This window comes from Cryobacterium levicorallinum, assembly GCF_004402405.1.
GTDB classification, from domain to species: Bacteria; Actinomycetota; Actinomycetes; order Actinomycetales; family Microbacteriaceae; genus Cryobacterium; species Cryobacterium levicorallinum.
In genome coordinates this window covers 1-57,671 of the sequence record NZ_SOFE01000002.1, presented here as the reverse complement: position 1 = coordinate 57,671, position 57,671 = coordinate 1, and the positions used below count along the sequence as shown (strand labels likewise).

Sequence of the window (57,671 nt, the reverse complement as noted above, 5' to 3'; positions counted from 1 at the left end):
TCACGCATGGACCTCTCCAGCGTCGACAGCCTCGGCTACTGCTTTCAGATCGAGATGCTGCTGCACGCCGTGCGCGCCGACCTGCGCGTCGTCGAGGTGCCAATCACCTTCATCGAGCGGGTGCGCGGGTCGTCGAAGATGAACCCGCGCATCGCGATCGAGGCGATGGCTCGGGTGACGCTCTGGGGTGTGACAGGCATGGGCATCAGCCGGGCCGGCGCGCGCGCAGCTGCCGCAGCCCGCGGAGCCTGACTCCCAACGAATTTCGTTGCGGACCTGTGTGCGCAACAACAACGGACGACCGCCGTGGATGAGTTGCGCCAGCCGGACAACGACGGGTTTTCGTCACATTCGGGTGTTTGAGTCAGTTTGACTATATGATGGATCCAGCAGTTAGAGTCAACTAGACCTTTACGACTGGATCCCCGTGCTGGAACATTCCGTACAGACACCCCCGATCGCGCAGCAGAGCCCGCTCGCCGTCGGAGACGCCCGGGCGAGCGCTGCGGGGTCAGTCGCTGCGGGTTCAAGCCTGGCCGTGTCGACCGTGATCTTCGCCCTGCGCCCCGACGACGAGTCCGGGCTCAAGACCCTGTGGCTGCCCCTCGTTCGGCGCACCCGCGACCCTCACCGAGACCTCTGGGCGCTGCCGGGCGGATGGCTGCCGGCCGACGAAGAACTTGCCGCAGCCGCAGCCCGCACCCTGCGCGAGACCACTGAGCTGTCGCCGCGCTACCTCGAGCAGCTTTATACCTTCGGCGATATCGACCGCTCCCCCGGGCTGCGCGTGGTCTCCGTCGTGTACTGGGCGCTGGTGCGCTCTGAGGTCGCGGAACGGGCATCCGTTGGTGAAAACGTGCGCTGGTTTGCGGCCGACCAACTGCCGCCGCTGGCGTTTGACCACAACCGCATCGTGGAATACGCGCTCTGGCGGCTGCGCACCAAGGTCGAATACGCCCGCATCGCCCACGCCTTTCTCGGTGACACGTTCACCCTCGCCCAGTTGCGCGAGGTACACGAGGCCGTGCTGCAGAAAGCACTCGACCCGGCCAATTTTCGGCGATCGATGGAGTCGAGCGGCACCCTGATCAGCACCGATCAGCACGTGGCCGGTGCCCGCCATCGACCGGCGCGGCTCTACCGCTATGACGGTCGCGCCAGCGAGCACGACCCGCCGGGGCCGACGCTCTAACCTCCTTCTCACTTCCCATCACTTTCCTAGGAGCACGACCATGACTATTCCCTCGGTCGAGACCACCATTCGTCTCATCGGCACCGGCAAAGCCGCCGGCAGCACGTGCAGCCCCGACCTGGCAACAGATCCGTGGGAATTCGACACCCGAGCCCCGGGCTACGGCCCCGGATCGTCGATGGGTGACGTTATTCCGGCCGGCTCTCCCCGCCAGGGCGCACTGCCCGAGCGTTACCGCACTGCCTCGCCGGAGGAACTCAGCGCCCGCATCGTCGAGGCCAAGAACGTGCTCGGCGACTCGGTCGTCATTCTCGGACACTTCTACCAGCGCGATGAGGTGCTGCGGCACGCCGATTTCGTCGGCGACAGCTTTCAGCTCGCCCAGGCCACCCAAAGCCGCCCCGACGCCGCCGCGATCGTGTTTCTCGGCGTGCACTTCATGGCCGAAACCGCCGACCTGCTCTCCGGGCCCGATCAGGCCGTCATTCTGCCGAACCTCGCCGCCGGCTGCTCGATGGCCGACATGGCCGACATCGACTCGGTCACCGAGTGTTGGGAACAGCTCGAAGACCTCTACGGCACCGAAGCGGATGCCTCCGGCCGGGTTCCGGTAATTCCGGTCACCTACATGAATTCCTCCGCCGCGCTCAAGGGCTTCTGCGGCGAGCACGGCGGCATCGTCTGCACCTCCTCAAACGCCAAGGCCGTGCTCGAGTGGGCCTTCGAACGCGGCCAGCGCGTATTGTTCTTCCCCGACCAGCACCTCGGCCGCAACACCGCCAAGGCGATGGGGGTGCCGCTCGACCAAATGCCGATGTGGAACCCGACCAAGCCGCTCGGCGGCAACACGGCCGAGCAACTCGACACCGCCCGCGTCGTGCTCTGGCACGGTTTCTGCAGCGTGCACCGCCGCTTCACCGTGCCGCAGATCGACGCCGCTCGCGCCGAGCACCCCGGCGTGCGGGTTTTGGTGCACCCGGAATGCCCGATGGCGGTCGTCGACGCCGCCGACTCGGCCGGATCCACCGATTTTATAGCCAAGGCCATCGCCGCAGCTCCGGCCGGTACAACCTTCGCCATCGGCACCGAGATCAACCTCGTGAACCGGCTCGCCGCCCAGCACCCCGAGCACAAGATATTCTGCCTCGACCCGGTGATCTGCCCCTGCTCGACCATGTACCGCATCCACGCCGGCTACCTGGCCTGGGTGCTCGAGGCGCTCGTCGGGGGCGGTGAGGCGCCGAGCCAGGTCCTCAACCAGATCACGGTGTCGGCCGATGTCGCTGTACACGCGCGCGTCGCCCTTGAGCGGATGCTGGCGGCCCGACCGCCGGCATCCATTGCGCCCACTGCTTTGTCGGACTCGCACCTGGTCGGCGCCTGACATGGCCGCGATCCTCGTGATCGGCAGCGGCCTCGGCGGCCTGCTGGCCGCAGTGCGGGCAGCGGATGCCGGCCACCAGGTGGTGCTGGTCACCAAGTCGGTACTGCCCGAAAGTAATACCCGCTATGCCCAGGGCGGAATCGCCGCCGCCCTGTTTCGCGACGACTCGGTGGACACCCACGTGGTCGACACGCTGCGCGCCGGCGCCGGTCTGTGCGACCCGGCGGCCGTGCGCGTGCTCTGTGAGGAGGGTCCGGCGCGGGTGCGCGACCTGATTCGATTCGGCGTGGACTTCGACCGGGATGAATCCGGCGTGGCCCGCGGCCTCGAAGCCGCCCACTCCCGCTCCCGCGTCGTGCACGCCGGCGGTGACGCCACCGGCGCCGCGGTCGAGGCAGCGCTCGTGGCGACCGTGCAACGCCGCGCCACGATCGAGGTGCGGGAGCACACCATGCTGGTCGACCTGATCGTGGACGATGACCGGGTGACGGGCGCCCGCGTGCTCGGCCCGGACGGCGTGCAGCTTTCGCTGGCCGCTGACGCCGTGATCCTGGCCACCGGCGGGGCCGGCGCGCTGTTCACGCATACCACCAATCCCTCGGTCGCGACCGGGGACGGGGTGGCGGCGGCGTGGCGAGCGGGAGCATCCGTTACCGATCTGGAGTTTTACCAGTTTCACCCGACCGCACTCGCCGTGCCCGGCACACCGCTCGTGTCGGAGGCGGTGCGCGGTGAAGGCGCCGTGCTGCGCGATCAACTCGGCGATCGCTTTATGCTCGCCGAGCACGCCGACGCCGAGCTCGCGCCGCGCGACGTTGTCGCCCGGGCGATCGCCAGCCAGATGGAGCAGCAGGGCGGCACGCCGGTGCTGCTCGACGCAACCGCACTGGGCCGCGAGCTGCTCGAAACCCGGTTTCCCACGATCACAGCGGCCTGCCGGGCTGCCGGTTTGGACTGGGCGGTCGATCCGATTCCGGTGGCCCCGGCCGCGCACTACTGGATGGGCGGCGTGGAAACGGATGCCTGGGGTCGCACCAGCCTGCCCGGCCTCTTCGCCGTCGGCGAGGTCGCCCGCACCGGGGCGCACGGCGCCAACCGGCTCGCTTCCAACTCCCTGCTCGAGGCGGCCGTGTTCGCGGACCGAGCCGTTCGCGCGCTCGGCGAGCCCTGGCGGGCGAGCACGACGCTGTCCCCATTCGCAGTTCTCTCCCCCAGCTTCGCCAACGCGACCCGCTCTGAATACCTCCCCCACCCGCTGTTCGACCCGGCCAACGCGAGCCAACCTGCGGGTAGTTCCCCCTCGCTGGTCGAGCCTGCCGAGACCGCCACGAGAACACCGCCGGCCGGTCTCGGCACGCTGGTCAACCGCCAAACGTTGCAGCAGCTCCTTTGGGACTCTGCCGGAGTACACCGCTCCGGCGTCGGCCTCAGGCACGCCGCTCACAGCCTCACCCAGTGGGTCTCGCCGCCAGCGACCAGCCCCGACGTCGCCGCCCTCGAGGACCGCAACCTGCTCGACCTGGCCCGCCTACTCGTGAGCGCAGCCCGGGCCCGCGAGGAGTCGCGCGGCGCGCACTACCGCTCCGACTTCACCGACACCCGGCCCGAACTCGCCAGGTCTTACTCGCAATCCCGCTCACTCATTCCGGCCAAGGAGGCTATCGCATGCTGAGCAATCACTCCATCGACATTGTCGTGCAGGCCGCCCTCGACGAGGACGCGCCCTGGGGCGATCTCACTTCGGCCGTGCTCATTCCTGAAGACGCCGTCGCGACCGCCCGGCTCGAGGCGCGCGAACCGGGCGTATTCAGCGGCACCGCCGTCTTCGCGGCGGCCTTTCACCTGACCGACCCGCGCATTGAGGTGCGTCCGTTCGTCCAAGACGGCGATTCGTTCGACACCGGCGCCACGCTGGCCGAGGTGACCGGCCCCGCCCGCGGCATCCTGCAGGCGGAGCGCATCGGGCTGAACTTCGTGCAGCGGATGAGCGGAATCGCCACCCTGACCGCCCGGTACGTCGCCGAGACGGCCGGCACCACGGCCCGCATCGTCGACACCCGCAAGACCACGCCCGGGCTGCGCGCCCTGGAGCGCCAGGCCGTGCGCGATGGCGGCGGCCACAACCACCGGTTCAGCCTCTCCGACACGGTGATGGCCAAGGACAACCACCTCGCCATCCTCGCGGCCGGCCCGCTCGGCCTGACCGAGGCCCTGCTTGAAGTGCGGGCGAAGCTTTCGCACACCACCCACTTCGAGGTGGAGGTCGACCGGCTCGACCAGATCGACGACGTGCTCGCGGCCGGCATCGACACGATTATGCTCGACAATTTCTCTTCGGAGGACCTGCTGAAAGGCGTTCAGCAGATCGCCGGTCGGGCCATCGTCGAGGCCAGCGGCGGAGTCTCGCTCGACACGGTACGTGCCATCGCGGCATCCGGTGTCGACGTCATCTCGGTCGGTGCGCTCACCCACAGCGTGCACTCGCTCGACCTCGGGCTCGACGTGGCCATTCGGGTGAGCGCGCCGGCCGGATTCGCACTCTGACCCCATGATCTACCTGGACAACGCCGCAACGACCCCGGTACGCCGCGAGGCCCTCGAGGCCATGTGGCCGCACCTCACGAGCGGCTTCGGTAACCCGTCGAGCCACCACCAGGTCGGTGAGGCGGCCGCCGCCGCGCTGCGGGAGGCGCGGCGCAGCGTCGCCCGGTCGCTCGACTGCCGCCCCGGCGAGGTGACGTTCACGAGCGGCGGCACCGAAAGCGACAACCTCGCCGTCAAGGGGATCGCACTCGGCGCCCCGCGCGGCCGCCACATCGTCACGACTCCGATCGAACACGAGGCCGTGCTCGACTCCTGCGATTACCTGCGCCGGCTGCACGGTTTTGAGATCACCCTGCTGCCAGTGGATGCTGCGGGCCGCGTCGACCCCGCCGGCCTGGCCCGCGCGCTCCGCCCCGACACCACCCTCGTGTCGGTGCACTACGCCAACAACGAGGTCGGCACCGTGCAGCCCCTGGCTGAACTGGCCGCTGTCGCGCAGGGTGTGCCCTTTCACACCGACGCGGTGCAGGCCGGTGGCTGGCTCGACCTCAACGTAAAAGCCCTCGGCGTGGACGCACTGAGCCTCTCCGGCCACAAGCTCGGTGCTCCCCCCGGCATCGGCGCCGTCTTTCTGCGCGGCCGCCTCGTGATCGAGCCGCTGCTGCACGGCGGTGGCCAGGAGCGCGGCAAGCGCAGCGGCACCGAGAACGTCGCCGGTGCGGTGGCCCTGGCCGTGGCGCTGCGCCTGGCCGGCGAGGAACGGGCTCTCACTGCCCAGCGCACCAGCGCCCTCCGCGACGAGTTCATCGGCACGGTGCTGCGCGAGACGCCGTCGGCCCGGCTCACCGGGCACCCGACCGACCGCCTGCCGGGCACCGCATCGTTCGTATTTCCGGGCACCAGCGGCGAGGCTGTGTTGCTCGAGCTCGAAGCGCGCGGCATCGTCTGTTCGAGCGGGTCCGCCTGCGCGGCCGGCAGCAGCGAGCCTTCGCATGTGCTCACTGCCATGGGCCTATCGGCCGACGTGGCGTTGACCGCTGTTCGGTTCACGCTGGGTGCTGGCACGTCGGCGGCGGAGGCGGCCGAGGCGGCGGCATCCGTTCGTGCAGCGGTAGCTGCGGTCGCCAGTCTCGGTACCTGACGCGAACCCTGTGCTCCGGCTGGGATACATGAGAAAAGCTTGACATTGGTCTGCGCTTCACCGATGCTGGGGACCACTAGCCAACACCCCCACAATGGGGAATGACACGATATGCCCGTTCAACTCGGCCCATCATTGTCACCGTGGATAGCCAACTCGGCCATTTCAGCAAGGAGCACCTCCACCGTGTCACGTTCACCCCGTTTTGCCAGCACAGTTACCCCCGAACGCGCTCTGCCCGCACGCACTCTGCCCATACTCGCGTCTGCTGTACTCGTCATATGCGCCGTTGCCACGCCTCTTTCGGCCTCAGCGGCCACGGCCGTCACAGTATCAACCGTGGCCCAGCTCACGTCCGCGCTTGCCAGCGCCACACCCGGTACCGTCATCACACTGGCCGACGGCAAGTACCTCGGTAAGTTTACAGGCGCGCAATCCGGCACAGCTGGTGCACCGATCACCGTGACGGGTTCCCGACGCGCCGTGCTCACCACGGGCTCTGCAACACAATCCGGCTACGCCTTGCACCTGACCGCACCGTACTGGAACCTGTCCGGATTCAGCGTTACACAGGCAGCCAAGGGAATTGTTTTGGACAATTCCGACTTCAGCGTCATCGACGGTGTGAACGTGGGATCGATCGGCCAGGAAGCCGTGCATGTGCGAACGAGCAGCAGCAATGTCACCATTCGCAACAGCCTCATTCACGACACCGGGCTCAAGACTCCGGCGTACGGGGAAGGCATCTACGTCGGCAGCGCCAAGAGCAATTGGGGCTCCGTCATGGGATCATCAACGACGCCAGACCGCTCGGACAACGTCATCGTTGAGAGAAACACCATTACCAACACCACGGCCGAAGGTATCGACATCAAGGAAGGCACCACGGGCGGTCGCATAATTCAAAATTCCTTCCACCGCGCCGGATGGTCGGGAGAAAACTCTGCCGACTCCTGGGTGGACATCAAGGGCAATGGCTACACCATCTCCGGCAATACAGGGGATTCGACCCTGCTGGATGCTTTTCAGGTTCATTCAGTGCTTACCGGCTGGGGCGGGCAGAATGCATTCAGCTGGAACACCGTAACGGGGGGCGTACCCGGCTACGAAGTTAACATTGTGTCGAAGACTGCCGGAAACACCGTGAAATGCGATTCTTCGACGGCCACGAAGGGACTCACCAACATCGCTTGCAGCTAGAGCGCTGCTTCCCGTCGGCCGCCCACCAACGCCAACCCCTCGATCGAGTACAGCGCACTCCCCCCCCCAGTCTGGGGGTGGCCTCCGGCATTTCACCTCCCCTAGGGTCAAATCAATAGCCGAGAGATCGTCAGGTTATGGCCGCTGTGTGTCGGGTCAACCGCGATCTCGATCTCCGTCGATCGGGCCCCGTCCCGGGACTGTCTTTGGCTTGCTTACCCGGCAATGCTTAGGCAAGGACACCCGTCACCATGCCCCCATCCGCTTTTTTCGCTTCGGAACCCGCACTCCTGCAATATGGTTGGCACGTCGTTACCGACACCCTTGCCAGTCTCGCCCCGTACTTTCCCATCGCCATCGCCGGATCAATCGTCTGGGCTCTCTGGCTCTATCGTGTGGTTTTGTCCCGCCGGGCCCACGCAATCGAGAGTACTTTTCGTACGACGTGCTCTGTCGTCGTGCCGTCGTTCCATGAGGATCCGGAAATTCTCCTGCGTTGTTTGGCGTCCTGGCGCGCGCAAGACCCGACCGAGATCATCATCGTGCTCGATGTCGCCGACATCGAGGCCTACGAGCGCATCGAGGCTTTGAGCGACCCGCTGATTCGACCGATTCTGTTTCACCATGCTGGTAAAAGATCAGCACTCGGTGCCGGCATTCGTTTGGCCGACTCAGAACTGCTCTTTCTAACTGATTCAGACACGTCCTGGACCGATGGCTTTCTGGAGGCCGCTCAGAAACCATTCATTGATCCGCTGGTGGGCGGCGTGAGTACCCAACAGAACGTCTACCAGCGCGAGACCAGTTTGTGGCGCCGGATCGCTGATTGGCTCGTCAATCTGCGCTACTACGACTACGTTCCGGCTATGGGGCGCGCTGGTGCCGTGCCCTGCGTTTCTGGCCGTACCGCGGTCTATCGTCGTGACGCGGTACTGCCCGTCCTCGACAATCTTGAGAATGAATTCTTTCTGGGTCGACGCTGCATCTCGGGAGATGACGGCCGTCTCACGTGGCTGGTTCTGGCATCCGGTTATAAAACCGTGCACCAATCCTCCGCCCGTGCGCTCTCAATGTTCCCGTCCAGCTTTGCTGCGTTCGTCAAGCAACGTGTGCGCTGGAGCCGCAACTCCTACCGCTGCTATCTCACCGCAATTGCGAAGGGGTGGCTCTGGCGCGTTCCCTTCGTCACAAAAATTACTGTGCTGCAGATTCTCCTCACGCCGGTCACGATGGGACTGACCATCGGATATCTGCTGTTCAGCCGACTGGAATTGAGCACGCTGGGCATCGTGGCCACGGTCGGTTGGCTACTTCTGGGGCGCGGAATCCGCGGTTTCTCGCACCTGCGGCGACACCCCGTTGAAATTTTTCTTCTACCGATCGTAGCTCTGACCGTAATCTTCATCGCGCTCCCCATCAAGGTTTTTGCCTTCGTGACCATGAACAAACAGGGCTGGTTGACGCGCCACGCCGATAGCGTCGGAGGCGACGGGCAAACGGCCCGCACGCTTATCGCGGAACCGGTGCACTAATGCGGTTGCTTCCCGCGGTGCTGGCGATAGCACTCGGGGCCTTCGTCGCCCTACCTGTGTTTCCGGTGCTTCCGGCCGCCGCAGACGACCAGACAACCGCCACCGCCGCGCCCTATCCAGGCGATCCGACCGCCGAAGCCCTGCTCGTTGCCGCCGAGGACCGACGGCTCATTGACGTTCGGGCAATTAGCAACGCAGCCGAATGGACCGGCGTCAATCAATTCAAGCCGTATCGACTGGCTACCGGCAGTTCATACACACTGGTGTTGACCAGCCGTGAGGCCGACTACTCGTTTGACGATCTCCTCAAACTTTCCCCACGAGGGTTGGTGCGTCAGCCCGACGGTTCCTACCTGCTCTCAGAGAACATCGTCGTCGAGGAGGGCGCAACCCTCAACTTTCACAGCAGCGATGGGCTGGCACTGCGTCTGGTCAGCAGCTCTGATCTCTTCGTGTCCATTGTCACAATGGGTGGCTCCCTCACCCTGGGAGGGTCAGCCGAGGAACCGCTGGATGTCTCAAGCTGGGATCCAGACACCGGAACGGTAGACACGGACACGTCGGATGGACGAGCTTACATTCGTGTCATCGGCGGCCATGCAAGCTTTTCGAACGCGAATTTTCATCATCTCGGTTTTTGGTCCGGCATGACCGGCGGCGTATCCCTGACCGGAACCGAGCTTCCAGCCACCACGACGGAGAGCAAAGGCGACCTTGCTCTATCGGACGATGGTAACCCGATCGTGTACGGGCAGGAGCTCATTCCGGCTGGACCGGATGAGGCGCAAACGCTGGACCTCGAGCCGGACCTGAGGGGTTACAGCTATGTGTCGGCGTCGATCACGTCGTCTCATTTCGACCACAACGCCTTTGGGCTGTTTGTCACGAGTGCCGAAGGTGTCGATGTCCACGACTCCGAGTTCAGCGACAACATAGTCAATGGGTTGGTGTTTCATCGCCACGTGACAAACAGCCGAGTCTCGAGCTCCGCATCGACGAACAATGCGCTTGACGGATTTGCTCTCTCCCGAGCGACCACCGGGGTCATCTTTGACGGATTGACGTCATCGGGAAATGGCCGCAATGGCGTCTCCATCGACGGCCGTCCCCTCGCAGAGGGGCCGAACGCCACTGGCAACCCCACTGGCACGTTTGGAAACAACACAATCAATAATTCGATAATTACCGCGAATGGTCGGTATGGCATCGACGTTGTCGGCGGCATTAACATCACTCTTTCTGGCAATACCGTCAAGAACCACACGATGGGCATTGTGATCCGCGGCGGGACAGATAGCGTGATCGTCAAGAATAACCTCGTGGAACGCTCCGACCTCCAGGGAATAGCACTGCGCGATCTGGTGCAAAATGCCACGGTGCAGGGCAATACCGTGGTCGGAGGCGGCATCGGCATCTATCTGCGGGATTCCTCGGGTCTCATCGACCGAAACGTCGTCGAAGAGGTCAACAACCACGCGATCACACTTGTGGGCATCGCGGCACCATCGACGGTGAGCCACAACACTGTGTCGGGTACGGGACCGAGCGGCATCGACGTGTCCCGCACCGAGGGGACGATTCGGGCCGAGAACGATCTCGACGACTGGAGGAGCACGAAACCGCTGGATGTCCTGTTGCGGAGCATTTTTCAGCCGCTCACCGTCATGTGGCTCAGCCTGGGACTTCTGGTGCTCATCACCGCCGGCACCGGAATGCGACGCAAGCGCACGGGAATTGTGCATCCTTATGCCAACCTGGCTCCGATGAGTACCCTAACCTTGGGCGTGGTCGATGCCGCCGACCTGAATCAAGTGCGAACGCCTCCAGCTGCGATCGCTGACCCGAAGTTCGGCGCACACCGCTCCGAGCAGCCGCCTGAACGCGTTCTACGGGCGTTCGAACCAGACGGAATGGAACTTACTACGTGAAACAGCTGCTCGCCAACCGACCTTGGTTCGCCTTAGGCGCTGCATTTCTGGGAGGCGCACTGGCCGTCGGCTTGGTCTGGGCATCCGTTTCAATAGCCCGGCCTGCCCCTGCAGCCACCGTTGCGGAGCCGACTGCGGGCGCGTCCCCCGTGCCTTCGCCCTCCGCCACAGCCGCGCAACAGGACTCTGTGCGGCCCCAACCAGGGGCAGGTTGCCCGCGCGCGACGATCGACGTAGTATCGGCTGACGAGCTGTCCTCAGCACTCATCGACGCCGCACCCGGGGACGTCATCGGGCTGGCGGACGGAAACTATCAGGGCAACTTCGTCGCGACGACGTCAGGCACCGTCGACGAGCCGATCACTCTGTGCGGCGGAACCGACAGTGTGCTCGACGGCGGCGACCCGATGAACGGCTACGTGATGCATCTCGACGGCGCCCAGTATTGGAATCTGGTGGGGTTTTCTGTCACAAACGGGCAAAAAGGTGTCATGGCAGACGGTACTGTCGGGTCCACCATTCGCGCATTGACCGTCTCTACGATCGGCGACGAAGCCATCCACCTTCGCCGGTTCAGCACCGACAACACCGTCGCCGACAACATCGTTTTCGACACCGGGTTGCGCAAACCGAAGTTCGGCGAGGGTGTCTATATCGGCACAGCCGACAGCAACTGGTGCGATATCAGCGGATGCCAGCCAGACCGGAGCGATCGCAACACGGTGACGGGCAACTCGTTCTCGCAGACGACCTCGGAAGCCGTCGATGTGAAGGAGGGCACAAGCAACGGAATTGTCAGCCACAATACCTTCGACGGGTCGGCGCTGAGCGAGGCCGACTCCTGGGTGGATATCAAGGGAAACGGCTGGGTCATCGACTCGAACACCGGCACGAATTCGCTCCGTGACGGTTTTCAGACCCACGAGATCCTCGACGGGTGGGGCACAGACAATATCTTCCGCAATAACACCGCCGCCGTGAACGGTCCGGGCTTTGGCTATTCGATGACGCCGGAGCTCAGCAATATTGTCGAATGCAATAACACCGCCACCGGCGCCGCGGAGGGCGTCATGAATGTGACCTGCCGCGCCTCCTGACAACGTCGCTATGACCTGATATTGTCATGACAATCAGCCAAAGCTCTTGGCATGTCAGTGAAGGGGTCACATGAGCGCGAAGGAAGAAAACACGCTCCCCATGGGAATGTTCATGGATCTGGAACGGTCCGGCCCGATTCCGCTGTATTTTCAAGTCTCGCAGCGCATCGAGAAGGCCATTCTCAGTGGTGAACTGCCGGCCGGATCACGCTTGGAGAACGAGGTCGCCCTCGGCCAGCGCCTGGGCCTTAGCCGCCCAACAGTGCGCCGCGCCATCCAAGAAATCGTCGACAAGGGCCTGCTGGTGCGCCGTCGCGGCATCGGAACCCAGGTCGTGCACGGCCAGGTGACGCGCAAGGTCGAACTGACCAGTCTCTACGACGACCTCACCAACACGCATAAGGTTCCCTCGACGCACCTTCTCGCTCTCGAAACCCGGGTAGCGGATGCGAAAACGGCTGAGCGACTCGGCGTGGCCGAGGGCAGTCCCACCCTGTACATTCGGCGCGTGCGCCTGGCCGATGACGTGCCGGTCGCCGTGATGGAAAACTGGCTCCCCGAGGAATTCATCGGAATCGAACCCAACGATCTCGTCGCGCACGGGCTCTACCAGGTGCTGCGTTCGCGCGGTGTGACGATGCGGGTCGCCCGCCAGCACATCGGAGCACGCAAATCCACCAACGAGGAGTCCGTGCTGCTGGAGATCGAGAAGAATGCGGCGCTGCTCACGATGGACCGCACGGCCTTCGACAACTCCGGACGCGCGGTCGAGTTCGGCCAGCACTGCTATCGCCCCGACCTGTACTCCTTCGAAGTAACGCTGGTCGAGAAGTAGCAGTCCTGCCAAAAGCACCAAAAAAATGTCTGGTCACCTAACCCCAAAGGGTCAGACGGCCAGACTTTTTTGTGGATCCAGCGGGTTAGGCGCGAGCGAGTTCGTGGGCGAGAGCGTCAAGTTCCGCTCCCCCGGCCATGAGCTTGGTCATCTCTTCGATCGTGATCTCGCTCTTCTTGAAACCGCCGAGGCTGGTTCCACGCTTCAGCAGCAGAAACCGGTCGCCGAGCGGGTAGGCGTGGTGCGGGTTGTGCGTAATGAAGACGACGCCGAGGCCGCGATCGCGGGCCTGAGCGATGTATTTCAGCACGACACCGGCCTGCTTGACTCCCAGAGCAGAGGTCGGCTCGTCGAGGATGACAACCTTCGCGCCGAAATACACGGCTCGGGCGATGGCCACCGACTGGCGTTCACCGCCCGACAGGGTGCCGATCGGCTGGTCGACATCGCGCAAGTCGATGCCCATCTTGGCGAGTTCTTCCTTGGTGATCCGGCGCATCCCCTTGACGTCCAGCTGGCTGAACGGGCCGAACCCGCGCGTCAATTCGGAGCCGAGAAAGAAGTTGCGCCACACCGGCATCAGCGGAACCACGGCGAGGTCCTGATACACCGTGGCGATGCCCAGGTCCAGCGCCTCGCGCGGGCTGCCGAAGGTGCGCTCGACACCGTAGGCGAGAAGCTTGCCGTGGGTGTGCGCGTGCGCCCCGGAGAGGATCTTGATGAAGGTCGACTTGCCGGCACCGTTGTCCCCCAGCACACAGAGCACCTCACCTGCCCCGACCGAGGCCGATACTCCCCGCAGCGCCAGAATCGAACCATATGTCTTGCCGATATCCCGAACCTCAAGAATGGGCGGGGCAGCGGATGTGTCTCCCGGCGTCATGAGCGAACTCCTGCCTGGCGGCGTACATAAAGGTTGACGAGCACGGCCAGCAGCAGCATCCCACCGAGGAACGCCTTGAGCCAGTTGTTATCCCACTGGGCGAAGACGATGCCCTGCAGGGTCATGCCGTAGATGAGAGCGCCGAGGGCCGCACCGATGGCCGATCCGTAGCCGCCGGTCAGCAGGCATCCGCCTACCACAGCGCAGATGATGTAGATGAATTCCTGGCCGATTCCGGTCGTGGCCTGCACCGTCGAGACGTCGAACAGCTGGAGCATTCCGACGAGCCAGCCCGCACCGGCGGTGGTCATGAACAGGCCCATTTTGACCTTCATGACCGGCACGCCCACCTGGCGTGAGCTTTCGATCTGGCCACCGACCGCGAAGATCCAGTTTCCGGAGCGAGTACGCAGCAGAATCCAGGTGGCGAGAGCGGTTATCGCGATCCACCAGACGATGGAGATCTTCACGTCCATGCCGAACAATGCGAACGAGGAGCCGAAGAACACCTTGACAGCATCGAAGCCGGGAACGTCGCTCATGCCCTGAATCGACACCGTGCCGGTGATGATCTTGGTGACCGCGAGGTTCACTCCCTGCAGAATGAAGAAGGTGGCGAGGGTGACGATGAAGCTCGGCAGCCCGGTCTTCATCACCACGAAGGCGTTCGCCGCACCGATGGCCAGGGCAATCGCCAGGGCAATCACGAGGGCGAGCCAGATAGTGACGCCCCACTCGGTCGTGACGATTCCAACGATCAGTCCGGTCGTACCGACCATGGCACCGGCGGAGAGGTCGAACTCTCCGCCGATCATGAGCAGGGCAACCGCGACGGCCATGATGCCGAACAGCGATGCCGAGTAGAGCCAGGTGGCCACGCCGGCAGGCGTCAGAAACGCCTGCGTCGAGACCGAGAAGAAGATAAAGATCGCGAGGGCGGCCACTGCTGCGCCGACCTCGGGTCGGCGCAGCAGCGTGATGATGAGACCGGCTGGCTTGAGCCTTTCATCGATCATCCGTTCATCAGTCACCGCGGGTGCGGTACGGGTCATCGCGTTCCATTCTTCGCGAACTTCGCGACCTGATCGGCGTTGTCTTTCGTGACGAAGCCAGGGCCGGAGTAGACCGGCAGACCGCCGCCGACAACATCGCCGTTGCGAGCCTGCAGGGTGAGGAAGGTCACCGGGAGGTAGCCCTGGGAGTAGGGCTGCTGGTCGACGGCGAACAGGATCTTGTCGTCGAGTATCAACTGGGTGACGTCGGAAGACACGTCAAAGGTCGCCAGTTGCGCCGTGCTGGCGGCTTCCTCGATGGCCTGGCTGGCCGCGACGGCGATGCCCGGGTTCAGGGTGAGCACGCCATCGATGGACGAGTCGGCCAGAAGGCTGCTCTTGATGGTGTTCTGAGCGTCCGCGATGTTCGCGACGTCAACCTGAACGTTGGTGACCGTGCCGCCGAGGGTGTCAGCTGCTCCATCGCAGCGTTCTTCCAGCCCGGTGTTGCCGGCCTCGTGAATGACGCAGATGACGTTGCTGACACCAGCTTCGGCGAGCTGCTCGCCCGCGCCCTGGCCGGCGATAAACTCACTCTGACCGATGTGGGTCTGGGCACCGAATTCCTTGGACTGCTCAAGGCCGGAGTTGATGGTGATCACCGGGATTCCAGCGGCGACCGCCTTTTCAACCGCATTCCGAACGCCGTCGGGGTTGGCCATCGAGACGATGAGGCCATCCGGATTCGTGGCGATGGCTGCAGCGATCAGCTGGCTCTGCTTCACCGGGTCGCCATCGCCCTGGTACGTGACGGTAACCCCCAGGTCGGTGCCGGCCTGCTCCGCGCCGCTCTTGACGACATCCCAGAAGGTGTCCCCCGGTGTTCCGTGCGTGACGACGGCGATGACAATCTCAGCGGATGCGGCGGTCGTCGTGTCTGCCGAATTGGCCGTGCATCCTGCCAGCGCCAGGGAAATGACGATGAGCGCGGCGAGCCAGTTTCTGTTCTTCTTCATGTCTGCAACCTTCGTTGCATCAATTGTCGCCTGTCCAGCGTGAAATCGACGTACGCGATCCAAATCGCAGTCACGCGCCCGATTCGCTCCCGACCTTCTCATCTTGCCCAAAAGTGATCTCGCCAAGACCTGGATCGAGCCTGTCGAGACTTCGATCAGCAAAAGTCAGGCGCCCAGCGGGCGGAAGGTACAAAAAAGCCCCCGGAACCAAGGGTTCCGGGGGCATCTGTTGCGGGGGCAGGATTTGAACCTACGACCTCTGGGTTATGAGCCCAGCGAGCTACCGAACTGCTCCACCCCGCGCTACAAGTTCAAATTTAGCACACCCTGAAAGCTCGGTCGACCACTTGTGGCGATATTGCCAATTGGGCACCGAAAATGGTTTCCTCTACTGGCATCAAACACCATCAAGCAGGACAGCCGCAAGGGATCGCCATTCTCCGTACCAACAGGTATTCAGGTATGGACAGCTGCTCTAACCCGGTGAAGTCGGAATCGATTCACGGGAAGATCCACGGCCTTCCACCTTGCCGCTGCACGCCACGGATCCGCAGCGTTCCCAGTGCACCGCTTCCGGGCGTCTCAGCGCTCCCGAAGTGTGGCGTGGAATGCATTACTCCACGGTGTTGGCCAAATAAACAAACAGTGTAAAAGTTTCATTTATATATTCGATTTACTATCAACTTGACCATCCGCCTCAGATGATGGCCGCCAGTGAACTCCCGCTCATTCAAAGGTGAATCACGTAGAACTGCGGATCAGACCTCTGGAGTTTGAAATTTCTCCGCACAAATCAAAAATGAGTTGCGCTCGCTTTTGTGTTCGATTCGGAGTAGAATCGTTGCGAAGGAGGCAATGGCGCCCATGTTCATGGAAAACACCGGTGAGGCCAGTTCGAATGCTGTCATTGTGGCGGTCGGGCAGGCTCGGGAGATTCTCCTGAAAGCGTTGGGTTCGGTGTCGTTTGGGTCGCTGGGAGATGAAGAATCCTTGAGCATATTGCTCGCCCTCGAGAGCGTCGGCCGGGTTGTTGATGGTGCCCGGGTGCTGTCCACGACGGATGTGCTGCGCCGCTCCGAATACCTTGATGCGTCCGTTGCTAAGACTGCTGCGGCAAAGACGGCCGATCAGACCGAGATAGAAGCGGCTGGCGCGGTGTCTCTGGCCCGCCGGCTCGGCTGCCGCAGCGGCCTCATGCTGGTGTCCACCCTGGCGCGGTTGTCGCGCAGTGAGGTGCGGCAGCGCGCGTCGCTCGGCAAGAATGCCGGCGAGCGGATGCTGCTCGGCCGGCCCCTCGCACCGACCTACCCCGTGGTGGGTGAGGCGTTGCAGGGCGGGGAGCTCGGAGTGGAGCAAGCCCGCGTCATCGTGTCCGTGCTCGACGGCCTGCGCGCCTCGGTGCTGGTGGACGACCTCGACCGCGTCGAGCGCTCCCTGGTAGCGAGCGCGTCCGGCGCCATTACCCCGGAGACCGAGGGGCTGCCCGGTGCCGGTATCGCATTTGCGCCGGAGTTACTCCGGCAGCAGGGCATCGCGTGGCAGGCGCGCCTCGCGCCCGACGGGTGCGCTCCGGGTGAGGCCACGGCGGAACGGCGCAGCTGGTTCGCCTTCGGTGGACTGAATAACGGCGGCTACAGCCTGAACGGCTGGCTGACCACCCTCGACCGGGCCATCATCGGCACCGTCTTCGACGCCTACCTCTCCTCCGCTGCCGTAAACCCCGTTCCCGGCGCGGTTCCCCGAGCCACGGTCGCCTTCCACGAGACCGAACCGTGCGAACTATCCGATGCGGACAGCACGCACAACGATGAAACCGACGGCATCACGGACAGCGACGGTAATGACAGCAAAGCAAGCACCAGCACTGATAGCAGCGCCAGTGACGTCCTCACGATTGGCGCCAACGATGGCCGTAGCGCGCAGGCCTCGAACGATGTCCCGGTCGAGCACTGCGAAAGCGGCGAGCAGACCGGCGGCCAGCACGGGCAGGCCGACGACGAGAACGGCCCGATCGGCCGTGCCCAGGGCTACGACCAGGGCTACGACGAGCGGACCGGAGCAAACGCGGGCCAGGCCCTCAGCCCCTGCCCGCAGGAACCCGCCGATACCCGCTCGATCAGTGAGAAGCAGGCCGGGATCCTCCGCGCGGTGTTCGAAGCGGCCGCCCGGCAGCCGGGCACCCCAACGATGGGCGGCGCGGCACCGACGGTACTCGTGCACATCACTATCAACGACCTCCTCGCCGGCCGCGGCGCCGGCTGGATCGACGGCATCGACGGACCCCTCACCGTGAAACAAGTCGATGAGCTGCTCTGCGCCGGCGGGTATCAGCCCGTGTTGTTCGGCCACCAGGGTCAGGTTTTGCACCTCGGCGACAGCAACCGGTTCTTTACCGCTAGTCAGCGCCGCGCATTGGCCGCCCGCGACGGCGGCTGCGTCATCCCCGGCTGCACCGTGCCACCGCAGCTAACCCAAGCGCATCACGTCGTGCCCTGGCGCAAGGGCGGCCTCACCAACATCGACAACGCCGTACTGATCTGTAACGCCGGGCATGCGAGCATCGAGACCTCCGGCTGGGACATTGACATGAGAGACGGCCGCCCCTGGGTTCGCGGACCCCTCATCTTCGACCCCACTCAAACCTGGCGCCCCGCCGGACAAAACCGTGCCGCCACCCCGGCCGAGAAACCCAACTGGGAAAAGTAGGCCCGCGCGGTCGCGTGCGCGGCCAACGGGATGGCTGGGCTGAGCAGACAGCCAGCGCAGGGCTATGGCGGCCTCGACCCGGTTGTCGAGCCTGTCGAGAGACGACCGACGGAATGGTGGCGTTGTCGAGATTGGTAAGTTTCGTGACTGTGGCGGTTTCGGCAGCCTCGGAGAGTGGAAGGGCGCCGTTGTCAAGACCGGCCGAATCTTCGACTTCTCACATCGCCCGCCCACGTCTGGCGGGCGCACTCTGCCCTCCAATACCACAGGCCGCAAGCCCCCACCCGAGAGAGTGAAGGCTTGCGGCCTGTGTGGTGCGGTCTGGCTACTCGCCGAGCAGGGCGAGCATGCTCGCGATCGTGTCTTCGAGCTTCGCGTCGGCGGTGCCATAGTCGGCGAAGTTACCGGCGGCGAGTGCGGCCGCCTTTTCTGCCAGCGCCGTCTTGGCGACGGCGAGCAGCGACTTCAGCTCGGCATCCGTTGTGGCATCGCCGGTCGACCCGGTCGGTACGTCGGTGCTGCCGCCGGTCGAACCGTCGGTGCTCGGGTCGGTGGAGGCACCGTTATTCGTGGTGGCATCTTCGGGCACGTCGGTATCACCAGCGGTGGCACCAGAGTCACCGCCGAACAGCACATCGAGGGCGCCGTCGAGGGTGTCCTCGAACGCGATCTGGTCACCGAAAGCCACAAGCACCTTCTGCAGCAGCGGATAGCTGGTCTCGCCCGTGGACTGCACGTAAACCGGCTGCACGTAGAGCAGTCCGCCACCAACCGGAAGGGTCAGCAGGTTACCGTTCAGCACGGTCGACGAGCCCTGACGCAGCAGGTTGAGCTCGGTCGACACTGTCGGGTCGGCGTTGAACACGTTCTGCACCTGACCGGGGCCAGGTACCGTGCCGTCCTTGGGCAGGTTGAGCAGCCTCAGCTGGCCATAGCCATCCGCTCTGACGCCGTCTACCGATCCGGCGTCTGCGTCTACAGCGAGGTAACCGTAGAGCACGTTACGGCTGGATTCACCCGTCGCTTCCGGCTGGAAAGTGGAGTACAGCGAGAACGACGGCTGGTCCGAGCCGGGTACCTGCATGGTGAGGTAGTACGGCGGCTGCAGCGTCGGGTTGGTCGCCGGCGAGTCAGGGTCGTTGGGCGAGATCCAGGCGTCGTCCTTCGAGTAGAACGAACCGGGGTCGGTCACGTGGTACTGACCAAGAATGGAACGCTGCACCTTGAACAGATCGGCCGGGTAGCGCACGTGGCTCATCAGGTCGCCACTCATCTCGCTCATCGGCTTGAGCGACGACGGGAAGATCTTCTGCCAGGTCTGCAGCAGCGGCTCCTCGTCGTCCCAGGCGTAGAGGGTGACCTCGCCGCTGTAGGCGTCGACGGTGGCCTTGACCGAGTTGCGCATGTAGTTGATGCTGTCCAGCGCATACGGCTGGGCCGGTGTCTGCGTGTCGGCGATGGCCTCACTGAGGCTCACCGGGGTGGAATAGGGGTAATCCGCCGAGGTGGTGTAGCCGTCAACAATCCACATAACCCGACCGTCAACGACCGAGGGGTAGGCGTCGGAGTCGAGCGTCAGGTACGGCGCGACCTTCTGCACGCGGGTGACCGGGTCACGGTCGTAGAGAATCTCCGACTTGTCGTTGACCGAGGCGGCGAGGAAGATCTGCTCCGACTGGAACTTCAGCGCGTAGATCAGCTTTTTGAACGCATTGTCCAGTTTCGGTCCGCCGTCTCCGGAGAACGTCGTGTAGGTCTGGCCAGCACCCTCTTCACCCGACGGATAGTCGAGCTCGATCGGGTTGGCGCCCTCTTCGTCACCGACGATGGAGTATTCGGGCGAGGTCTCACCAAAGTAAATGCGCGGTTCGAACTTGCCGAGCGCACCGCTGGTGGGAATGCCGGATTCCAGGAACACCGGCTGGCCGTCGACAGAGCGCTGGTTGCCGTACGCGGCGACCATGCCATAGCCGTGGGTATAAACGGTCTTCGAGTTGACCCAGGTGTTACCGGTGTTCAAGCCGTCGATATTCAGGTCACGCACGGCGACGACGGTGTCCTGCGAAGTACCGTCGATCACGTAGCGGTCAACGTCGAGGTTGTCCGGGAACTGGTAGTACTGGCGGAACTGCTCAAGCTGGCCGAAGGAGTCACTGACCAGGGCCGGGTCGAGAATACGAATGTTGGCAGTGGTCGCGGCGTCGGCGCGCAGCGCGCCCGGCTCGGCGGTGGTCTTCGCGTCGTAGGCAATTTCCTCGATGTCCGCGACGCCGTAGGCATCCCGGGTGAGGTCGATATTGCGTTCGATATATTCGGCCTCGAGTGCCTTTGCGCTCGGCTCCACCTGGAAGCGCTCCACGACCCACGGGTACAGCGAACCGATGAGCAGGCTCGACACGATAAGCAGCGCGGTGCCGATGACCGGCAGACGCCAGCGACCGATGATGGCCGTCAGGATGAAGAGCAGGGCGACGACGGCGGCAATGCCGGCAAGGATCGCGCGGCCGGGGATGGTGGCGTTGACGTCGGTATAGCCGGCACCGGTGATCAGGGCGTTGTTGTTGGTCAGGGTAGAGTACTGGTCGAACCAGATACTCACGGCCTGCAGCAGCAGATAGAGGGCTGCGGTGATGGCGATCTGCACGCGCGCGGCCTTGGAGATGAGCACTTCACGCCCGGACACCCGAATGGATCCGTACAGGTAGCTGGTCGCGACCGAGACGAGCGCCGAAATCAGCACAACAGCGGATGCGAAGGCGAGCACGGCCTGGTAGAACGGCAGGTCCATCAGATAGAAGGAGATGTCGAAGTTGAACTGCGGGTCAACCCGCCCGGTTTCGGTGCGGTTGAGCCACATGAGCACGGTCTGCCAGCGGGTGGCAGCGGCCACACCGGCAAACAGCCCGAGGAGGGCCGGGATGCCATACATCGCGAGGCGACGCAGCGGCTCGATGACCTGCTGATAGCGATCAAGCTGCGAGTTGAGCTTCGCGTAGACCGGGCGCAGACGGTAGGCCAGCTGAATACTCACCCAGACCGGAACGGCCATCGTCACGAAGCCGATCAAAAACAGCACGGTGCCGGCGATCCACTGGGTGGTCAGAACGTTGACGAACCCCAGCTGGTCGAACCACAGCACATCGGTATACAGTCCGGCGAATATAAAGAACAGGATCACCAACCCTGCGATAATGGCTGCGGTAATTGCTAGCGGGGCTCGGCTGCGCCGTGGGACGTTGTCGGCTGATGATGAAGTCACGAATTGGCCTCTTGCGCTCAGTTATTAGATACAGGGTGATCATTTGCTGCAGGATCAGGGTCTGCCACCATCATACTTTGGCGGCCCTGAGAGAGTCATCACTACTGCTCGTTCGCCACGGGTCAACTGGCCGGGCAGCTCGGCAGGTCGCTCGTGTCGGCACCGGTCTTGATCGCGTCGAGCGCGTCGAGCGCTTCGTCGAGGGTGGCGACCGAGAACACTGTCAGGCCGTCGGGGATATTTCCGGTTACCTCGCCGCAATTCTCGGCGGGGGCGAGAAACCAGGTCGCGCCGCTCTCGAGCGCGCCATAGAGCTTCTGCTGGATGCCGCCGATCGGGCCGATTGCGCCGGATTGGTCGATGGTTCCGGTGCCGGCCACGTTCTCGCCGCCCTGCAGCTCGCCGGGAGTGAGCTTGTCGATGATTCCGAGGGCGAACATCATGCCGGCGCTCGGGCCGCCGACCTTGTCGAGCTGGATCTGCACCTCGAACGGAAATTCGTAGGCGACCGACACGTTGACACCGGCCACGATCGTGCCGTCGTTGTCGATCGGGGTGACCTCGACGGTCCGGGCGAGGCCGCCCCGCACAATGTCGACGCTCGCCGCGGTCTCGGCACCGTTGTCCTGCAAAGCCGCGCGCAGTTCGGCGACATTGGCCACCGCGGTACCGTTCACGGCGGTCACTTCATCGTCGGGCTCGATCACGCCCGCGGCCGGAGAACCGTCGGGCAGGCTCACCACCGACACCGTCGTGGGGTAGTCGTAGCCGAGATGAGTGAGTGCGGCGGCGATGGCATCCTGTTGGGAATTAATCATGTCGGCGCTGCTGCGAGCGTCGCGCTGCTCGGTGCTGACATTATCGGGAAAAACCTGGTCAATGGGGAGGACGGCCTCGCTCGGGTCGAGCCAGGCACCGGCCACGGCGAGCCAGCTCGGCCGGTCTTCCCGGTTGCCGAAGAGCGACACGGTGAGCAGATCGAGGGTGCCGCCGGTCGGGTAGACGGTCTCGTCGGGGATGGTGATGAGAGCGGTTTCGACGTCGTCGTAGGTGGCGGTGCCGAGGGTGTTGAACACCGGACCCGGCTTCTCGATGACATAGGGCGCCGGCATGATGCCGAGAATCACTCCGGCGACGAGGGCGATCAGCAGTGCCGTCCAACCGAGGGACGGGCCAGAGCGTCCGGCACGTCGAGGTGCCGGTGCATTGGTGAAGAGCGCCATCGTGGTCCTTTGAGTGTTGATTCGTGCCAGGTTGCGGGTCGTGTTCGCGACGGGCGCACAGCAAGCCATTCAGCCTAGGATATTTCCCAGCCCCGAGCGGGCTACTCGCACTAGCGTAGAAGTATGCGACTGAGAGGGGCCTGAAGTGGCCGACGACTCCCTACCCCCGAACGATCAGAACCCGAACAATCAGAATCCCGGCGAACCCAGCGACGAGTTTCGTGACATGCTGCGCGACATCCTGAGCGGCAAGAGCGGCATCGACCCGAGCCAGCTCGCCGGCGCTGCCGGTCTGCCCAACGACCCGGCCAGCGTCGCCGCGCTCATGCAGCAGCTGCAGGGCGCCATGAACTCCCAGGGCACCGGCGTCGACTGGAAGATCGCCCTCACCCAGGGTGAACAGCGAGCGGCCACCGGTCAGCTCAGCGCGACCGATGAACAGCAGACCCAGCTGCGCCAGGCCTTTCACATTGCGGCTCTCTGGCTCGATGACGTCATTACCGTGGCCGAACTCACCGTCGAACCGCGCCTGATGACCCGCCGCGAATGGGTCACCGTGACCATGCCGCTCTGGACCCAGCTCGCCGAACCCGTCGCCACGAGCATCTCCGACTCCCTCACCCGGGTCTTCGCCGAACAGGTTCCCGAAGAGATGCAGGGCATGGTCGCCAACGCGAGCCAGCTCGTGCGCAGCATCGGTGGCACCCTGTTCGCCATGCAACTCGGCCAGGTCGTCGGCCAGCTGGCGAGCGAGGTCGTCAGCGGCGGCGATATCGGCATTCCACTGCTCGGTGAGCAGCAGGCCGCCCTGCTCCCCCAGAACGTTGCCGACTTCGGAGCCGGCATCGACGTTCCGGCCGACCAGGTGCAGATCTACCTCGCCGTGCGCGAGATCGCCCACGCGCGACTGTTCCGCCACGCCCGCTGGCTGCGCCTGCACCTGACCAGCGCGGTCACCGCCTATGCACGCGGCATCAGCATCGACTCCAGCCGGCTCGAAGACCTGGCCGGAAGTTTCGACCCGTCCAACCCCGAAGACCTGCGCCAGGCAATGGTCGACGGTTCCCTCATTCAGCAGAAGTCCGAGTCGCAGCTTGCGGCTCTGTCCCGCCTAGAAACGATGCTCGCCCTGGTCGAGGGCTGGGTCGACGTCGTCACCGCTCGTGCCACGATTCGACTTCCCAAAGCGGATGCCATCGCCGAGACGGTCAAACGCCGCCGGGCCTCAGGCGGTCCGGCGGAGTCCGCTTTCGCGACGCTGGTCGGTCTCGAACTGCGTCCCCGCCGGTTGCGGGAGGCCGCAGCGATGTGGCAGGCCGTGACGGATGCCGTTGGCAATGAGGCGCGCGACGCGCTCTGGTCGCACCCCGACCTGTTGCCCACTTCGGAAGACATCGACGATCCCCAGCCGCTGATCATTCGGCTGACCAGTGCAGCCCGCGGGGGGCCCGAGGTGCTCGACGACGTCGACCAGGCTCTCGAAGACCTGCTGCGCGACGACGGAGCCGAGCGCCCGCACGAGGAGTAACGGCGCGCAACGTTGCCGCAACCTGTGCCGATCTACCGTCGTTCAACGGACGAAATGTCCCAAACGAAGGAGTTTGGCAATGACGATAACCGAGACCACCACCGGCGCGACGGACGAGTTCAAGGCGCGCTACGAATCCACCCGGGTGCCAACGACCATGCACGCGGCCGTCGTGCACGAGTTCGGCCAAGGCCTCACCATTGACGAAGTGCCCGTTCCGACCCCCGGCCCCGGCCAGGCCCTGGTCAAACTGATCAGCAGCGGAGTTTGCCACACCGATCTGCACGCTGTGGAAGGCGACTGGCCGGTTAAGCCGAGCCCGCCGTTCATTCCGGGCCACGAAGGGGTCGGCGAAGTCGTCGCCCTCGGTGACGGCGTCAAGGACCTCGACATCGGCGACCTGGTCGGTAACGCCTGGCTCTGGAGCGCCTGCGGCAGTTGCCAGTATTGCTGCACCGGCTGGGAAACCCTGTGCGAAGCGCAGCAGAACGGCGGCTACAGCGTGGACGGTTCGTTCGGGCAGTACATGCTCGTCGACGCCCGCTTCGCCGTGCGCATTCCCCACGGCGCCGACCCGATCGAGATCGCCCCGGTGCTGTGCGCCGGAGTCACCGTCTACAAGGGCCTCAAAATGACCGAGGCCCGCCCGGGCCAGTGGGTCGTTATCTCCGGCATCGGCGGCCTCGGCCACATCGCCGTGCAGTACGCCAAGGCGATGGGGCTGCGCGTCGCGGCCGTCGATATCGCCGACGACAAGCTCGCCCTGGCCCGCAAACACGGCGCCGAGCTCGTAATCAATGCGCTGGACGAAGACCCGGTCGCCGCCATTCAAAAAGCCACCGGTGGTGTGCACGGCGTGCTCGTGACCGCTGTACACCCGGCCGCATTCGGCCAGGCCATCGGCATGACCCGCCGTGGCGGCACCATCGTCTTCAACGGTCTGCCGCCGGGAGACTTCCCCGCCCCGATCTTCGACATCGTGCTCAAGGGCCTCACCATTCGCGGCTCCATCGTGGGCACCCGCCAGGACATGGAGGAAGCCCTGCAGTTCTACGCGCGCGGCCAGATCCACCCCACGGTCTCTGAGCGCCGCATCGACGAGGTCAACGAGGTGCTCAACGAGATGAAGCACGGCAAGATCGACGGTCGCGTCGTCATCCGCTACTGAAGAAATCTGACGGTGGGGGCCGCGTGACCACCAAATCCCAATATTCGGTGGAAGCGGGCCCGCACCCGTCTGTGGATAACTTTTACGCGCGACCGCCAGACGCGTCATCATGTCGGCATGGCCCTCAGACTGAATCCGCGGTATCCGCTGGTGTGGCGCACACCGAATTGCGTGCAGCTCGGCATCGACCAAGCCATTGTCACGATCGGCGGGCTGACGCCCGCTCACGAGGCTGTGCTGTCCGCGCTTTCTGCGGGGGTGCATCGATCGGGCGCGATGCTGCTCGGAACGGCCGCCGGGGCATCCGCTGTCGAAGTGACGCACCTGCTCGACCTGCTCGAACCGGCACTGTTGTACGTGCCAGACGATGCGCCGGCACCGGTAACCCCGCTGCCCCGCACCGTGCTGGTTGACGGCCACGGACCGACCGCGACCCGGCTGCACGCGCTGCTGGCCAACCTCGGAATCGAGGAGCCGGCTCCAGGAGACGACCCCGAGCTGGCCGTGTTGATCGGGCAGTACGTCTTCGCGCCTGAACGGCACGGGCATTGGCTGCGCCGCGATATTCCGCACCTGCCGGTGGTCTTCAGCGACAGCGCCGCGCGGGTGGGTCCACTCGTCGAACCTGGCCGCGGACCCTGCCTGACCTGTCTGGAGCTCGCCCACGTCGACACGGATCCGTCCTGGCCGGCCATGGCATGTCAGCTCGTGCTGCGCGAGGCCCCGAGCGAAACTCCGCGGCTGAGCTTCGAGCTCGCCGCCCGGGTGGCCGGACTCGTTCAGGATCGCCTGGAAACAGGCCGATCCGTGTTGTTCACCCGGTCACTGCGACTGGACGCGTGGGGCGGTGCGGTCACGGGCTCCGTACACCGGCTGCACGAGCGGTGCGGCTGCCAAGCTCTTCCAGAAAACGCGAGCGTTCGCGAGCTGCCCGCGCCTGTGCCCCAGAGGATGACCAGCTCAGCGCGAGTCGCTTCCGGGCGCGGGTGATGCCGACGTAGAGCAGCCGGCGTTCCTCGTCGATCTGCTCGAACGTGCTCGCATAGCTGATCGGCACCAGGCCCTCGCTCAGGCCGACCACGAACACCGCGTCCCACTCAAGGCCCTTGGCGGAGTGCATCGTGGCGAGCGTCACGGCCGACACCGTCGGTTCGTGCTGGCCGGCCTGACGTTCCATCAGCTCGTCGGTGAACTGTCGGAACGTGGTTCCGGCAGCGGCCTGGTCGACCAGGCCCATCAGTGCGTTGAGCGATTCCCACCGCGCCTGCACGGCGCCGCGGGTCTCCGGGGCGGTCTGGCTCCAGCCCAGCGACCGCAGCACGTCACTGACCGATTTGAACAGTGGTTCCCCAATGATTGAAACGGATGCCGCCCGCAGGCTCATCACCGCCTGCTTCACCTCGGGGAGGTCGAAGAACCGTTTGGCACCGCGAATCTGGTAGCTCACCCCCACCTCGGTCAGAGCCGTTTCGAGCAGCGCGGCCTGCACGTTGACCCGGAACAAGATGGCCACGTCTTCGGGTTTGGTGCCAGCCCAGATGAGCTGCAGAATCTGCTCGGCCACGCCGCGGGCCTCGGCCATGTCGGAGGCGTAGCCGCGCACCGTTGGGTCGGGGCCGCTGTCGGTCTGGGCAGCCTGCAGGGTCAGGGCGCCGGACCGGCCACGCATCAGCTGGTTCGCGGTGGCGACGATCGGCGCGGTCGAGCGATAGTTCTGTTCGAGCCGCACCACGGTGGCGTCTTCGTAGTGCTTCGGAAAGTCCAGCAGGTAGTCGCTGCGAGCACCAGCGAAGGAGTAAATGGTCTGGCTCGCGTCGCCGACGACGCAGAGATCGCGGCGGTCGCCAAGCCAGAGGGCGAGCAGGTCGTGTTGCAGCGGCGAGACGTCCTGGTATTCGTCGACGACAAAGAACCGGTACTGCTCGCGCACCTGCAGGGCCACGGAGGGTTCGGCCTCGATCATGCCGGCCATGGCGAGCAGTACGTCTTCGAAGTCGATCTGCTTGCGATCGTCTTTGAGCTTCTCGTAGGTCTGCTGCAGGGCGACGACCTGGTCGACGTCGAGTCGGCCCGGCAGGCTGCGGCGGGCTATGCCGGCCGCGTACTGCTCGATGCTCAGGCCGCTGGTTTTGCGCCATTCCACCTCGGCGGCGAGGTCGCGCAGCGTGGCGGTGTCGAGTTTGAGGTGCAGAGCCTCAGCGGCGTGCCCGAGAATGCGGCCCTTGCCGTCGAGGATGCGCGGCGCCTGCCCGCCGACGACGTGCGGCCAGAAGTAGTTCAGCTGGGACAACGCTGCGGCGTGAAAGGTGCGCGCAGCCACTCCCCCGGCGCCGAGCTGACGCAGGCGCCCGCGCAGTTCGGCGGCCGAACGGCTCGTGAAGGTGAGCGCCATGACCCGGTTGGGGGCGTAGGCGCCGGTCAGCACGCCGAGCGCGATGCGGTGGGTAATCGCGCGCGTCTTGCCGGTTCCGGCGCCGGCGAGCATGCAGACCGGGCCGATCAGCGCTTCGGCGGCAATGCGCTGCTGTTCATCGAGGCCTTGGAGCAGCGAGTCGGCGGTGGCCGTCACGGACGAATCAACTCCGTCGCGGCGGGCAACGGCGCGCCGAGCCAACGCTCGATCATGGCGTGCGCGATGGAGGACGGGCCGGGCAGTAACATCCACTCACCGGCATCGAGCAGGTCTTTTCGACTGAACCAGCGCAGCGCGAGAATCTCGGCGCCGTCGGGCAGCAGCTCATGGGCCGCCTGGTCGTCGGCGAGGCGCGCGGTGAAGCCACACATGACCGAGGCCGGGAAGGGCCACGGCTGGGAGCCGACATAAGCCGGATCGGTCACGCGCAGACCGGATTCTTCGAACATTTCGCGGATCACGGCCGTTTCGAGGGCCTCGCCGGGCTCGACGAATCCGGCGAGGAGCGAGTACCGGTTGTTCTCCCACATAGCGTTGGAGCCGAGCAGAATGCGGTCGTCGGCGTCGGTGATGAGCACGATGACGGCCGGGTCGGTGCGCGGAAAGACCTGGCTGTTGTCGACCGGGCAGCGGCGTACCCAGCCACCTTCCTCGACCAGGGTGGCGGCGCCGCAGCGCGGGCAGTGGCCGTGCGAAGCGTGCCAGTTGAGCACGCCGAGGGCCTCGGCGAACAGGCCGGCGTCACGGTCATCGAGCACGGTCGCAACGGTGCGCAGGCCCACCCAGCGACTCTCCTCGGGCTCCAGCCGGGCTGCAGCGTCATCATCGAGCTGCACGGCAACGATGCGGGTACCGGCAGCCTCGGGCAGGTCGGCGGGAAGGGACCGGCCGAGGTAGACCCGCAGGCCGGCATTGTGCAGACTCGTGGGCGGCAGCAGGGCGAGGTGCACACCGGTGTTGGCCGGGTCGGTGCTGGCCGGGTCGGTGCTGGCAGCATCGTGCGGCGCGAGCAGAATTTTGCCGTGCCAGACGGGCAGAACGCGGGTGGCGGCATCCGCCCAGAGCTGGTCGAACAAGTCCGGCAGGCCGCGGGTGAGGTGGTCACGGTCGACCGCCTGGCGAGACAGCGGCAACCGCGTCGTGAAAGTGAACGACATGGTATATCTCCGAGCTCTGCAAGAACGTGGGTGGAGGCGTGGCGAATAACCGCCAGACCGCAAGTCGATCTAACCTAGTAGGCATGGCCAGAACTCAACTCACTCTAGCCGCGTTAGCCACCTCCGCTGTTCCGGGGCTCGACGTGGCCTACGCCCGCAAGCACAGTGCCGGCGCGAACGGACTCTTCGACTCGGCGCTCGTCATCGACAAGGCCGGTCGGGCGCTCATTATTCGCGTTCCCACCAGCCAGTCGGCCGAAACCGAGCAGTCCGCGGACCTCGTGGCGCTGCGCGCGCTCACCACTGGCAATCGCAGCCGGCTGCCGTTCGACGTGCCCGAGTATGTCGGCCAGACGCCGATTCAGGGCACCCGTGCTGTGGTCTATGAGCTGCTGGCTGGTGACAGTTTTGATGCGGATGCCCTCACCGGGCATGAGGGCGTCGCCGGGTCGATCGGCCGCGCGATCGCCGCCATCCACTCGTTGCCGAGCGCCTTCATCGGTACCGCCGGGCTGCCGCAGCATAGCGCCGAACAGTGCCGCAAGGACGCCATCGACCTGATCGATCGAGCCGCGGGCACCGGCTACCTGCCCGCCGCGTTGCTGCGCCGCTGGGAGCAGGCCACCGACGACGAAGCCCTGTGGCAGTTTGCGCCGGCCGTGGTGCACGGGTCGATGTCGGCCGATTCCATTCTGATCACCGACGACGCCGTGTCGGGGATTCTCGGCTGGTCCGGGCTGGCCGTCGGCGACCCGGCGCGCGACCTGCACTGGCTACTCGCCGCGCGCGGTGACGCCGCCGAACTGGCCATCGACGCCTATTCCAGCGCCCGCCAGGGCAGCGACACGCACATCACCCAGCGCGCCATGCTCTATGCCGAGCTAGAACTGGCCCGCTGGCTGCTGCACGGCTCCAGCAGCCACGACCAGTCCATCGTCGATGACGCCGTCGCCATGCTCGACGGCCTGGTCGACACGGTGCACAGCCACACCCAGCAGCCGCTCTCCCCCGAAACCGGCCCGATCATGAGTGTCGGCGACGTGGAGAATATGCTCGACCACATGCCGCGCGCCGCCCGCGATTACGACCAGCACGCGGCGATGCACACCGACAGCTACAACTTTTCGGGACTAACCGTCGATTCTGATTCTGATTCTGACGATTCCAGCACCGGGGCCATCGCCCCTGACCAGGCCGCCAAAAGGTCAGCCTCCGAGTAGAGCCGCTCGGGGGCGACGACGGTGTCGTCGGCGACGAAGTAGAAGACGGCGTCGACGATGCTCGGATCGATCCCCTTCCAGCGGGCGTAGGCGAGCCGGTACAGCGCAAGCTGAGTCTGCTTGAGTTCCAGGTCTGCAGCGCTTTTGGGTGCCCGCCCGGTTTTCCAGTCGACGACCTGGTAGCCGGTTTCGGTGCGGTAGACGGCGTCGAGCTTGCAGACGAAAACCTGCCCGGCGAGCACATGGTGAATTTCAATCTCCACGTCGACGGGTTTGCGCTCGGCCCATTCGGAGCGTTCGAAGGTGGCCTGGAGAACCGCGAACTGCTCTTGCTCCGGCACGTCAAGTTGCTCGAGTGTGCCGGTGCCCTGGTCTTCGTCTGTCAGATCGAGGTCAAACAGGCTGGCATCGACGCGATCGGTGCCGGTGGCTCCTCCCGCCCGACGCTCGACCCAGGAATGGAACAGCGTGCCGAGCCGAGTGGCCCGGTACGGACGCTGCGGCATTGGGCGGCGCAGCTCCGCCGCGACACCGGCTGGATCGTCGACGTAGTCCTTGAACCGGGAGGCCGGGATGCGGGTGGGCACCGGGGCACCCTCGCCGCCGGTGAGGCGCAGGGCTCGCTCCGTAAGCAGCAGGGTGACGGCGTGCGACCAGCGAGTGGGGACATCCGTTTCGCTCGCGCTCACCCTCTCTGCGGCAGCCTCGACCAGCGCCCGTCGGCCGCCGAGTGGGTCGAACGGCCACAGTTCGGTGCCACTGGACGCCGAGACGGGTTTCTCAGACTCGGCGGGCGCGTCGGGGATCTTCGCGATCAGCCCGGCCAGGGCGAGTTCCGTGAGGTAACGGCTGGGCTTGCGAGCGGTGACTCCGGGGCCCCAGAATGAGCCGGTCAGCAGCAGCTCGTGCTTGGCGCGGGTGGTCGCGACGTAGATGAGGCGGCGCTCCTCGTCGTCGTGCCGGTCGGCCAGCTCAGCCTTGTAGGCCTGGAACGCCAGGTCGAAGTCGAACTGGGTGTCGTGGCCGACGATATCGAGATCGGGCAGCTCGGACCGGTCGCCGCGGAACGCATAAGGCAGTTCGCCGAAGCGCAACCATCCGCTCGTATCGCGAGAGGCGGCGGGCAGGCTCTTCTCGGTCAGGTTGGGAATGGCGACGAAATCCCATTCGAGGCCCTTGGCGCCGTGAACGGTCAGCAGCTGCACGGTGCCCTGCTCCGACAGTTCAGCGCGCGGGCCGAGATCGTCCTGCAGTTCGGCCCGTTTGAGCCAGCGCAGAAAGCTCGCCAGTGTGCCCTGCTCGTCGCTGTCGAGAAAGGCCGAGACGGTGTCGTGGAAGGAATACAGGTTGGCCAGGCCGAGGTCGTTGGCCTCGTTCGCGATCAGCTCGACGTCGAGCCGAAATTCCTGCTCGATCAGGCGTACAAAGTCGAGCAGAGGCAGGCCAGCGCGGGAGCGCAGCCAGGCCAGCTGACGGCCGGCGGACTGCACCCGGGCCCGGCCGATATCGCTGAACCCGGCGAGCTGGCCGTGCGAGTCGGGCGCTGACCCGAGAAAGTCGAGTGCATCCACGAGCGAGCTGCCTTCATCGCCGGCGACGGATGCCCGCAGCTTGCCGCGCAGATCGGCCGAGATCGCTTTCTGGGCCCAGTCATGCCCGGCCAGCCAGCGCGCCACGTCGGCGAGCGTTTGCAGGTCGCGCGCACCGACACGGTAGCGGGCACCGCTGAGTAGACGCACGAGTTCGCTGCCGGCGGCGGGGTCGTGCACCACTCGCAGCACGCTCACAACGTCGGCGACCTCGGGGGTGGAGAGCAACCCACCGAGTCCGAGCACGTGGGCACGCACGCCGTGCGCCCGTAGTACCTCGGCGAAGTATTCCATCTCGCGGCGGGCCCGAAACAGCATCGCGCCGCTGTGTTCGCCGACCAGACGGGTGGCGAACCAGTCGGCGATGGCTCCGGCCTCCTCAGCGATGGTTTCAGCCATAAGCGCGTCGACCGCGCCGGGCCGGGTGCCAGCGGGAACCTTGAGCGTTTCGACCTGGATTCCGCCCGGTTTTGCGCGAAGCGCGGCGCTCAGCGGGGCGACGAGGGCGTTGGCAGCGTCGAGGACGAGCGCCGGGTTGCGCCAGGTGAAGGACAGCGACATGGTCGGGGCTGCTGCTGGGCTGAAGTCTCCGGTGTTGAAGTCTCGGCCGAAGCCGAGCAGGTTTGCACTGCTGGCGCCGCGCCATCCGTAGATGGATTGGTGGGGATCACCGACGGCCATCACCGGGTGGTTGCGAAACAGGGTGTGCAACAGCTCGGTTTGCAGGACCGAGGTGTCCTGGTATTCGTCGAGGAGCACCACGCGGTACTGGTCACGGTAGCGGTCGACGACGGCGTCGACCTTTTGGCAGACCTGCAGTGCCAGGGCTACTTGATCGGAGAACTCAATGAGTCCTAGGCGACGCTTCTCGCTGCTGTAGCGAGCGGCCAACTCGGCCAGCACCGGAAGCGGGGCGACTGCGGCCAGGGAGTCAGTGACCGACCCGTACGGTGTCTTCTTGCGCGGATTACCGTAGGGCAAATCGGGCAGGTAGCCGAAACTGTCGACCAGTGCCCTGAGGTCGTGGGGAGCTCCGGGCTGACCAAGGTGAACGGCCGGCGGATTCTCGGCCAGGGCACGGCTGAGCTGCAGCACGGCATCGGTGACGAGGTCGAGGCTTTTGCCGAAAGGTACGAGCCGCCCGTCGCCGAAGTCGATGACGACGTGACGGGCCAGGAGCCAGGCGCTGGTTTCGCTCAGCAGCACCGACTCGGGTTCGCGGCCGAGCAACAGGGCGTTGTCGGTGAACAGGCGGCTGGCGAAGGAGTTGTAGGTGGACACGCTCGGGGTGTTGAACAGGTCGGACGACTCGGCGGCCGTGCCATGGGCGGAGTTGGGGTCGGCGGCGATCGGCATGAGGCCGGCCGTTTCGAGATCGCTGATGCGTTTGTTGATGCGCTCACTGAGCTCGCCGGCGGCTTTGCGGGTGAAGGTGAGTCCGAGAATCTGGTCGGGGCGGGCGTGGCCGTTGGCGAGCAGCCAAAGCACCCGGTTGGCCATGGTCTCGGTCTTGCCGCTGCCGGCTCCGGCGACGACGAGGGTCGGCGTGAGCGGCGCTTCAATGACCGCCTGCTGCTCGATAGTCGGCGCAAACATGTTGAGCGCCGCCGCGATATCGAGGGCGGAGACCGTGGTGGCGGTGCTGAGAAGACTCATGAGCTGACCTGCTTGATGACGTGGATGCGGCAGGACCCGTGGGATCTGGGGTCGAGACAGTGCGAGGTGATTTCTGCGATGAAGGTGGCGCCGCCCATGCCGGCTGCATCGTCACCGACGCGGGTGCGAAAGGCCTCGAGCTGCTCCGGAGTGAAAGCGGGCTGGGTGGGATTGCGATAGTTCTGCTTGACGGTGCCCGAGGAGACGATGACCAATCGTGCACCGGCAAGGGCCATGTCCGAGGACACACCGTCGATGGCGCCTTCTTGAAAGGCCAGCTGGTACGCGCCGAGCTGCGGATGCTCCGCGACTCCGGTATCGCTCGTCGCATCGCCCTTGCCCGTTTTGAGGTCGACGATCACGGCCCGGCCGTCGGCCTGGCGTTCGACCCGGTCGATGGTGCCCGACAGCACGGCACCGCTCACTTCGAGCTGAAAGGTGCCCTCGGCGCTCAACAGCTCTCCGCCGCCGTTCTCGAAATCCAGCAGGTAGGAGGCGAGCCGATCGGTGAGCTCCCTGGCTGCAACTTTCTGCACCCGGGACTGCCAGTCGGCGTCGAAGTCGAGCTCGTTCCAGCGGGCCTCCACCCCCTGCCACAGGGCTTCTGGGCGCCGATCGGTGGCGTCTTCCATGACCTTGTGGATGATCGTGCCGAGGTTGGCTGCGGTGTTGGAATCGCCGCCACCGACCTGACCGATCAGCCAGTGCAGCGGGCAGGTTTCAAAGGCTGCCATGCGCGACGGCGATACCCGCACCGGTTGGTCGCCGGCCTCCGGGTCGTTGAGTGGGCGCACGGTGCTCGGGTCGGCCAGGCCGTACCATTCGTCGGGCGAGGCACCTGGCACGTTTTCGTCGGCGAGCCGGGCGAGCGTGGCTGCGGCATCCGCTGCCCGGGTGGCGGAGTCGACCCGACCCGGCGAGTGGATGGCGCGGGTCAGGTCGCGCCTCAGCCTTCCGGTCAGACCGCGAAGCGACACGGGGTAGTGGGCGGGGTCGTCGGCGCCCAGAGTGGGAGCAGGCTGCGGCAACAGGCGAAAGAACACCGATGGTTCGTTCTCTTCGTTGTTGACGGCGGTGACGAGTAGTTCGGTCGTGGCCCGGCTGGCCGCCTGAGCGAACATGCGCAGTTCGTCGTGCAGCACCGCGGTGCGGGCGTCGGTACCGGATGCGTCTTGCCCAGAAGCGATGAGGGCGAGGTCGCCGGCACCGAGCAGGGACCCGCGAATGCGCAGGTCGGGCCAGACGTTGGCTTGCACACCGGCGAGCACGACGACATCCCAGGAGCGCCCGATGGTGCCGCTCGGCGTGGACACGGTGACGGCCGCGCCGAGGGCGCGCGGCGCCAGGGTGTCTTCGGGCACGTCGGTGTCGACGAGGTGTTCAAGGAACAATACCGGCGGGGCCGACGGGGTGCGTTCGACGTAACGCTGGGCGGCGGAGAACAGGGCGACGACGGCATCGAGGTTGTGGTTGGCCTCGTCGGCGACGATTCCGGTGCCGGTGGATTGCTCCTTCCATTCGCGGTCGAGACCGCTGCGCTGCCAGAGGCCCCAGAGCAGTTCTTCGATGGTGGCGCCGGCCGCGTACTCGATGGCGGCTTGGCGCAGGCTCGCTCCGCAACCGGCCGCGCGGCGGGCGGTGCGGTTGTCGATGGTGGCGAGCAGCTCAGGGTCATACAAAGCTGCGACGAGCAGGTCATCGGCGCTGCGCGGGGCGGGCGTGTCGGTGGCCAATTCCTGTTGACGCAGTGCCGCGCGCAGCCGACGCAGGGTGATCGGGTCGAGGCCGCCGAGCGGACCGCGCAGCAGCTCAATCGCCGCTTGGGAGTCGAGCGCTTTGCGTCCGAGGGTGACCTCGAGGGCTACGATGAACGCTTTCACCGCGTACTCGTCGCGCAGGGCCGTGCTCGCGGTCGACACCTGGGTCGGCACTTCGAGCGCGGCGAGCCCCTTGGAGATCGAGGGAACGAGTGAACCGGTGCGCACGATCACGGCCATGCGCGACCACGGAGTTTCGTCGATCACGTGGCGTTCGCGCAGCAGCCGGGCGATCACCGCGAGCTGGTCGGCCGGGCTGGTCGCGATGACGGTGTGCACGGACGGTTCGGGGACGGCGTCCGGCGCGGTCAGCGTCTCGGGCGCGGTCACGGCACTAGGAGCCGAGAGCGCAGGATCATCGGAGCCATCGAAAGCAATCTCGCTCACCGCGTCGGGTTCGACCTGCGCGCTGCCCGCCGCACGCTGGGTGCCGGCCGCGGCCGCGCCGATGCGACTCGTGATCCGCTGAATCACCTGACGGATGCCCGCGCCGTGTCGGTAGACGGTGCCGAGTACGATCGGCGGTGCGATCCCGCCGGACGGCGAAGCCGCCGCGGGGCCAGCCGATGACCCCACCGGCGCCCCGACCGGGCCCAGGCCGAGGTACTGACCGAGGCGACCGAGGGCATCCGGATGCGCACCGTGGAATGATCCGGTGCTGATATCCGGGTCGCCGACGGCGATGATCGCGACCCCGCGCGCCTGAAACTGGGCCAGCAGAGTGAGCGTGGCCTGGGTCACTTCCTGGGCATCGTCGAGCACGATCAGGCGCAGTCCGGCCAGGGTACCGAGCGTCGCCGCCCCGGCCGGGCCTACCTCGGCTCCGGCCACGATCGCCGCAGCATAGCGGGCCAGCTCGGTGGAGTCATACTGCCCGGGGCGGGCCTGGTCCTTGGCCTCTTCGTAACCGCGAATGAACTCGGCAGCGGCCACCCACTCCGGCCGCCCGAGGCCGAAACGCTCCAGCTGTTCCGGAGTGACGCCATATTCCACGGCGCGCATCATGAGATCGCGCAGTTCGGTACGAAATCCCCGCAACTGGCGTACGTCGGCGCCCAGGGTGTCTGGCCAGACCGGGCCGCTCGGCGCTCCGGCCGTCTCGTCGTCCAGGTGGCCCTGCAGCAGTTCGGCGATAATCTGGTCCTGCTCGCCGCCAGTGAGCAGGGTCGGAGTGGGCCCACCGGCCTGGGCGACCGCGGAGCGCACGATCTGAAAGGCCACGGAGTTGGCGCTGCGAGCGAGTGGCCCGTTGGTCGGCACGGCCAGGCGCAGCGCGATCCGGTCGCGCAGCGCGGTGGCACCGGCGCGCGTCGGCACCAACACCAGCACCGCGCTCGGCGAATACCCCCGGTTCAACACCCGGTCGGCGACGAGTTCGACGAGCGTACTGGTCTTGCCGGAGCCGGGCGCGCCGATGACGGCGGCGCTCACCGCGTCGGGGAGATCGAGAACAGCCTGCTGGTCGGCGTCGAGGTCGTGGTTGGTCACATTTCAACGGTAACGGGTTGCGCCGACAGTGAAATCGGTCAGGGCGAGGGCGCGTTCTGTCGTAATCTGGGCGCAAGGCTACGAAAGGCAGTTCGGTGGATATTCGCATTGGTATTTTCAACTCTCCCCGTGAGATCGGTTTTGAGACTTCGCAGCCAGCGACCGAGATTGAGGAGACCGTTGCGGCGGCCCTCTCCGGTCAGACCGGCTATCTGAAGCTCAGCGACAGCAAGGGTCGCGTCTACATCGTTCCGACCGTGGGGCTCGCCTACGTCGAACTCGGCAGCGAAGAATCGCGCCGCGTCGGCTTCGTCGCCTAAAACGCCATGGAGCTGTTGTTCGTCGCGCTGTTCGGCACGCTCATCGGCCTCGGCGCACGGTACTTCCTGCCCGGACGCTCAACCCAGGGCTCGGTGCTGGTCCCCGCGATCGGAACGGCCGCGGCATCCTTGGTCTGGGTCGGGCTGACCTGGCTCGGCTGGAATTGGGCCGGGGGGTGGATCTGGTGGATGTCTCTCGGTGCCGCCGTCGCTGCATCCGTTGTGCTGAATCTTATGATCAGCCGGCAACGCATTCATGCCGATCAGCGGATGCTGCAGGCCCTGGCCAAAACCGGCACGGCCTAATCTCACATTCTTAAGCCGTGAGGCCGAGGCCATCCATGCGGCGGGTGTGCGCCGCGATGAGTTCGGTGAAGACCGGTTCGATGCGTGACTCATTGCTGCCCGCGCGGCCATTAGTGGGATCCGTGGCCGGCATGGCCGACCGGGCCACGAGCAGGGTGTCACCGACGAGCCGACGGCCCCACATCGCCAGCTGTGAGCCGAGCGCCTGGTCGTTTTCAATCGCGGTCTGGAGCTCGTGAACGAGCACGTCGGTACCGGAATCCTCGCCGAGCAATTGCGCGACGCGAGGCCCGATATCCCGCGGCAGGCCGTCGGACAGCCGAATGAAGAAGTCATCGAGCAAGCCACCGACGAGGTAGCAGCTCAGCAGTAATTCGTGCCAGTTGACACCGGCGGTCTTCGCGCGGAACGCATCGAGACTCACGACGAACGGGGCCATCTCAACGGCCGGCTCGTGGCCGCGGCGACGAATCTCGGTGATCAGTCCGTGGTGCTTGCTAAGCGCCCGACCGGCAGCGGAGCTGAGGCCTTCTTTAACGGCGAGGTTCGGTGCGGTCGCCACCGCACGGGCGAGGCTTTCGAATTCGCCGAGCTCGCTGTACGCGGCCTGACCAAGAAAATGCTGCACGCCCGGCGCGAGCGAACTGATGTCCACTTTTTCGGTTGGCTGGGGTGCCCCGCGGGCCGAAAGCCTCGGAGCTTCATTGCGCTGCGGGCGCCGACCGAACCACGTGACCACGGGCTTAGCTTAGAACAGCGCGCCTGTGGCCGCTGTCCAGACGGGGCAGTAAGGTGGAATTACGTCGCCGACAAGGATCGGCGGCCGCTGCCCGAGACGCAAAAACGGGCGCACTTCGCTTCCAGTTAATGACAGGCATACATTCGTGACTTTCTCCGAACTTAATATTGACCAGGACATGGTCGACTCCCTTGCTGACAAGGGCATCCTCGAACCGTTCCCCATTCAAACCCAGACCATCCCGCTCGCTCTCGCCGGCCAGGACATCATCGGCCAGGCCAAGACCGGCACCGGAAAGACCTTCGGCTTCGGGCTTCCGGTGATTCAGCGCCTCGGACTCGACCCGGAGCCCGGTGTGCAGGCGCTCATCGTCGTTCCGACGCGCGAACTGTGCGTGCAGGTCTCCGAAGACCTCGAACTCGCCGCGGCGAACCGTAATACAAAGATCGTCTCCATCTACGGCGGCAAGGCCTATGAGGGTCAGATCGAACAGCTCAAGGCTGGCGCTCAGATCGTCGTCGGCACCCCCGGCCGTCTGCTCGACCTCGCCGGCCAGCGTTTGCTCACCCTCGCCAACGTGCGCGAGATGGTGCTCGATGAGGCCGACAAGATGCTCGACCTCGGCTTCCTCTCCGACATTGAGAAGCTGTTCGCGCAGACCCCGGCGACCCGCCACACAATGCTGTTCTCGGCGACGATGCCCGGACCGATCGTTGCCCTGGCCCGCCGCTTCATGAACCGCCCGATTCACATTCGCGCGACCGACCCCGACGAAGGCCTCATGCAGGCCAACATCGAACACCTGGTCTACCGCGCGCACAACATGGACAAGGATGAGGTCATCGGCCGCATCCTCATGGCTGAGGGCCGTGGCAAGACCATCATCTTCACCCGCACCAAGCGTGCCGCCGCGAAGCTCGTCGAAGAACTTGGCGACCGTGGCTTCAACGCCACCGCCGTGCACGGCGACCTGAACCAGGAACAGCGCGAACGCGCCATGGCCAGCTTCAAGAGCGGCAAGAAAGAGATTCTGATTGCAACGGATGTCGCCGCTCGCGGCATCGACGTGGAAGACGTCACCCACGTGATCAACCACACCATCCCCGAAGACGAGAAGGCGTACCTGCACCGCGTCGGCCGCACGGGTCGCGCCGGCAAGAACGGAATCGCCGTCACCTTCGTCGACTGGGACGACCTGCACAAGTGGTCGCTCATCAACAAGGCCCTGGACTTCGGCCAGCCGGAACCGATGGAGACGTACTCCTCGTCACCGCACCTCTACACCGACCTGAACATTCCAGCCGGCTCCAAGGGCCGCCTGCGCGCCACCCCGGTGAAGGAGGTCACCGCGGGGGACGCTCGCACCGGCGGGGCCGGACGTACCGGCGGGTCGCGTTCCGCCGGAGCGGGCAGCCGATCCGGCGCGGCACGCTCTGGTCGCTCGGAGAGCGGGCGCTCCGAGGGCGGTCGTGGCTCCGGCCGTGGCGACTCTGCGCGCACCGGTTCTGACCGGCCAGCGACGAGCCCGGTTGCCGACGACGCCAGTCGCCCCGCCCGGTCACGCACCCGCGTCGGCTCCAGCACGAACCCGGACGCCCCGGCGGCAACTCCGGCCGCCGGCACGCACGATGGCGGCGGAGCCGAGCACCACGACGGAAACAACGCCCCGCTGCGTCGCAGCCGTACCCGTCGTCGCTCACCGCAGACCGGCAGCGCGATCTAATAGCTGCTCAGCACCGCTCGCGCCCGGCACCCGGGCTGCCTTCGCTTCGGCTTCGGCAGCCTCGGAGGTCGGGCGCGTTTGCGTTCAATGCTGCGGCATCCGCTTCAGGGGATCAACCGTAAACCGGAGCCGCGCCGCGGCCCTCGGCGATGATGCGGTCGAGAACGTCGGGGGCTGTGGTGTTCTCGCCGAGCAGGTTGGGCTTGCCGGTGCCGTGATAGTCGCTCGAACCGGTGACGGACAGCCCGAATTTGGCGGCGAGCTCGTACAGCCGTTTGGTGGGTTCCGGATTATTCTCGCGATGCTCCAGTTCGAGTCCGAACAGTCCGGCCTCAACCATCGTCTTCAAGCTGGATTCGGCGACGACGTCGCCGATGCCACGGGTGGCGGGGTGGGCGATGACCGGCACCCCCCCGGCGGCGCGCACGAGCTCGATCGCTCGCACCGGATCGGGAGCGTAGTGCGGCTGAAAGTAGCCGGCCTTCCAATGCAGAATGTCGGCGAAGGCCGCGCTGCGATTGAGGGCGTGCCCGCGGGCCACGAGGGCATCGGCGATATGTGGCCGGCCGACCGTGGCCTCAGGGGTGGTCTGGGCGAGCACATCGTCCCAGCTCAGGTCGTAATCCACGCCGATGCGGGCGACCATCTGCTCGGCCCGGCTGAGCCGGGCTGCGCGCACGCGGGTCATCTCCGCCAGCAGCGCCGAATCGTCAGGGTCAAAAAGATATGCCAAAAGGTGCACACTGGCGTACCGCACGCGGGTGCTGAATTCCATTCCCGGAATAAGTGTCAGGTGCTCGGTGCGTGCGGCCGCGGAAGCCTCGGCCCAGCCGGCCGTCGAATCGTGGTCGGTGAGGGCGATCGTGCCGAGCCCCGCCACGGCTGCGGCGTGCACGAGCTCCGCCGGAGTCTCGGTGCCGTCCGACACGCTCGAGTGTGCGTGAAGGTCGATCGGACCCCGAAATTGCCGCGCGACTGCCATGCTCCCATGCTAGTTGGACACCTGCGCCCGTTCATTGCTGACCACGGCACTGGGGATTCCCCAGAATACTGATCTAGGGTTCAGAACAATGTTCTCCAGACTCCTTCGGGCACTGATTCTGATCGGTGCCGCCGTCATCCTGCTGGTGGTGACCTGGCCGCAGGCGTTCGGCCTGCACAACAGCTGGGTCGTCGCCCATCTGGTGTCCTTTCGCGCCGTGGCCGTCATAGGCGCGGTCGTCGGGCTCGTCCTGCTCGGGGTACTGCGGTTTATTCGCCCGCTGCGTCGAACATTGGGAATGGCCATGGTGCTGCTCGCCCTGTTCGGTATCGCCAACGTCGGCATTCTGGCCTCCCGCGGTTTCACGACCACGGTTTCGCCCACCCAGGGTCAGCTCAGCGCCGAAGCGGATGCCGACTCCGTCACCGTACTCAGTTGGAACACGCTCGGAGACGCTCCCGGCGCCGCGGTCATCGCCGCGCAAGCGCTGGCCCAAAACGCCGACGTCGTGACCCTGCCCGAAACGACGGAAGAGACCGGCATTCTGATCGCCGAAGCGATGCGCGACGCCGGCCGCCCAATGTGGGTGCACACCCTGGCCTTCGATCTGGTCTCCAAGGCCCGCTCCACCACCGTGCTGATCAGCCCGGACCTGGGCGACTACACGGTCACCAACGCGGCCGGGTCCGGGCCGCCCGGCAACACCAATGTGCTGCCGACCGTGGTGGCCGAACCGGTCGACGGGACCGGCCCGACCATTGTGGCGGTGCATGCCGTTGCACCGATTCAGTATGAGATGTCGAACTGGCGCAGCGATCTCGACTGGCTCGCCACCCAGTGCCTGGGCGACGACGTGATCATGGCGGGCGACTTCAATTCCACGCTCGACCATATGGCGGGGCGCGCGAGCGGCGGCGGCTCGGTTCTCGGCAACTGCTCGGATGCTGCCCTGTCAATCGGTGCGGCATCCGTCGGCACGTGGCCGACCGCGATGCCCGCGCTGCTCGGCAGCCCGATCGATCACGTGATGGCCACCCCGAACTGGCGGGTCTTGGGCCTGCAGGTGATCGAGTCACTGGACGAGGCCGGAAGCGATCACCGACCGATCGTGGCGACGCTGACGCCGGCCAGTTAGTTTCGGACAGCCGCGCAGGATCCGCTCGTCGCAGCATCTGCAGCACCCGATCGGGCGCCGCCCAGAGTGCGGTGTGAGAATGGGGGAATGGCTGATACTACTGCTCCCGCACTTATTCCTGCCGCGCGTTCGAACGAGAACCGTTCGACCACTCCCAGGTCTACCGGCTTCAAAGCTTTCATCGCGAGCGGATGGGCCGAACGCACCGACGTTCTGCCGCCAGCTCGCGAGCAGGCACCGTTCGCCGCCGCACGTCGCGCCCGGCTATCCGCGCAGTACCCGGGCCAGCGACTGATCATTCCGGCCGGCCGCCTCAAGCAGCGCTCCAACGACACTGACTACGCCTTCCGCGCCCACTCGGCCTTCGCCCACCTCACCGGCTGGGGCAGCGACAGCGAACCCGGTGCCGTGCTCGTGCTGGAACCAGCGGCCGCTGTCGGCCACGACGCGACCCTGTACTTTCGCGAGCGGGCCGGCCGCGACTCCGACGAGTTCTACGCCAACCCCGACATCGGCGAATTCTGGATCGGACCGCGTCCATCCGTCGCCCAGGTCGCCAGCGACCTCGCCGTCGCGGTGCGCGGCATCGCCGACCTCGCCGCAGTGCTGAAGGCGGTCGACAGCGAAACCCTCGTGTTGCGTGAAGCCGATCCGACCTTTACCGAGCAGGTCGACGAGGCCCGCCTGCGTTTCGCCGCCGAGCGGGTGCTCAGCAGCAACGCCACCGACTCTCCGTTCAGCATCGAGATCAATGCCGAGCATGAGCCCGACGCCGGCCTGGCCCGGGATCTGTCCGAACTGCGCCTCGTGAAGGACGCCTGGGAGATCGCGCAAATGCGCCTCGCTGTCGCCGCCACCGCCCGCGGATTCGACGACGTCATCGCCGACCTCCCCCGCTCCAGCCAGCATGCCCGCGGCGAACGCCTCGTCGAGGGTGTGTTCAACACCCGCGCCCGCAGCGACGGCAACACGGTCGGCTACGACACCATCGCCGCTTCGGGCCCGCACGCCTGCATTCTGCACTGGACCCGCAACGACGGCGTTGTCGCCGCCGGTGACCTCATTCTCATCGACGCCGGCGTCGAACTCGACAGCTACTACACCGCCGACATTACCCGCACCCTCCCGGTGAATGGCGTCTACAGCGACGTCCAGCGCCAGGTCTACGAAACCGTGCGTGAGGCAGCGGATGCCGCCCTCGCCGTCGTTCGCCCCGGTGCCATCTTTCGCGACGTGCACGCCGCCGCGATGCAGGTCATCGCGAGGCGCACCGCGGAGTGGGGAATGCTCCCGGTCACCGCGGAGGAGGCCCTTCTTCCGGACAACGGCCAACACCGCCGTTACATGGTGCACGGTACCAGCCACCACCTCGGCATCGACGTGCACGACTGCGCGCAGGCACGCCGCGACATGTATATGGACGGCGTGCTCGAACCGGGCATGGTCTTCACGATCGAACCCGGCCTGTACTTTCAGCCCGACGACCTCACGGTGCCGGCCGAATTCCGCGGCATCGGCGTGCGCATCGAAGACGACATCCTGGTGACCGCCACCGGAGCCGAAAACCTCTCCGCAGCTATTCCCCGCACCGCGAATGAAGTTGAAGCCTGGATCGCCGCGAAGCACAGCTAAACAGGTTCGCGAGAGCGCAAAAAGTGCCCGATTGGGACTCCCAATCGGGCACTTTTTGCGCTCTCGCGTGACTATTCGGAGGGGATCGGAGGATCTACCGGGGGCGCAGCAGGCGCTGTTGGCTCGGCCTCGCGGAATCCCGAGAGCAGGTTGCGGGCCCGGTTGACCAGTTCGACGTCGACGATGATCTGGTAGTTGGTCGCGATGACCTGCATGGTCGAGGTGAAGTCGCGGCGGCGGCGGTTGATCGCGTAGCTCGCAATGCCGAGCAGCATGCCGAATCCGGCACCCATAATCAGGGCGGCGAAGACGAACGGTAGGCTCGATCCGGTCGGCGAGAACAAAAAGAACAGAATCCCGAAGAAAATTCCCAACCAGGCACCGGATGCCGCGCCAGCGAGCGCGACCCGGCCGTAGGTGAGTTTGCCGGTCACTCGCTCGACACTCTTGAGGTCGTTGCCGACAATCGCCAGCTGCTTCACCGGAAAGTCCGCCTTGGCGAGCGTGTCGACCGCGCTCTGCGCATCGGCGTAGGTGCTGTACGTCGCGAGCACCTCTCCGCGCGGCAACACGGGAGGCAAAACTGGGCGACGCCGGGGAAACAGACTCTGGTTGCTCATTCCGGTATTCTTTCACGCAGACCTGTTGACATGCCCGATCGTGCCACCTCAGGTAATCCATTCAATGGACTCGGCGAACGTCTCCTCACCGTCGTCGTCGTCAAAGACATTGGCCACCATGTGGGTGACGAAGAGCGCAAAGCCCAGAGCAATGTCCTTGAAGAGCTCGCGGTCGAACGGGCCGTACCACGAGACACCGCCCGGGCTTTCGGGGTCCAGGTCGAGCCGGTTGATGGCGAAGTCGCCCTCCAAAGAGAGGATGACGATTCGGAGCGAGCGAAACGGCGGGTTCCCGCCGATCAGGTCGCCGAGACCCCGTGCCTCCTCAGCGTTGACCGCCAGGAGGTGGGACAGCGAAACGGCATTGCCCGCGGTGCGATCGGTTGCGACCGCAAATTTCAGGTAGCTCATCCGGTCGCCGGAGACCAGGTGGATTGATTCGGCCTTGACCGATAATTGCCGATAGGCGAGGATGTCGTGCGCTGCGTTCAGGAGACCGGTGAGCGCCCGGCCGGCGGCGGCGCTGTCTTTGACTTTGCCGTAGTCGGGTGCCACTCCGCTCCAGATCAATTGCACGGCTCGCCTCGCCGGCGGAATGCCGTCCTTCGCCGGAAAGCTCAACGTTCGCCCTGCGCCCGGAAAGCGGGCCCGGCCGAGCACCGCGCAGTGAACTTTTGTCGGGAATCATGGGCAAGTTCGCAAACGGTCATGAGCGCAACCCTATTCCGTGCCGGCAATTCGTGCCTGGTCACCATCGTCGGGCTGGTGGCCGACACGGGAAGTCGTGCCGGGCCACCAATGTCGGGCCAGTGGCCTACATTTATATTGTGAGTGCCACCAGAGTTTTTGTCGCCCGACTGGCCGGGTGCACCGTTTTCGACCCCGCGGGCGACCGCGTGGGCAAGGTGCGCGATGTTCTCGTGGTGTATCGAAAAAACGACCCGCCCAGCGTCGTCGGCCTGATCGTGGAGATCCCCGGTAAACGACGCGTCTTCGTGTCGATCAACCGGGTCACCAGCATCGGCAGCGGCCAGATCATCACGACCGGCCTCATCAATGTTCGCCGCTATGAGCAGCGCGGCGGCGAGGTGCGCGTCATCGCCGAACTCCTCGGCCGCAAGGTGCTCTTCACCGACGGCTCGGGCGACGCCACCATTGAAGACGTCGCGATCAAGGAGGGCACGGAGGCCGACTGGGCGATCAGCCAGCTGTTCGTGCGTCGCCCCAAGACCAGCGCCTCCCCCTTCGTCAAGGGCGTCACGACCTTTGCAACCTGGGCAGAGGTGCGCGAGAAAGCGACCGAAGGCCAGGCGCAGTCCGCCGAACACCTCATCGCGACCTATTCCGATTTGAAACCGGCCGACCTCGCCAATACCCTGCTCGACCTGCCGCGCGAGCGCATGTTTGAGGTGGCCGGCGAGCTGCCCGACGATCGCCTCGCCGACGTGCTCGAAGAGATGCCAGAGACCGATCAGGTCGGCATTCTGACCAGCCTCGGCGATGCCCGCGCCGCCGATGTGCTCGATCAGATGCAGCCCGACGATGCGGCCGACCTCATCGCCCAGCTGCCCGAGGAGCGCGGCGAGCAGCTGCTCGACCTGATGGAGCCCGAAGAAGCCGAAGACGTGCGGTTTCTGCTCTCCTACGCTCCCGACACGGCCGGCGGCCTCATGACGACCGAGCCGATCATCGTCTCGGCCGATGCCACCGTCGCCGAGGGGCTCGCGCGCATCCGTCGTCATGATCTTGCCCCGGCACTCGGTGCGGCGATCTGCGTGACCCTGCCCCCCTACGAAGCTCCCACCGGTCGTTTTCTGGGCATGGTGCATTTTCAGCGGATGCTGCGCTACCCGCCCCACGAGCGGCTCGGCACGCTGCTCGACGCAGGTCTGGATCCGGTGACCGCCGACACGTCGGCCGCCGAAGTCAGCCGTATTCTGGCGAGCTACGACCTTGTGTCGGTGCCCGTGGTCGATGAGAATTACCGACTGGTCGGGGTGGTGACGATTGATGACGTGCTCGATTACCTGCTGCCCGACGACTGGCGCAGCCACGACGGCAATGACGATGTGCGTCGCCGCGCCGCCGCCCGCAGCGAGCTGAGAACCGGCAGCATCCCGCTCCCCGGAGCGCAAAGGACGACTCGTGGCCCGCAATAATCGCGCCGACCTGCGCCTCGATGCGCCCAAGGGGCTGCGAACCGGCAACCTCGTGGGTCTCGGGCGCAACGGCGGCCACAGCCGGGACCGGTTCGGCCGCTTCACCGAGGCCATCGCCCGCGGCATGGGAACCCCCTGGTTTTTGCTCGGACTCACCCTGTTCGCCGTCGCCTGGATCTCCTGGAACACGCTCGCCCCGGTTGCCTGGCGATTCGACTCCGTCGCGCTCGGCTTCATCGCCCTGACCCTCGTGCTCTCGATGCAGGCCTCGTATGCCGCGCCGATGATTCTGCTCGCGCAGAACCGTCAGGACGACCGTGATCGTGTGCAGTTCGAGCAGGACCGCCAGCGGTCAGAACGCACCCTCGCTGACACCGAATATCTCGCCCGTGAGGTTGTAGCGCTGCGCATTGCGATCAAGGACATGGCCTCGAAAGACTTCATCCGCGCGGAACTGCGTGCGTTGCTCGAGCATCTGGATGAGCGCAGTGATGAGCGCAGCGACGAACGAGCAGCCCCAGACAGCACCGACGAAAGCCGCCCCACCGCATGACTTCTACACCTTTTCCTCCGGCCCCTCTGACTCCAGAGCCCGACAGCATCCGCTCCCGCGTCTTCACCGCCCTATCACGGGTGACCGACCCCGAGATTCGCAAGCCCATCACCGACCTCGACATGGTGTCCGGGGTGAGCGTGAGCGATGACGGTCAGGTGAGCGTCGGCATCCGCTTGACCATTGCCGGTTGTCCGGCCGCCCAGCGCATCGAGAGCGACGTTCTCGCCGCCGCCGAGTCGGTGTCCGGGCCGGGGCGCGCGAGCGTCGAGGTGGCGATCATGACCCGCGAGCAACGCACCGCGCTGACTGAGAAGCTGCGCGGCGGCCAGGTGGCACGCAGTGTGCAGTTCGGCCCGGAGTCGCTCACCCGCGTTTACGCGATCACGAGCGGCAAGGGCGGCGTCGGCAAGTCCACCGTCACCGCGAACCTGGCCGTGGCGCTGGCCGGTGAAGGCCTGCGAGTGGGAATCGTCGACGCAGACGTGCACGGCTTCAGCATTCCCGGCCTGCTCGGCCTGGTGCACGACGGCCTCGCGGTCAAACCAACCCAGGTCGGCGACATGATTTTGCCGCCGATCGCGCACGACGTGAAGGTCATCTCGATCGGCATGTTCATCGACGACGCGTCGGCCGCGGTCGCCTGGCGCGGACCGATGCTGCACCGCACGATCAAGCAGTTTCTCACCGATGTGTACTTCGGCGACCTCGACGTGCTGCTGCTCGACCTGCCACCGGGCACCGGCGACGTCGCCATCACGGTCGGCCAGCTGCTCCCCCACGCCGAGGTCATCGTCGTGACCACGCCGCAGTCCGCAGCGGCCGATGTGGCCGAACGCAGCGGCGTCGTGGCCCGCCAGACCGGGCAGAGCGTCTACGGCGTGATCGAGAACATGTCGGCGATGGTGCAGCCCGACGGCAGCTTGCTCGAGCTGTTCGGTTCGGGCGGCGGCGACGAGGTCGCCAGGCGCCTCTCCGTCGGGCAGCCCGCGCCGGTGCCGGTGCTAGCGCAGGTTCCGCTAAGCCTGGCCCTGCGCAGCGGCGGTGATGCCGGGCTCCCGGTCGTGCTCGGCGCGCCCGACGACCCGGCCGCTCGCGCCATTCTGGAGCTCGCGCACCGTATGAAGACGCGGGCCCGCGGACTGGCCGGCCTCAGCCTGGGCCTCACACCGCGCTAGCCGGCCCAATGAAACCGCCCGGGAATCCTTATTCCTTCGGCTTCACCAGCGTCGCGGCATGGTCGGGAACCTGGTGGTTCTCCTCCCGCGGCGGCCGTTCATAGTCCGAAGCCGGCGGCCTGGGCGGAATGTGCACCTTCGGCGGGTCCGTTTTCTCGTACGGCACGAGCGAGAGCAGATGGCTGATCACGTTCAACCGGCTGGCCCGCTTGTCCTCGCTCTCGACCACCCACCAGGGCGCTTCGGCGATGTCGGTGTGCACGAACATCTCATCCTTCGCCTTGGAATACTCGACCCACTGGGTGATCGACAGCACATCCGTTTCGGAGAGCTTCCAACGCCGCATCGGGTCTTTCAGCCGGGAGCGAAACCGTCGTTCCTGCTCCAGGTCAGACACCGAGAACCAGTACTTGACCAGCAGAATTCCGTCTTCGACCAGCATCCGTTCGAACAGGGGTGCCTGGTGCAGAAACCGGCGGTATTCATCGGAAGTGCAGTAGCCCATCACCCGCTCGACGCCAGCCCGGTTGTACCAGGATCGGTCCATCAGCACGATCTCGCCGGTCGAGGGCAGGTGCTCGATGTAGCGCTGAAAATACCACTGGCCGCGCTGGCGCTCGGTCGGCATCGGCAGCGCGACGATGCGCGCCACCCGGGGATTGAGATATTCGGTGATGCGCTTGATCGCCGAACCCTTGCCGGCAGCATCGCGGCCCTCGAAGATCACCACGACGCGGGCACCGGATGCCTTCACCCACTGCTGCATCGTGACCAGTTCGGCCTGCAGCCGGGCGAGTTCGGTCTCGTAGATGGACTTTTTTACTCGCTTGGGCTGCTTCAACTCGCTCATCCGTTCTCCTTGGAGCGTTACGTCGCCTCAGAGTCGAACGGGGCCGGCTCGAGCGCGGCCAGGGCGGCTTCCCTGGCACGTTTGCGTTTCAAATAGGCGCCGTCGGGGTTCGGCTCGGCCCGGGAAATTGACGCGGATTGCTCCTTGACCGGGTCTTCATCGGCGAGGGCTTCTCGAATTATACGGCGGGGATCGTACTGGCGTGGGTCGAGTTTTTTCCAGTCCAGATCGTCGAACTCCGGACCCATCTCGTCGCGCATGCGATCTTTGGCACCATTGGCCATGTCGCGCAGCTGGCGTACCAGGCGAGCAAGCTGGGCGGCGTAGTGCGGCAACTTGTCTGGGCCAAGCAAAAAGACAGCGATGATCCCGATCAGCAGAATCTTTTCGAACGTCAGCCCAAACATGTCCCTAGAATATCTGCCCGGCGGGGCATCCATGGACCAGTCCACCTCGGCCCTAGTCTTGAGCTAATCATCTACTGGAGTTATTTGTGTCTGACATTGAATTGAACTGGAAGTTCTCCGACGACTGTGTCGTCGAATCCGAAGCCATCGCGCGCGCGCGTCAACAATCCCTCGAACTCGGGATCGACGCGATTGCACCCTCGGTGGGCGCACAGTCCGCCGTGATCGCCGCCGCCACCGGGGCCCGCAGCATCCTCGAGGTCGGTACCGGGGCCGGAGTGTCGGGGATCTGGCTGCTCACCGGCGCGCCCGGCGCTACCCTGACCTCGATCGATACCGAGGTCGATCATCTACAGCACGCCAAAGCCAATTTCGCCGAGGCGAAGATTCCGGCCAACCGGGTTCGCCTGATCACAGGCAAGGCCGGTGAGGTGCTGCCCCGCATGAACGAGAATTCTTACGACATTGTTTTCGTTGACGCCGACCCGCAGTCGGTCATCGAATACGTTGAACACGGCCTGCGCCTGGCCCGCCCGGGCGGAACCGTACTCGTGGCGCACGCCCTGTGGCGCGGCCGCGTCGCCGACCCGGCGCAGCGCGACGACGTGGCCACCGGTTTTCGCACGCTGCTGACCGAGATCGCCGGGTCGAGTGCCGTGATCAGCGCGCTCTCCCCCGTCGGCGATGGGCTGCTGCAGATCACCAAGCTGAGCGCTTAACCGACCGCACATAGAAAAGAACGGCTGCGCGAGCAGCCGTTCTTTTCTATTTCAAACCAGAGGAACGCTACTTCGCCGCAGCGACAACCCCTGCGAGTGCATCGTGAAGTTCCTTGGCCTCGGCGTCGTTGACTGATACAACGAGCCGACCCCCACCTTCGAGCGGTACACGCACGATGATCAGACGCCCCTCTTTTACCGCCTCCATTGGACCGTCTCCGGTTCGTGGCTTCATGGCCGCCATGAACTCCCCTTCCATTCGTCTTTGTATATCCATTATCGACTATCTCGGCCCGAGACGTAAATTAGGGCCTGATCGCGGTCGTTTAAGGCGGTGTCCAGTCGTAGCCGTCGACACCCCAGCAGATCAGCAGCCAGCCCCACTGCCCGGCCACGCAGACCAGAACGATCGCCACGCGATAGGCCCGGTTACGCGGCATCGCGGCCGCGCCGAGCAGCGGAAACATCGGCATGAGCAGCCGAAACGTGCTGGACTGCGGAAAAAACACCGCAAGCAGGTACAGGGCGTAACTCGCCAGCCACAGCCGCAGGTCAACGCCGAGACGTCGCACGGCGGGGGTGAACAGCAGTAGCGCGAAGGCCAGAATCAGGGCAGTCACCACGACGATACCCAACGGGCTGCCGAGCCACCAGACGCCGCTCTGGAACCAGGCCGTGAACGGCACGAGCTCCTGATAGCCGATGTACGGTGCTCGCCAAGCCAGTTCCGTGTCCGTATAGGCCATCAGGTCGCCGGTCGCCGCCCACGCTGCGAGCGGCCAGGCCAGTCCCATCAGAGCGCTGAACAGGGTAACGGATGCCGCCAGCATCCGCTCTCGAGGCGCAAAAGGATCACGCGCGCGCGTGACGAACCGATAGATCACGTGCAGCCCGAGCGCGAGCGCGAAGGCCAGCCCGCTCGGCCGGGTCAGGGCCATCACCGCGATCACCGGAAACAGCAGCCAGTAGCGGCGTTCGAGCAGCAGGTAGAGCGCGAGGGTCAGAAAGAAGAGGTACATCGACTCGGCGTAGGCGAACTGCAGCATGGGCGACAGCGGGGCGGCACAGAACAGAACGACCGCGAACAGGGCCGTGGCCGGCGACTGCACCCGGGCCATCAGCCGGTAGAACAGCAGCGCGGTGCCGAGGCTGAAGGCGACCGAGACGAACACCGCCACCGGCGCCCAGGATAACCCGGTCAGTTCCATAAGCAGGCGCGCCAGTACCGGGTACCCCGGCATGAACGCCCAGGCGTTCTCGCCGATCTGGCCGGTCGAGGTTTCCGGCAGCACACTCGGGTAGCCGACAACGGCGACGATGTTGTACCAGTTGCCGTCCCACATATTGGCGAAGTCGGTGTATTTCGGGCTCGCGCCGGTCCAGGCGTTGGGGCCCTGCACGCTCGCCAGCATGAGGACCAGGCTCGTCGTGACCACGCGCGACAGCGCCCAGACCACGATCACCTTGCCCCACCACGGCGTCAGCCGATAGCGGGCCTGCCACGCAGCGGGCAGCCGGCGGGCGGGCGGGCGGCGGGGGTCTGGGCGGCGGGTGGCTTGGTTGCGGGAGCGCAGCGTCCGCTCAGTCATCGTTCTGTCGCTGCGTTAGCGAACGGATGCGCTCAGCCAGGCGCGCAGTCCGATCTCGCAGGCCGTGATCTCTTCTACGGCCACGCGCTCGTCGTCGGCGTGCGCCTTCAGCGGGTCGCCGGGGCCGTAGTTGACGGCCGGAACGCCGAGGGCGGAGAAGCGTGCGACGTCGGTCCAGCCGTATTTGGGCGTGGCCACGCCGCCGACGGCAGCGAGGAATTCGCGGGCGAGCGGGGCGTCGAGGCCGGGGCGCGCTCCCTCGGCCCGGTCCACGACCGTCAGATCGTAGCCGGCGAACAGCTCGCGCAGGTGGGCGACGGCCTCATCGCCGCTGCGGCTCGGCGCGAAACGGTAGTTGACGTGCACCATGCACTCGTCCGGGATGATATTGCCGGCGACACCGCCGGTGATGCCGACCGCGTTGAGTCCTTCGCGGTAGATCAGGCCCTCAACCTCAACCTCGCGGGCCTGATACCCGGCTAAAATGTTCAGGATGGGTGCGGCCTTGTGGATGGCATTCTCGCCGACCCAGCTGCGCGCGGAGTGCGAGCGCAGTCCGAACGTGCGGATCTCGACCCGCAGGTTGCCGTTGCAACCGCCCTCGATCTGGCTTTTGGTCGGTTCGCCGAGAATGGCGAAATCACCCGTGAACAGGTCGGGACGATTGCGAGCCAGACGGCCGAGGCCGTTGAGTTCGTCGGAGACTTCTTCGTGGTCGTACCACATCCAGGTCACGTCGACTCCGGGGTCGCTCAGTTCGGCGGCGAGCTTGAGCTGCACGGCCACCCCCGCCTTCATGTCGACGGTGCCGCGGCCCCACAGGTAGTCGATGCCGTCGATGGTCTCGTAGCGGGTCGGCAGGTTGTCGTTGAGCGGCACGGTGTCGATGTGGCCGGCGATGACGACGCGCTGGGCACGATTCAGGTTGGTGCGAGCGACGACGGTGTCGCCGTCGCGAATGATTTCGAGGTGGTCGAAGCCCTTCAGCGCGGCGACGATCGCATCGGCCAGGGCGGTCTCATTGCCGGAGACCGACTCCATGTCGCAAATTTGTCTGGTCAGTTCGATCGATGTTGCCGTCAGGTCAAGTACGGTGAATTTCGCTGGGGCCGGAAGTCTAGAAGTCACCCTACTAATCTAGAGGTATGCCCTCCGTTCTGACCAAAAACGCTCCTTCTGACGCCACTCCGACCCAGGCGTGGGGGTATGGTCTCGCTTCTGTCGCCACCGACGGCACCGTGCTCGACACCTGGTTTCCGACCCCGGCCCTCGGCGCCCTGCCGACCGGCCGCGATCGCTGGATCATTCCGGCCGAACTCAGCGAGGCAGCCGGCGACGACGTGCGTCGAGCGGTGCGCCTCGAAGCCGTCACCGTGGAGATCACCCTCGACGCGGCCCCAGCCAGCACCTCGGATGCCTACCTGCGGCTGCACCTGCTCTCCCACCTGCTCGTTCTGCCGAACAGCATCAACCTCGACGGTATCTTCGCGCACCTGCCCACCGTGGTCTGGACCAACGCCGGCCCCATGCTGCCGGTCGACTTCGCCCGGCTTCGCCCGGCCCTGCAGCGCGCCGGCATCCAGGCCAGCGGCGTCGACAAGTTTCCGCCGCTGCTCGACTACGTCGTCCCGGCCGGCGTGAGAATAGCGGATGCCTCCCGCGTGCGGCTCGGCGCGCACCTCGCGCCCGGCACCACCGTGATGCACGAGGGCTTCGTCAACTTCAACGCCGGAACCCTCGGCTCCTCGATGGTCGAGGGCCGTATTTCGCAGGGTGTCGTGGTCGGTGACGGCGCCGATATCGGTGGCGGGGCATCCATTATGGGCACGCTCTCCGGCGGCGGTACCCAGCGCATTTCGATCGGTGCCCGCGCCCTGCTCGGCGCCAACTCCGGGGTCGGCATCGCCATCGGCGACGACAGCGTCGTCGAGGCCGGGCTCTACGTCACGGCCGGCACCAAGGTGATTCTGATCGGCGAGCCGGTCGGGGACGACGGCGCGCGGCCGACGGTGAAGGCCGTGGAGCTTTCCGGCGTGCCGAACCTGCTCTTTCGCCGCAATTCCATCTCCGGCGCCGTCGAGGTCCTCGCCCGCAGCGGCAGCGGCATCACGCTGAACGCCGCGCTGCACGCGTAGCAGCTGCAGAGCGGATGTCGGCGGGTTCCGCTAGCATCCGGGTAGAGGCAACACGCGAGGGAGTGATGTGGGCACCGACGCACCGCGCAGCAAGGGCCATCGCCGCATTCGGCGGTTGCTGATCGCGGTCGGTGTGGTGCTCAGCCTCGTCCTGGTCACGGCCGGGCTCGGGGTGTGGACGGTGACACGGTCGTTCCCGACGCTGTCGGGCACCGTCGACATCGAGGGATTGTCAAACCCGGTGACCGTGACTCGTGACGAAGCCGGGATACCTCAAATCACGGCGAAGACCGCGGCCGACCTGTTTCTGGCCGAGGGCTACGTGCACGCCCAAGACCGCTTCTGGGAGATGGATTTTCGCCGGCACGTGACCAGCGGCCGATTGTCGGAGCTGTTCGGCGAGAGCCAGGTGGGCACCGACACGTTTGTGCGGACGCTCGGCTGGCGAGCCGTCGCCGAACAGGAGGTAGCACTGCTCGACCCGGTCGCGCTTGGCTATTACCAGTCCTACGCCGACGGGGTGAACGCCTACCTCGACACCCACGACGGCGCTGATCTGTCACTGGAGTATGCCGTTTTGGGCCTGCAGAACCCCGGGTATGAGGTCGAGCCGTGGACTCCGGCGGATTCGGTCGCCTGGCTCAAGGCAATGGCCTGGGACCTGCGTTCCAACCTGGATGATGAGATCGACCGGGCACTGCTGTCGACGACGCTCACCCCGACCGAAGTGAACCAGCTGCACCCCGAGTACCCCGCGGGAGCACACCCGACCATCACCGGCAGCCAGACGGTCGTCGTTCCGTCGGCCGGGGCGCCGGAGGCCGCCGAGCCGGCCGGTGAACCAACGGCTGAGCCATCCGCCAGCACCGGCCTCGATTTGACCGTCGAGCCCGCGTCCGTCGACTCTTACGCGGGGGCGCTCACCGAGTTGCGCGCCGCACTCGGGGCAATTCCGGAGCTGCTCGGTCCGGCCGGCGGCGAGATCGGTTCCAACTCCTGGGTCGTCGCCGGCTCCCTCACCAACACCGGCATGCCACTGTTGGCCAACGACCCGCACCTCGGGCCGGCGCTGCCCTCGGTCTGGTACCAGGTCGGGCTGCGCTGCCAGTCGATCACCGCCGACTGCCCGTTCGACGTCGCCGGATACAGCTTCTCCGGTTTGCCCGGCGTGATCATCGGTCACACCGAGCGCATCGCCTGGGGTTTCACCAACCTCGGACCCGACGTCGCCGACCTCTACATTGAAAAAATCACCGGCGACAGCTATGAATTCGACGGCGCGGCGAAGCCGCTCCTGCTGCGCGACGAGAAGATCTCGGTGGCCGGCGGCGATGACGTGAAGATCGAGATTCGCTCGACCGAGCACGGACCGTTACTCAGCGGATTCGACGGCACCACGTACCAACGCATCGCCAGCGACTATCCGAAAGCGGCTGGACTGCCGACCGCTTCCTCCGGGGCAGAGTCCGGCGCTGAGGCCAGCGGTGTTGACCTAACGACGTATGAGCTGTCCCTGCAGTGGACCGCGCTGACACCGGGGCGAACGGCATCCGCTATTTTCGCACTCAACCAGGCGACCGACTGGACCAGCTTTCGGGCTGCCGCTGAACTGTTTGAGGTTCCGGCGCAAAACCTGACCTACGCCGACGTCGAGGGCAATATCGGCTATCAGGCTCCCGGGCTCATCCCCATTCGAGCCAGCGGTAGCGGTACCCTCCCGGTGCCGGGCTGGACCAGTGAATACGGCTGGACCGGCTACATCCCCTTTGAGGCGCTGCCGAGCACGTTCAATCCGCCGAGCGGATACATCGTCACGGCCAATAACGCCGCCGCCGACCCGGGCTCCCCGAACCTGCTGACCGCCGACTGGGATCTCGGATACCGGGCAAACCAGATCACCGCTCGCCTGCAAGAACTCATCGCGGTCGGAACTCCGCTCACCGCGGAGCTGATGAGCGACATTCAGGGCGACAACTACAGTGCGATCGCGGCTGCGCTGGTGCCTCGGCTACAGGAGGTGCGCCTCACCGGTTCAGCAGCTGAGGCGCAGCAGCTGCTCGATGGTTGGGACTACCAGGTGGATGCCGACAGCGCGGCGGCCGCCTACTTCAACGTGATCTGGCGCACGTTGCTGAAGGACATGTTCACCGGAAAGGTCGATGACGGCGCCCACCTCACCGGTGGTGACCGAGCGTTCTCCGTCGTGACGAGCCTGCTCGGCCAGCCTGACTCGCCGTGGTGGTCCAACCCCACCTATGGCACCGTCGGCCAGGAGAGCATGTTGCGGCGGGTCATGACGAGCGCCGCCGCCGAGAGTGCCGATCTGATGGGATCCGACCCGACCGACTGGCAGTGGGGCAGCATCCACACGCTCGACCTCAAGAACGCGAGCTTCGGTGAGTCGGGGATCGCCCCGCTGGAGTGGCTGTTCAACCGCGGACCCTACGAGTTGGCGGGCGGATCCGCCGTCGTGAACGCCGTCGGCTGGGATGCCACCCAGGGCTACCAGGTCGACTGGGTGCCGTCGATGCGGCAGGTGATCAACCTGGAGAACTTCGACGACTCCACCTGGATCAATCTCACCGGGGCATCCGGTCACGCCTTTCATTCCAACTACACCGATCAAGCACCGCTCTGGCGCGACCATGAGACGCGCCCGTGGCTGTTCACCCCCGCCGCCATCAAGGACGACGCGGCCGACACGCTCACCCTCAAGCCCGCGGCGTAGCCTGATTCTGGCCCGAACACCAGCCTGTGGAGAACTTTGACGGGGTTGTAGCAATCCGGTCTATGGTGACCCCATGCGCAACCCGCCGCGACGCCGCCCCGTGCACAGAACTGTGCTCACCGCTGCCGTGCTTTTCCTTGCCGGCACGCTGAGCGGATGCCTGGCCGCTCCCGTCCCGCCCAACACGACATCACCCGTCGCGGAGGCCACGGCCGCTCCCGCTGAGGCTCCCCCGATCTTCGCCTCGAACGACGAAGCCCTCGCTGCCGCCGAGGCGGCCTATACCGCGTATCTATCGGCCGGCGATACCGCTGGCGAAATTGGGTCCGATTCTTGGAATGATTACCTCGCTTTAACGACCGGACGCGAGCGAGATGGAGAAATCGAGACAAAGAAGGAATTGGACGACAACGGTTGGAGATTCACCGGCACCACCTCATTTGATTCGATGACAGTGCAGTCGTTTGGGGCTCTATCAAATGCAACATGGGAGATAAAGACCTACGTCTGTCTAGATGTGAGCCAAAGCCAAAAGGTGGATACGACTGGGCAAGCCGTTTCGGATCCAAATCAACCAACGCGCTGGCCATTGGTCGTTGTCTTTTACACCCCAGATGAAATGTCCAATCAACTTCTTATTGCGGAGTCAACGGTATGGTCCGGTTCAAATTTTTGCTAGCTTTCGGTGTCATCTCACTCGTGGCATTGGGTTCGTCCTCGATTTCAGCGTCTTACGCCAGCGAGACGACATGCAGCTCAAGTGACATCAAGAACGATACTTGTCCCCCCGAGCTGGTCTCGGGCGGACTCAACAATGGTCACGGCGTCGATGTATTCGCCGAAGGGTCTGCGACTTCGGACGGCACGGGGAAGGCCACTGGGTCCGGCGGCGGCGCGGCGGGCAGCCAGGTGCGACCGGCCATGTGCG

General features: G+C 65.5%; 45 protein-coding genes and 1 tRNA gene (1 of these 46 running past the window's edge). 27 read left to right on the top strand and 19 right to left on the bottom strand.

Annotated features, from left to right (window positions below; translation table 11 throughout):
- From E3O11_RS01600 to E3O11_RS01550, 11 genes are all read left to right on the top strand, one after another.
- A protein-coding gene (locus tag E3O11_RS01600; RefSeq protein WP_092450199.1) for a polyprenol monophosphomannose synthase crosses the window boundary here: on the top strand, nucleotides 1-252 show its final stretch. The gene continues 516 nt to the left of window position 1, outside the view; the window shows 252 of its 768 coding nt (coding positions 517-768); its start codon lies off the left edge, out of view; its stop codon occupies nucleotides 250-252.
- 280 nt (nucleotides 253-532) lie between these two features.
- Nucleotides 533-1,192, top strand: coding sequence for an NUDIX hydrolase (locus E3O11_RS01595; RefSeq protein WP_233195049.1), 660 nt, complete (start codon nucleotides 533-535; stop codon nucleotides 1,190-1,192).
- Nucleotides 1,193-1,232: 40 nt separating this feature from the next.
- Nucleotides 1,233-2,576, top strand: a complete 1,344-nt coding sequence (gene nadA, locus E3O11_RS01590; RefSeq protein ID WP_092450201.1) for a quinolinate synthase NadA — start codon at nucleotides 1,233-1,235, stop codon at nucleotides 2,574-2,576.
- A 1-nt stretch (nucleotide 2,577) separates the two neighbouring features.
- Complete coding sequence (nadB, locus tag E3O11_RS01585) at nucleotides 2,578-4,248, top strand: L-aspartate oxidase (protein WP_092450203.1); 1,671 nt, start codon at nucleotides 2,578-2,580, stop codon at nucleotides 4,246-4,248.
- Nucleotides 4,242-5,120: a carboxylating nicotinate-nucleotide diphosphorylase gene (gene nadC, locus E3O11_RS01580; protein WP_092450205.1), complete on the top strand. Its 879-nt coding sequence runs from the start codon at nucleotides 4,242-4,244 to the stop codon at nucleotides 5,118-5,120. The genes nadB and nadC overlap by 7 nt, the downstream gene beginning before the upstream one ends.
- Nucleotides 5,121-5,124: 4 nt before the next feature.
- On the top strand, nucleotides 5,125-6,261 hold the full coding sequence (locus E3O11_RS01575) for a cysteine desulfurase family protein (RefSeq protein ID WP_092450207.1): 1,137 nt from the start codon (nucleotides 5,125-5,127) through the stop codon (nucleotides 6,259-6,261).
- A gap of 339 nt (nucleotides 6,262-6,600) precedes the next feature.
- The gene (locus E3O11_RS01570; RefSeq protein ID WP_166787453.1) at nucleotides 6,601-7,461 is read left to right on the top strand and encodes a right-handed parallel beta-helix repeat-containing protein; all 861 of its coding nucleotides are present in this window, start codon (nucleotides 6,601-6,603) and stop codon (nucleotides 7,459-7,461) included.
- A gap of 251 nt (nucleotides 7,462-7,712) precedes the next feature.
- The gene (locus tag E3O11_RS01565; RefSeq protein WP_092450211.1) at nucleotides 7,713-8,993 is read left to right on the top strand and encodes a glycosyltransferase; all 1,281 of its coding nucleotides are present in this window, start codon (nucleotides 7,713-7,715) and stop codon (nucleotides 8,991-8,993) included.
- Nucleotides 8,993-10,921: a right-handed parallel beta-helix repeat-containing protein gene (locus E3O11_RS01560; protein WP_092450213.1), complete on the top strand. Its 1,929-nt coding sequence runs from the start codon at nucleotides 8,993-8,995 to the stop codon at nucleotides 10,919-10,921. Before E3O11_RS01565 ends, E3O11_RS01560 begins: the two co-directional genes overlap by 1 nt.
- Nucleotides 10,918-12,018: a right-handed parallel beta-helix repeat-containing protein gene (locus tag E3O11_RS01555; protein ID WP_134495361.1), complete on the top strand. Its 1,101-nt coding sequence runs from the start codon at nucleotides 10,918-10,920 to the stop codon at nucleotides 12,016-12,018. The genes E3O11_RS01560 and E3O11_RS01555 overlap by 4 nt, the downstream gene beginning before the upstream one ends.
- A 70-nt stretch (nucleotides 12,019-12,088) precedes the next feature.
- On the top strand, nucleotides 12,089-12,853 hold the full coding sequence (locus tag E3O11_RS01550) for a GntR family transcriptional regulator (RefSeq protein ID WP_092450215.1): 765 nt from the start codon (nucleotides 12,089-12,091) through the stop codon (nucleotides 12,851-12,853).
- A gap of 85 nt (nucleotides 12,854-12,938) precedes the next feature.
- On the opposite strand, the gene E3O11_RS01545 is transcribed toward E3O11_RS01550, so the two are convergent.
- The 4 genes from E3O11_RS01545 to E3O11_RS01530 all read right to left on the bottom strand — a co-directional run bounded on the left by E3O11_RS01545 (nucleotide 12,939) and on the right by E3O11_RS01530 (nucleotide 16,047).
- Nucleotides 12,939-13,736 (bottom strand): ATP-binding cassette domain-containing protein, encoded by a 798-nt coding sequence (locus E3O11_RS01545; protein ID WP_092450217.1) that lies wholly within the window; start codon nucleotides 13,734-13,736, stop codon nucleotides 12,939-12,941.
- Entirely contained in the window at nucleotides 13,733-14,788 is a 1,056-nt protein-coding gene (locus E3O11_RS01540; RefSeq protein WP_198415528.1) for an ABC transporter permease, read from the bottom strand. Before E3O11_RS01540 ends, E3O11_RS01545 begins: the two co-directional genes overlap by 4 nt.
- On the bottom strand, nucleotides 14,785-15,744 hold the full coding sequence (locus E3O11_RS01535; protein ID WP_092450219.1) for a sugar ABC transporter substrate-binding protein: 960 nt from the start codon (nucleotides 15,742-15,744) through the stop codon (nucleotides 14,785-14,787). The genes E3O11_RS01540 and E3O11_RS01535 overlap by 4 nt, the downstream gene beginning before the upstream one ends.
- 229 nt (nucleotides 15,745-15,973) lie before the next feature.
- Nucleotides 15,974-16,047, bottom strand: a tRNA-Met gene (locus E3O11_RS01530).
- A 552-nt stretch (nucleotides 16,048-16,599) separates the two neighbouring features.
- Here E3O11_RS01530 and E3O11_RS01525 point away from each other — a divergent pair.
- The gene (locus E3O11_RS01525) at nucleotides 16,600-18,450 is read left to right on the top strand and encodes an HNH endonuclease signature motif containing protein (protein ID WP_092450221.1); all 1,851 of its coding nucleotides are present in this window, start codon (nucleotides 16,600-16,602) and stop codon (nucleotides 18,448-18,450) included.
- A 325-nt stretch (nucleotides 18,451-18,775) separates the two neighbouring features.
- Here the strand turns inward: E3O11_RS01525 and E3O11_RS01520 are convergent, their stop codons facing one another.
- Together E3O11_RS01520 and E3O11_RS01515 are read right to left on the bottom strand one after the other, a co-directional pair.
- Nucleotides 18,776-21,709: a UPF0182 family membrane protein gene (locus tag E3O11_RS01520; protein ID WP_170851570.1), complete on the bottom strand. Its 2,934-nt coding sequence runs from the start codon at nucleotides 21,707-21,709 to the stop codon at nucleotides 18,776-18,778.
- Nucleotides 21,710-21,831: 122 nt separating this feature from the next.
- On the bottom strand, nucleotides 21,832-22,932 hold the full coding sequence (locus tag E3O11_RS01515) for a YlbL family protein (RefSeq protein WP_092450223.1): 1,101 nt from the start codon (nucleotides 22,930-22,932) through the stop codon (nucleotides 21,832-21,834).
- Nucleotides 22,933-23,158: 226 nt separating this feature from the next.
- On the opposite strand from E3O11_RS01515, the gene E3O11_RS01510 reads away from it, so the two are divergent.
- Together E3O11_RS01510 and adhP are read left to right on the top strand one after the other, a co-directional pair.
- Entirely contained in the window at nucleotides 23,159-24,460 is a 1,302-nt protein-coding gene (locus E3O11_RS01510; protein WP_092450438.1) for a zinc-dependent metalloprotease, read from the top strand.
- A 157-nt stretch (nucleotides 24,461-24,617) separates the two neighbouring features.
- The gene (adhP, locus tag E3O11_RS01505; RefSeq protein ID WP_092450440.1) at nucleotides 24,618-25,628 is read left to right on the top strand and encodes an alcohol dehydrogenase AdhP; all 1,011 of its coding nucleotides are present in this window, start codon (nucleotides 24,618-24,620) and stop codon (nucleotides 25,626-25,628) included.
- A gap of 853 nt (nucleotides 25,629-26,481) precedes the next feature.
- Here the strand turns inward: adhP and E3O11_RS01500 are convergent.
- Together E3O11_RS01500 and nudC are read right to left on the bottom strand one after the other, a co-directional pair.
- A complete protein-coding gene (locus E3O11_RS01500) occupies nucleotides 26,482-28,197 on the bottom strand; it encodes an ATP-dependent helicase (RefSeq protein WP_092450225.1) in 1,716 nt (571 codons plus the stop codon).
- Nucleotides 28,194-29,198 carry an NAD(+) diphosphatase gene (gene nudC / locus E3O11_RS01495; protein WP_092450227.1) on the bottom strand — a complete coding sequence of 335 codons (1,005 nt, stop codon included), beginning with the start codon at nucleotides 29,196-29,198 and terminating at the stop codon, nucleotides 28,194-28,196. The genes E3O11_RS01500 and nudC overlap by 4 nt, the downstream gene beginning before the upstream one ends.
- An 83-nt stretch (nucleotides 29,199-29,281) precedes the next feature.
- On the opposite strand from nudC, the gene E3O11_RS01490 reads away from it, so the two are divergent.
- On the top strand, nucleotides 29,282-30,418 hold the full coding sequence (locus E3O11_RS01490; RefSeq protein ID WP_092450229.1) for a phosphotransferase: 1,137 nt from the start codon (nucleotides 29,282-29,284) through the stop codon (nucleotides 30,416-30,418).
- Here E3O11_RS01490 and E3O11_RS01485 read toward each other — a convergent pair.
- The gene (locus tag E3O11_RS01485) at nucleotides 30,313-33,663 is read right to left on the bottom strand and encodes an ATP-dependent DNA helicase (RefSeq protein WP_092450231.1); all 3,351 of its coding nucleotides are present in this window, start codon (nucleotides 33,661-33,663) and stop codon (nucleotides 30,313-30,315) included. The two genes, E3O11_RS01490 and E3O11_RS01485, sit on opposite strands and share 106 nt — an antisense overlap.
- On the bottom strand, nucleotides 33,660-36,968 hold the full coding sequence (locus E3O11_RS01480; RefSeq protein WP_092450233.1) for an ATP-dependent helicase: 3,309 nt from the start codon (nucleotides 36,966-36,968) through the stop codon (nucleotides 33,660-33,662). Before E3O11_RS01480 ends, E3O11_RS01485 begins: the two co-directional genes overlap by 4 nt.
- A 95-nt stretch (nucleotides 36,969-37,063) precedes the next feature.
- On the opposite strand from E3O11_RS01480, the gene E3O11_RS01475 reads away from it, so the two are divergent.
- Nucleotides 37,064-37,288, top strand: coding sequence for a DUF3107 domain-containing protein (locus tag E3O11_RS01475; RefSeq protein ID WP_092108379.1), 225 nt, complete (start codon nucleotides 37,064-37,066; stop codon nucleotides 37,286-37,288).
- Nucleotides 37,289-37,294: 6 nt separating this feature from the next.
- Nucleotides 37,295-37,594, top strand: a complete 300-nt coding sequence (locus E3O11_RS01470) for a hypothetical protein (RefSeq protein ID WP_092450235.1) — start codon at nucleotides 37,295-37,297, stop codon at nucleotides 37,592-37,594.
- Nucleotides 37,595-37,604: 10 nt separating this feature from the next.
- Here the strand turns inward: E3O11_RS01470 and E3O11_RS01465 are convergent, their stop codons facing one another.
- Complete coding sequence (locus E3O11_RS01465) at nucleotides 37,605-38,333, bottom strand: ferritin-like fold-containing protein (protein ID WP_092450237.1); 729 nt, start codon at nucleotides 38,331-38,333, stop codon at nucleotides 37,605-37,607.
- Nucleotides 38,334-38,478: 145 nt separating this feature from the next.
- Here E3O11_RS01465 and E3O11_RS01460 point away from each other — a divergent pair, with 145 nt between their 5' ends.
- Nucleotides 38,479-40,056: a DEAD/DEAH box helicase gene (locus E3O11_RS01460; RefSeq protein ID WP_092450238.1), complete on the top strand. Its 1,578-nt coding sequence runs from the start codon at nucleotides 38,479-38,481 to the stop codon at nucleotides 40,054-40,056.
- A 112-nt stretch (nucleotides 40,057-40,168) separates the two neighbouring features.
- Here E3O11_RS01460 and E3O11_RS01455 read toward each other — a convergent pair whose 3' ends face one another.
- Nucleotides 40,169-41,038: a PHP domain-containing protein gene (locus E3O11_RS01455; RefSeq protein WP_092450239.1), complete on the bottom strand. Its 870-nt coding sequence runs from the start codon at nucleotides 41,036-41,038 to the stop codon at nucleotides 40,169-40,171.
- A gap of 88 nt (nucleotides 41,039-41,126) precedes the next feature.
- Here E3O11_RS01455 and E3O11_RS01450 point away from each other — a divergent pair, with 88 nt between their 5' ends.
- Both E3O11_RS01450 and E3O11_RS01445 read left to right on the top strand, forming a co-directional pair.
- The gene (locus tag E3O11_RS01450; protein ID WP_092450240.1) at nucleotides 41,127-42,173 is read left to right on the top strand and encodes an endonuclease/exonuclease/phosphatase family protein; all 1,047 of its coding nucleotides are present in this window, start codon (nucleotides 41,127-41,129) and stop codon (nucleotides 42,171-42,173) included.
- 87 nt (nucleotides 42,174-42,260) lie between these two features.
- The gene (locus E3O11_RS01445; protein ID WP_092450242.1) at nucleotides 42,261-43,805 is read left to right on the top strand and encodes an aminopeptidase P family protein; all 1,545 of its coding nucleotides are present in this window, start codon (nucleotides 42,261-42,263) and stop codon (nucleotides 43,803-43,805) included.
- A gap of 71 nt (nucleotides 43,806-43,876) precedes the next feature.
- Here the strand turns inward: E3O11_RS01445 and E3O11_RS01440 are convergent, their stop codons facing one another.
- Entirely contained in the window at nucleotides 43,877-44,425 is a 549-nt protein-coding gene (locus tag E3O11_RS01440) for a YflT domain-containing protein (protein ID WP_092450244.1), read from the bottom strand.
- Nucleotides 44,426-44,473: 48 nt separating this feature from the next.
- Nucleotides 44,474-45,001: a hypothetical protein gene (locus E3O11_RS01435; RefSeq protein WP_134495359.1), complete on the bottom strand. Its 528-nt coding sequence runs from the start codon at nucleotides 44,999-45,001 to the stop codon at nucleotides 44,474-44,476.
- A gap of 251 nt (nucleotides 45,002-45,252) precedes the next feature.
- Here E3O11_RS01435 and E3O11_RS01430 point away from each other — a divergent pair, with 251 nt between their 5' ends.
- From E3O11_RS01430 to E3O11_RS01420, 3 genes are read left to right on the top strand one after another with little or no spacing between them, the layout of a single operon-like run.
- Nucleotides 45,253-46,584 (top strand): magnesium transporter MgtE N-terminal domain-containing protein, encoded by a 1,332-nt coding sequence (locus E3O11_RS01430; RefSeq protein ID WP_092450442.1) that lies wholly within the window; start codon nucleotides 45,253-45,255, stop codon nucleotides 46,582-46,584.
- Nucleotides 46,571-47,137: a DUF1003 domain-containing protein gene (locus E3O11_RS01425; RefSeq protein WP_092450248.1), complete on the top strand. Its 567-nt coding sequence runs from the start codon at nucleotides 46,571-46,573 to the stop codon at nucleotides 47,135-47,137. Before E3O11_RS01430 ends, E3O11_RS01425 begins: the two co-directional genes overlap by 14 nt.
- Nucleotides 47,134-48,315 carry an Mrp/NBP35 family ATP-binding protein gene (locus E3O11_RS01420; RefSeq protein WP_092450250.1) on the top strand — a complete coding sequence of 394 codons (1,182 nt, stop codon included), beginning with the start codon at nucleotides 47,134-47,136 and terminating at the stop codon, nucleotides 48,313-48,315. Before E3O11_RS01425 ends, E3O11_RS01420 begins: the two co-directional genes overlap by 4 nt.
- A gap of 28 nt (nucleotides 48,316-48,343) precedes the next feature.
- Here E3O11_RS01420 and ppk2 read toward each other — a convergent pair whose 3' ends face one another.
- Together ppk2 and E3O11_RS01410 are read right to left on the bottom strand one after the other, a co-directional pair.
- The gene (gene ppk2 / locus E3O11_RS01415) at nucleotides 48,344-49,165 is read right to left on the bottom strand and encodes a polyphosphate kinase 2 (RefSeq protein WP_092450252.1); all 822 of its coding nucleotides are present in this window, start codon (nucleotides 49,163-49,165) and stop codon (nucleotides 48,344-48,346) included.
- A 17-nt stretch (nucleotides 49,166-49,182) separates the two neighbouring features.
- A complete protein-coding gene (locus E3O11_RS01410; protein ID WP_092450254.1) occupies nucleotides 49,183-49,572 on the bottom strand; it encodes a sec-independent translocase in 390 nt (129 codons plus the stop codon).
- 86 nt (nucleotides 49,573-49,658) lie between these two features.
- Here E3O11_RS01410 and E3O11_RS01405 point away from each other — a divergent pair, with 86 nt between their 5' ends.
- Nucleotides 49,659-50,291 carry an O-methyltransferase gene (locus E3O11_RS01405; RefSeq protein WP_092450256.1) on the top strand — a complete coding sequence of 211 codons (633 nt, stop codon included), beginning with the start codon at nucleotides 49,659-49,661 and terminating at the stop codon, nucleotides 50,289-50,291.
- 67 nt (nucleotides 50,292-50,358) lie between these two features.
- Here the strand turns inward: E3O11_RS01405 and E3O11_RS01400 are convergent, their stop codons facing one another.
- The 3 genes from E3O11_RS01400 to dapE all read right to left on the bottom strand — a co-directional run bounded on the left by E3O11_RS01400 (nucleotide 50,359) and on the right by dapE (nucleotide 53,008).
- Complete coding sequence (locus tag E3O11_RS01400; protein ID WP_092108645.1) at nucleotides 50,359-50,535, bottom strand: DUF3117 domain-containing protein; 177 nt, start codon at nucleotides 50,533-50,535, stop codon at nucleotides 50,359-50,361.
- Between the two features lie 82 nt (nucleotides 50,536-50,617).
- Nucleotides 50,618-51,880, bottom strand: a complete 1,263-nt coding sequence (locus E3O11_RS01395; protein ID WP_241994611.1) for a hypothetical protein — start codon at nucleotides 51,878-51,880, stop codon at nucleotides 50,618-50,620.
- 15 nt (nucleotides 51,881-51,895) lie between these two features.
- Nucleotides 51,896-53,008 carry a succinyl-diaminopimelate desuccinylase gene (dapE, locus tag E3O11_RS01390; RefSeq protein ID WP_092450258.1) on the bottom strand — a complete coding sequence of 371 codons (1,113 nt, stop codon included), beginning with the start codon at nucleotides 53,006-53,008 and terminating at the stop codon, nucleotides 51,896-51,898.
- Between the two features lie 17 nt (nucleotides 53,009-53,025).
- Here dapE and dapD point away from each other — a divergent pair, with 17 nt between their 5' ends.
- The 3 genes from dapD (at nucleotide 53,026) to E3O11_RS01375 (ending at nucleotide 57,422) form a co-directional block, all read left to right on the top strand.
- Nucleotides 53,026-54,015 carry a 2,3,4,5-tetrahydropyridine-2,6-dicarboxylate N-succinyltransferase gene (gene dapD / locus E3O11_RS01385; protein WP_092450260.1) on the top strand — a complete coding sequence of 330 codons (990 nt, stop codon included), beginning with the start codon at nucleotides 53,026-53,028 and terminating at the stop codon, nucleotides 54,013-54,015.
- Between the two features lie 67 nt (nucleotides 54,016-54,082).
- Nucleotides 54,083-56,743, top strand: coding sequence for a penicillin acylase family protein (locus tag E3O11_RS01380; protein ID WP_092450262.1), 2,661 nt, complete (start codon nucleotides 54,083-54,085; stop codon nucleotides 56,741-56,743).
- 73 nt (nucleotides 56,744-56,816) lie between these two features.
- The gene (locus tag E3O11_RS01375) at nucleotides 56,817-57,422 is read left to right on the top strand and encodes a hypothetical protein (RefSeq protein ID WP_134495357.1); all 606 of its coding nucleotides are present in this window, start codon (nucleotides 56,817-56,819) and stop codon (nucleotides 57,420-57,422) included.
- Nucleotides 57,423-57,671 lie beyond the last annotated feature (249 nt).

Bases quoted from the DNA above. Each gene is read 5' to 3' on its own strand.
- E3O11_RS01395 (WP_241994611.1), bottom strand. From the start codon at position 51,880: ATGACTGAGCGGACGCTGCGCTCCCGCAACCAAGCCACCCGCCGCCCA.
- E3O11_RS01540 (WP_198415528.1), bottom strand. From the start codon at position 14,788: ATGACCCGTACCGCACCCGCGGTGACTGATGAACGGATGATCGATGAA.
- nadB (WP_092450203.1), top strand. From the start codon at position 2,578: ATGGCCGCGATCCTCGTGATCGGCAGCGGCCTCGGCGGCCTGCTGGCC.
- nadC (WP_092450205.1), top strand. From the start codon at position 4,242: ATGCTGAGCAATCACTCCATCGACATTGTCGTGCAGGCCGCCCTCGAC.
- E3O11_RS01545 (WP_092450217.1), bottom strand. From the start codon at position 13,736: ATGACGCCGGGAGACACATCCGCTGCCCCGCCCATTCTTGAGGTTCGG.
- E3O11_RS01560 (WP_092450213.1), top strand. From the start codon at position 8,993: ATGCGGTTGCTTCCCGCGGTGCTGGCGATAGCACTCGGGGCCTTCGTC.
- ppk2 (WP_092450252.1), bottom strand. From the start codon at position 49,165: ATGAGCGAGTTGAAGCAGCCCAAGCGAGTAAAAAAGTCCATCTACGAG.
- E3O11_RS01485 (WP_092450231.1), bottom strand. From the start codon at position 33,663: ATGAGTCTTCTCAGCACCGCCACCACGGTCTCCGCCCTCGATATCGCG.
- nudC (WP_092450227.1), bottom strand. From the start codon at position 29,198: ATGTCGTTCACTTTCACGACGCGGTTGCCGCTGTCTCGCCAGGCGGTC.
- E3O11_RS01575 (WP_092450207.1), top strand. From the start codon at position 5,125: ATGATCTACCTGGACAACGCCGCAACGACCCCGGTACGCCGCGAGGCC.
- E3O11_RS01450 (WP_092450240.1), top strand. From the start codon at position 41,127: ATGTTCTCCAGACTCCTTCGGGCACTGATTCTGATCGGTGCCGCCGTC.
- E3O11_RS01550 (WP_092450215.1), top strand. From the start codon at position 12,089: ATGAGCGCGAAGGAAGAAAACACGCTCCCCATGGGAATGTTCATGGAT.
- E3O11_RS01375 (WP_134495357.1), top strand. From the start codon at position 56,817: ATGCGCAACCCGCCGCGACGCCGCCCCGTGCACAGAACTGTGCTCACC.
- E3O11_RS01525 (WP_092450221.1), top strand. From the start codon at position 16,600: ATGGCGCCCATGTTCATGGAAAACACCGGTGAGGCCAGTTCGAATGCT.
- E3O11_RS01445 (WP_092450242.1), top strand. From the start codon at position 42,261: ATGGCTGATACTACTGCTCCCGCACTTATTCCTGCCGCGCGTTCGAAC.
- E3O11_RS01470 (WP_092450235.1), top strand. From the start codon at position 37,295: ATGGAGCTGTTGTTCGTCGCGCTGTTCGGCACGCTCATCGGCCTCGGC.
- dapD (WP_092450260.1), top strand. From the start codon at position 53,026: ATGCCCTCCGTTCTGACCAAAAACGCTCCTTCTGACGCCACTCCGACC.
- E3O11_RS01565 (WP_092450211.1), top strand. From the start codon at position 7,713: ATGCCCCCATCCGCTTTTTTCGCTTCGGAACCCGCACTCCTGCAATAT.
- nadA (WP_092450201.1), top strand. From the start codon at position 1,233: ATGACTATTCCCTCGGTCGAGACCACCATTCGTCTCATCGGCACCGGC.
- E3O11_RS01440 (WP_092450244.1), bottom strand. From the start codon at position 44,425: ATGAGCAACCAGAGTCTGTTTCCCCGGCGTCGCCCAGTTTTGCCTCCC.
- E3O11_RS01410 (WP_092450254.1), bottom strand. From the start codon at position 49,572: ATGTTTGGGCTGACGTTCGAAAAGATTCTGCTGATCGGGATCATCGCT.
- E3O11_RS01455 (WP_092450239.1), bottom strand. From the start codon at position 41,038: ATGGCAGTCGCGCGGCAATTTCGGGGTCCGATCGACCTTCACGCACAC.
- adhP (WP_092450440.1), top strand. From the start codon at position 24,618: ATGCACGCGGCCGTCGTGCACGAGTTCGGCCAAGGCCTCACCATTGAC.
- E3O11_RS01515 (WP_092450223.1), bottom strand. From the start codon at position 22,932: ATGGCGCTCTTCACCAATGCACCGGCACCTCGACGTGCCGGACGCTCT.
- E3O11_RS01535 (WP_092450219.1), bottom strand. From the start codon at position 15,744: ATGAAGAAGAACAGAAACTGGCTCGCCGCGCTCATCGTCATTTCCCTG.
- E3O11_RS01420 (WP_092450250.1), top strand. From the start codon at position 47,134: ATGACTTCTACACCTTTTCCTCCGGCCCCTCTGACTCCAGAGCCCGAC.
- E3O11_RS01490 (WP_092450229.1), top strand. From the start codon at position 29,282: ATGGCCAGAACTCAACTCACTCTAGCCGCGTTAGCCACCTCCGCTGTT.
- E3O11_RS01510 (WP_092450438.1), top strand. From the start codon at position 23,159: ATGCTGCGCGACATCCTGAGCGGCAAGAGCGGCATCGACCCGAGCCAG.
- E3O11_RS01400 (WP_092108645.1), bottom strand. From the start codon at position 50,535: ATGGCGGCCATGAAGCCACGAACCGGAGACGGTCCAATGGAGGCGGTA.